Origin of the sequence: Streptomyces sp. NPDC087310, assembly GCF_044744405.1 — a bacterium.
GTDB lineage: Bacteria > Actinomycetota > Actinomycetes > Streptomycetales > Streptomycetaceae > Streptomyces.
In genome coordinates, this window is the sequence record NZ_JBIUYF010000001.1 from 623877 (window position 1) to 679949 (window position 56073).

Below are 56073 nucleotides of genomic sequence, written 5' to 3' on the forward strand. Positions count from 1 at the left end.
TGCGCTGGAGGAGGACGACGCGGTTGGTGGCCTTGTCGTGGACGATCACGGCGGCGACCAGCAGGGTCATGGATTCCAGGGCGGGCTTGAGGGTCTTCGGCTGGTCGTTGGTCTGCTGGGCCACGGTGTTCCCTTCGTCGGGCGGATTGTTGGGCATGTTAGGCGAGGGCCTCGCGGGCGCGGCGGGCGAGTTCGGCGGCGCCGGGAACGCGGCGGCGCTGGTAGACCGCGAGCGTGGAGCGGATTGAGGTGATCGCCTTGCGGGTGCGGTCGGAGGTCATGCCCTCCATGAGGACGAGGGCTTGGGTCCAGGCGGCGACGGCTTCGTCGGCGCGGGCCTGGGCGGCGAGGCTGTCGCCGAGGTCGGCGTGGGTGAGGGCGTGGACGCGCTTGTACTTCTTGGGGTCCCAGCGGGTGAGCGCGGCCCGGTGCTGCTGCTCGGTGCCGATGTGGTCGGCGAGGTCGGTCAAGGTGCGGGCGGTGTGGCTGGCCACGGTGCCTGCGGCGGGGCCGCTCACGCGGGAGTAGCCGGGCTGGGGGCCGTCCTCCCTCAGGAGGGCGTCCTCGGCGGCGAGCAGGGCACGCGCGGCCAGGGAGTGCTCGTCGGTGGCGGCGTAGGCGCGGGCGTGGGTGATGTGGAGGAGCGCCTGGGTCGGGCCGTCGACGTGGCCGAGGCCACGGCTGAGGGCGCCTTCGACGAGGTCGACGCAGTGGTGGGGCTGTTTGAGGCTGAGGGCCTGGTGGGCGAGGGCGCGCATCATCCAGGCGGCGTGGCCATGCGGGTCGGCTTCGCAGGCGAGTTGGTAGCCGACCTGGTAGTAGCGCTGGGCTGCGCCTTCGTGGCCGAGGTCGTGGTGTTTCCAACCGGCCAGGTAGGCGAGTTCGGCGACGGCGCCGAACGCGGCCCGGCGTAAGGCTTCGCCGAGGAAGCGTCCACGCAGCATGGGGGCGGCGGTATCGGCGAGGTACGCGGTGACCGTGGTCAGGCCATGGCCGCCGCCGAGGCGTTCGTCGGCGGCGCTGAAGGCCGCTGTGATCTGGCGTACGACATCCACGTCATCCGCCCCGACCACGGACGTGCCGGTGCGGGCGCGGAGCATGCGGGCGGTGGCCTCGTGGTCGTGAGCGAGAGGCATGGCGACGCCGGCAGTGGTGAAGGCGGCTACCGCGAGGAAGCGGCGCCGCTCGACGTCGGCGCGGCCGAGGTCGGTGACGGCGAGGACGGGGTCGGGCTCCGACTCCTGTTCAGCCTCGTCGGAGCGGAGACCGATCTCGGTCCGGGTGATGGTGCGTCCGGCTCGGCGGGACAGCGCTTCGGCAAGGTACTGACCTGCCCGGCCCGAAGGCGTACGGGTGCCGTTCGCCCAGTGCGAGATCGCTGATTTGTTGGTCTGGAGGATCTCGCCGTTCTCGGCGGCGACACGTCGCACGTCCCTGGCGAGGGCCTCGTAGGTGCAGTCGACCGCGTCGATGACGTCGCGCAGACGGGAGTTGGGGTCTCTCTGCTCCGTCATGTTCGCCTCCGCCCCGGAGCTGTAAACCGCGTATACCGCTTCCGCCGCTCTCCACCGTACCCACTGAGCGTGACCAAGAGTTCACTTATCAGTAGCCGCCCGATACGGCGTGACCCTGATCCAGGCTTTCCCTTGGTCCGGGCGGCTCCTCGAAGTTCCGTACGCCCACACCGGGTTCGGGCATTCCTGTGCCCGGATCCGGCCGATCAGAGACGGAGACACGGTGACCACCATCGACACCACGACCATCACGGTCGAACTGCCCGAGGCATTCGACCCGCGCTGGAGCCGCCTGCCCGGCATCCAGGTCGACGGCAAGCGCATCACGATCGACCCGGTCGAGTACTTCTTCCGCTTCGAGTCCCACACCTGGCTCGTCGCCGACTGGGAGCTGGTCAAGTCCCAGCTCCTCGGTGCGGACGAGACCGCCGAGAGCGCGGTCGAGCAGCTCGCGCTCAACTTCGTCAGAAACCACGCCGAGTCCACCTCGGACGCCGCCCGCGTGCTGACCACCGCGTACGAGGTGTACGCGTACCTGTTCCGCGACGAGCATCTCGCCGGCCTCGGAGTCCCGCAGATCACAGCCGACCACTTGCGGATGCTCCGCGAGGCGGCCACCCTCATGGCGCTCAACAAGGTCGAGCTGGACGGGCACATCTCCAACGTCGGGCCGTGCTGGTTCTTCCCCGCCGCCACCTCCGTCGTCTTCGACCTGGACGACGAGATGGGCGGGATGCTCGACGAGGTCTACCACGGCGGCTGGTTCAACGAGCATCGCCGCATCGAGTCCATCAAGGCCCACGCCGCGCTCGGCGGGCGGCTCGTGCACGGCTGCCAGTCCGTGCCGGACCAGTCCGGCGGCGTCGTCGCGCCCTACGGTGCCTCGATGGCGAACTTCCGTGACGACCTCGCCGCGTTCAAGGCGGGCTGGATCGAGCAGGTCTACGCCCACCGCGTGAACCCCGCCGCGTAACTCACCTCCCGATCAAGCTCCGGGGTGGGCCGGTATCTCTCGCCCGCCCCGGATGCCTCCAACCGACTGGAGCCCCCATGAGCCCGAATCCCAGCGCCGAACTCCTCGACAACCTGCTCACTGTGGCCGGCCAGGCCAGCGTCGTACGGGAGGAGGTACGCGTGTGGTCCATGTCCGGCGTCGAGCGCGTCACCTTCCCCGACGGCACCACGGCCATCTTCAAGTACGCCAAGAAGCCCTTCGACAGCGAGGACCGGGCCCTCCGCCTGGCCCACACCCTCGGCGTTCCCGTCCCCCAGGTCCACGCCTCCGCCGCCCTGGACGGCTGGCTCGGCATGCTCATGGAGGACCTCGGACCGTCCGTCCGCGAGGCCGACGACCTGGACGGTGTCGCCGCGGCTGTGGTCCTGCACAGCACCCGCACGGCTCCGCCCCTGCCCGTCCTCGACCAGGAGCGGCTGCGCATGCTGCCGGCCCGGGCGCTGGAGCACCTCGAACGGCTGCGCAAGGCCGACCGGTGGCAGGACGCCGACGACATCGAGGACGCGCTCGACCGGATCGCCCAGGCCGCCGAGACCCGGTCGGCCGGAGCAACGCTGGCGCCCTTCGGATGGGTGCACTCCGAGTTCCACCCCACCAGCCTCCACATCGGCGAGCACGGCTGGCGGCTGCTCGACTTCGCCCGCGCCTTCACCGGTCCCGGCCTGCTCGACCTCGCCAGTTGGCACGGCACCATCGAACCCCCGCACCCCGTCCGCCTGCGCGTCTTCCTGGAGCAGTACGTCACCGCCGGCGGCACCCCCGATGCCCTCGCCCCACGCGGCGGACTCCCCGCCGAGAACTGGGCCCTGGGCTGGCATCGCATGTGGGCCGTCGAGTGGTTCATGGAACAGTCCATCCGCTGGATCAACGACCCGGCCACCGACCCCGCCTACCTCAAGGCCGTACGCCGCCACCTCACCGACGTCCTCCACCTCCTGGAGATCTGACGTGCTCGCCCAGGCATCCCCATGGCACGCCCACGCCCTCCAGCGCACCGCAGTCGGACTCGCCGAACCCCTCGCCGTACCCGCCCGGATGGAGTGGACCACCCGGCCCGGCCAAGGACCCGGAGCCGACGTTCTCGGGCCTGACCTGCGCGGCAAGCGGCTCCTGGAGCTTGGCTGCGGCCCCGGCCACAACGCCGCACACCTCGCCACCCGCCACGGCGCTCACGTCACCGGCGTCGACCTGGTCGGCCTCCAGATCCGCCGCGCCCGCTCCCACTACGGACGGCTGAACAACCTCACCTTCGTCGCCGGCCACGCACTGCACCACCTGCACGCCTCCGACGAGCAGTTCGACGCGATCTACTCCGTCTTCGGGGCTGTCGACCTTGTAGCTCCTGAGCTCCTGCTGCCAGCCATCGCTCGGCGCCTTACGCCCGGCCGGGTGCTCGCCTTCTCCATCCCCCACCCGCAGCGCGGCGGTCAAAGCCCTTCTGGCGACGACCGTCCCCGCCGCGACTACGTCACTCTCCCCGACCGCACCCGACTCCCCATCGCCCGCTGGGAGTTCTCCACCGACCGGTGGGAGAAGCACCTCAGCCAGGCGGGTTTCCTGCTCACCTCGGCACAGGAGTTCCCCGACCCCCGCATGGGCCACTGGCCCACCACTCTGCTGATCCGCGCCCGCAAGCTCTGACAGCCGCCTTCGCCCGGCCCCTGGAGGACTCATGCGCCTGCCCTACCTGCTCCTCGACATCGACGGCGTCCTCATCCCCTTCCCCGATGCGGACGGGTCGACCCCGGCCACCCACGCCCGCCACGACGTCGTCCCCACCGGGCGCAGCGCCGACAACCCGGTCACCGTCTGGCTCGACCCCGCCCACGGCCCCATGCTGATGGACGTGATCAGTACGGGCCTGGTCACCCCCGTCTGGTGCACCAGTTGGCGGCAGGACGCCGCCGCTCTCATCGGGCCCCTCCTGGGCCTCCCGTACCTGCCGTACGTCGACCTGCCGCGCCCCCGGATTACCACCAGCCACCCCAACGGCTACCTCTGGAAGCGCGACCACGTCGGCGCCTGGCTGGAAAACGCCCCAGTTGTGTGGATCGACGATGACTTCACCAGCCTCGACCATGCCTGGGCCGCGGAGCGCACCACCCGTGGCGCGGCGACCTTCCTGATCCAACCTGACCCCCGTGTCGGGCTCCAGGCTGAACACCTGGCCGAGGCCCAGTGGTGGGCGGGGCAGCTACTCACTGTGCGGACTGCTGCATCCGCTGCTCCGAGCGAAACCGAAGCGGCGTGACGCGTACCCGGGGCAGAAGGGCGCAGTGGCGGCCTGGTGGTCGTCCCGCATCGTTTAGCGGCGGGCACGTGTCTATGCAGGTCAGGAACCTTCTCCGCCTGCACTTCGACATCTAAACCGAAGCGCCCCCGGCAGCCCCTCCGAACAGGCGAAACCGCCGTTCGGAGGGGCTGTTTCGTGTCTGCCGGGGCTTCTCGGGGGACACTGGAGTCGGCCAGGATCGCCACAGTGCCTCGGACACGGAGCCGCTCATGACCACACCGCGTGACCTGCTGATCGTTTCCATGGACGTGGCATCCAGCCGCCCTGTGGAGCGGGGTGACCTGTCGCTCGTGCTCGCCGGGGCCGAGGTGATCGATCTCCTCGGTGCCCAGGCCCTCACGCTGGAGGACGATCGCATCGTGCCGGGCGCGCGGGGGACGCTGCCTGATCGGCTGTTGGACGAGGCTGCGTCGGTGCTCGTGCGGGAGGATCCGTACGAGTCGGTCGAGGACTGGCTGTGGCGCCGGGGCGAGGGGTTGTCCGATGCGTACCGTTCCGCTCTGGAGGCGGACGGGCAGCTCACCCGGCAAAGGCACCGCTGGCTTCCCGTACGTAGCGGGCAGACTGCCCTGGCCGATTCCCCCGCGCGTCGTGACGCGGCGCAGCGCTGGGCGGGCGGTGAGCCGGTGCTCGTCTCGCTCGCCGGGGCGCTGGGGATCGGGGAGCCGCAGGGCGAGGACTCGCCGGAGATCGCCGACGATTCGGTCGTGGCCGTGCTCGCCGCCGTCAACGACGCGGTGATGGAGCTGGAAGCCGTACGGCAGCGGCGCTCCATCGAGGACGCCGCCTTCGACAACGTCTGGCGAGGCCCGTAGCGCACGGGGGCAGTCAGGACCACAGTGCCGTTGCGAGCGTGAGGCCCAGGTAGACCGCGCCCAAGCCTGCCGCCACGCTCGCGAGGATGTTGGCCGCGGCGTAGAAGTGGGCGCCGTCCTCGGTGAGGCGGAGGGTTTCGTAGCTGAAGGTGGAGTAGGTCGTGAGCGCGCCGCAGAGGCCGGTGCCGAGGAGGAGTTGTACGGAGGAGTCGGCCGCGCCCGCGGTGATCGCGCCCGTCACCACGCCGAGGATGAGGCAGCCGGTCACGTTGACGGTGAAGGTGCCCCAGGGAAAGAGCGAATCGTGCCGCCGCTGGATCGAACGGTCGGTCAGATAGCGCAACGGGGCGCCGACCGCCGCGCCCAGGATGACCAGGAGCCAGTTCACCGGGGTGTCTCCGGGCCCGTGCGGTGGACGACCTCGCAGCGGTCCAGGGTCACCAGGCCGCAGGCCAGTTCGTCGAGTTGGGGCAGGAAGGCCCTGATCCGTTCCTCGGTGTCGACGATCACGACCGCCACGGGCAGGTCCTCGCTGAGGGAGAGCAGCCGCTGGGTGTGGATCATCGAGGAGGCACCGAAGCCCTCCACTCCGTGGAAGACACTGGCGCCCGCGAGTCCCGCACGGTGGGCGCGGTGGACGATCTCCGTGTAGACAGGCCTGTGGTGCCACAGATCGCTCTCGCCGAGGAAGACGGTCAGGCGGAGCGCCGTACCGGTCGGTCTGGTCATGCCTGCCTCCACGCCAGTACGCGGCGGGTCGCCCACACCGCACTCCACACCGCCGCGAGCGCGGCGACCAGGGTCAGTCCCAGATAGGCCACACCGGCGCCCGCCCGGCCGTCCGCCACCAGGCGCTGGATGTCCACCGCGTACGTCGAGAACGTGGTGAACCCGCCGAGGACGCCTGTGCCGAAGAAGGGCCGTACGAGGGGGTGCGCCGCCCAAAGGTCGGTGATCACCACCATGAAGACGCCGATCACCGCGCACCCGAACACGTTCACGGTGAGAGTCGTCCACGGGAAGGATCCGGGGGCGGTGGGCCAGAGGAGGGCGGCGCCGTAGCGGGCCGATGCTCCGATCGCGCCGCCCAGCGCCACCACGGCCACCACCGGCGCCACCGCTTTCACCGGCGCTGTGGGCCGCTTTCGGCTCCGCCGCGCGGGCGGCGTCAGGCCCGTCTCGACGTCGGGATCTGTGGGCTCGGTCATCACCGGGGCACTCTCTCCTACTCGCCGGGCGCCCGCGTCGGGGCGCGCTCCATCGCAAGTAGGGACCGTTGGCGGTGGTCGCACCGCGGTTCGGGTACGGCGGGCCCCACCGCCGTTTCGTACTCCCGACCAGGTTAACGGGAGGGGGCGCGGCTCGGCCAGCCGGGCGGATCCCCGGCTGTGGACGGGCGCGGGGGATTGTCAGTGGGCACTGGCACGATGAACGACATGAAGACCTACAACTGGCGTCCCTTCCTTGAGCGGTGGAGTGCGGACTGGGCCGGCTCCCCCGGTGCGCGGGCGCGGGAGTCCACCCAGTCCGTGCCGGGCCTGGGCGGGGCCTCGGCCGCGGATGCGCTCCGTGAGCGGTGGCTCGGGTTCGCGGGCGCCGATCCGGGGCGGATCGGCGCGCTGGAGGAGCGGCTCGGGCCGGATGTGGTGCTGCCGCCGACCTACCGGTCGTTCCTGGCCGTCACGGACGGATGGCGGCCCGCGGGGACGGGCGTCCATCTGCTGGGGACGACGGAGGGGACACGCTGGTACGGGGATCCGCGTCCGCACGGCCTTCAGGAGGCCAGGGAAGCCGGTGCCGGGGTGTGGGGCAGGGCGCTGCGGCTCTCCGTGGAGTCGGACGGGACGGAGGTCCTGCTCGACCCGGGGGAGGTCAACGCCGACGGGGAGTGGGCCGCGTATCTCCACCGGGGCCGGCCGGGCGACGCCCCTGAGGAGCGTTACGAGTCCTTCATGGAGCTCATGCAGGCCCTGTTCCGGAGCTTCCACCACCGGAACCGGAACACGCCGGGGTTCGAGAACGACACGACGCGCGAGCTGGACGCGGAGGTCGAGGAGGCGCGGCTGGCCTGTCTGCGCGGCGAGGCCGTCGAGGGCTTGTTGAAGGTGTTCACGGACGCGGAGGAGTGCGGCAGGCCGCGCGCACGGGACCTGCGCGTCCAGATGGGGGCGCTGCTGGGCGGCGGGCGGACGCGGGACCGTGTCGTGGGGCCGCTGGACGATCCGTTGGACGGGCTGGAGTCCGTGGGGCGTACGTTCCGGTACGAGGCCCCCGGGCCCTTCGGCGACGCGGTGGACGCGGCGCGGGAACAGGCACGCTGGGGGGACACCGATGCGGCCTGGCACACCCTCGCCGCCGCCGTGGCCGACTGGGAGCCGTACGGGGACGAGCACATCGCCCCGGTCGGGCTGCTCGCCGATCCCCTGCTCGGTCCTGTGATCACTCCGGAGCGCGGCCGGTATCTGCTGGAGACGCCCCGGGGCGCGGAGGGGCGGGATCCGGAGGCCGGGCCCGGTCACGGGGTAGAGGCGGGGGCCGAGGACGGGGCGACGTCGTGGGACGACGGGCTCGCCTGGCTCGCGGAGGAGCCGTCCCCGGACGCCGAGCGGGACGGCGCGTACCGCTTCGTCTTCGTACGGGGAGTCCGGCCGGAGGAGCTGGCCGACCGGATCGGCCGGGGTCCGCTGCTGGCGCCGGCCGACGAGGCCGAGGTGGCGGAAGCCCGGTTCGGCCCGGAGGGTGAGGAGCGGCGGGCCGTCGCCCGGATCGGCAGGTGCGGGGACGGCTGGAGCTTCGCCTACGAGAGCCGCGTCGATCTCGTTGATCCGTTCCTGCCGGACCGGCTGACCGGGCTGGGCGAAGCGGCGTCGAAGGGCGGCGAGTCGGTCACGGTGTGGTGCGAGCGCGGCGGCCAACTCCCTTCGGCGCCGGGCGCGTTCCATCTCTCGTACGCCGAGGACGGGGAGCGCGTGTACGGGTTCACGGTGCGCGGCGAGGAGATCGAGCAATGGGGGGAGCTCCCGGACTCGCTCGATCCGGAGGAGTTGTTCCCCGAGTACGAGTACGAGGAGGGGGATGAGGAAGGGGGAGAGGGGGGCTTGGGGCTGGATCCTGATGACGAGTACGAGGCGCTCGACGCCCTCTTCGAGGAGTTCGGGATCTCGCTGCCGGAGTTCGCGATCCGGCACGGGCGGCTGCACACCGTCCTGACCCGGCCATGGATCCTGTACGGCGCACAGGGGGACGGCGTGCGGCAGGAACCGTCGTGACGACCGTACGGACCGCCGTGATCGAGACGGAGCGGCTGACCATGCTGCCGCTGCGGGTCGAGCACGCGGAGGAGATGGCGGGCGTGCTCTCCGATCCCGCGCTGCACACGTTCATCGGCGGCAGGCCGTCGACGGAGGAGGAGCTGCGCGGGCGGTACACGAGGATGGTCGCGGGCTCGCCCGATCCCGCCTTCTCCTGGTGCAACTGGGTGCTGACGGAGCGGGCGGGGCCGGGAGAGCTGTCCGGTACGGTCCAGGCCACCGTCACCCCGCACCGCACCCTTCGGGACGAGACGGTCGCCGAGATCTCCTGGGTGGTGGGGACGCCGTGGCAGGGGCGGGGGTTCGCCACCGAGGCGGCGCGGGGGCTGGTCCGGTGGCTGGCGGAGCAGGGGGTGGGGACGGTGATCGCCCATATCCATCCCGAGCACCGGGCGTCGGGCGCGGTCGCGGCGGCGGTGGGGCTCAGCCCGACCGATGAGTGGCACGACGGCGAGGTCCGCTGGCGGCGGCGCTTCGGGGAGTGAGGGGCCGACCCGCCTTCGCCGCCCCTCCGGAATGGACGGAGGGGCGGTGAAGGCGCGGCGAAGGGGCAGGGACGGGGACAGGGGCAGAAGGACGCGGCGGGTGGGGCCGGCGTCAGCCGATCAGCTCGCGCACCATGCGGCAGGTGGTGTTGGACGGCGGGTGGATCCCGATCCGGGCCGCCGTGCTCCGTATCCGGCGGTTGGGGGCGCTCGCCCGCTGGTACACGCCCGAGTCGAGCAGGGCGATCGCGAGGCGCATGGCCTTGAGGCGGCGGTTGTGGCTCTCGTACCACTCCCGCGGGCGGCCCGCGGGGAGCGGCTTGCGCTTGAGGGCGGGTGGAGTCGGCGCGGTTTCGACGGACTTCTCCGTGATGGTGGCAACAGCCATCGTCAGCCTCCCGGCGTGGTGGTGGGACCCTCACGAACTCCCTCCATTTTACTGCCCACCACTGACAATCGCCCCTGGCCAGACCGGGTTTGACGGGGGTGGGAGGAAGTCTCGGAGGGGCGCTCGGAGGTAGGCTCGGGACCATGGAGATCTGGATCAATCCCGCCTGTTCCAAGTGCCGGGGCGCGCTGACCCTGCTCGACGAGGAGGGCGCCTCGTACACCGTCCGCCGGTACCTGGAGGACGTGCCGTCCGAGGACGAGATCCGGGCGGTGCTCGGCCGTCTCGGGCTCGAACCGTGGGACATCACCCGGACCCAGGAGGCCGAGGCGAAGGAGCTGGGCGTCAAGGAGTGGGCGCGGGACGACGGTTCGCGGGAGCGCTGGATCGCGGCGCTCGCCGCGCACCCGAAGCTGATCCAGCGCCCGATCATCACGGCGGACGACGGTACGGCCGTGGTCGCGCGCACGGACGAGGCGGTACGGGACGCCCTGTCCCGCTGAGCGAGCCGCCCGACCCCGCGTGCGCAGAGCCACGCCCCCACGTGCGCGAGCCTCGCCCCCGCGCGCGAGCCACCCGACCCGGCGTGCGAGGGCCCCGCCCCCGCCCCGCCCTGCTCCCCCGCCTACGCCCCTGCTTGCGCTTCCGCCTCCGCGAGGATCTCCGTCAGCCGGAGCCCGAACCGTACGTCGCACGCGTGCGGCGCTCCCGTGCGGGCCGATTCCAGCAGCGCGTCGATCGCCGCCCCGAAGGAGTCCACCGGGTTGCCCCAGCTCTCCGGGAGCACCGCGACGCCGTGCTCACCGCGCAGCTCCACCCCCGTGCCCGCGCCCGCCTTCGGTGCGCTCAGGCTGAGCGCCACGGTGCTGGCCGCCCCGGACACGTGCCGCAGTACGAGATGGGTGAGGTCCGGCTCCGTCCGTACGGCCGTCACCGACGCCACGTCGCCCAGCGGCGGCAGCAGCGCGGACAGCGCGTGCGGGCCGACGTCCCACAGCCCGCCCTTCTCGCGACGCCACGGCGACTCGGCGTACGCGCTCGTCTCCCCCGGCGCGTAGAGCGCGCCGAGCCACTGCGCGTGGGCCGTGAACCAGCCGCCCTTCGCCGCCTGTTCGTCCACCCAGTCGGCGGTACCGGGCGCGAATCGCAGCGTGCAGAAGACGACCGACGCCACCCCGGCGGTCGCCACCGCGTCCGCGACCTCGCGGGCGCCCCGTACGGTCGTCGCGACCGGCTTGTCCAGCAGCAGGTGGCATCCGGCCGCCGCCGCGCGGGCCGCCAACGGCGCCTGGACGTCCGGCGGCAGGGCGAAGGCGACGGCGTCGCTCTCGGCGAAGAGCGCGTCGAGGCCGACCTCGCCGGAGTGGGCGGTGGTGCCATGGGCCGCGGCGAGCGCGGCGGCGGCCTCGGGGCGCCGCCCCCAGACGCCGCTGAAGGCGATCCCGGCGTGGGCGGCCAGCGCGGGGGCATGGGTGCGCTCCGCCCACGGGCCGGTGCCGAGGAGTCCGATACGTGGCTTGTCCATGCGGGCCAGTGTGACGCGTGGAGCCGACCGGAGGGAAGAAAAACGGTGGCCGGGCGGGCCGCCGTGGGTGTTACGTTGCCCGAGCCGGCCGCGGGCCTCCGGTGCGACTTCCGGGACGTGCCTTTAAAGCAGTGATTTCGCTGTTCGCGCCCCCATGCCCCGGCCGGCGACCGCGTGAGGAAGGGGCGACACCATGGCGGAGAACCTCGCCGATCTGGTCGCGGCCGAAGACGTCCTGCTCTTCGTGAACGCGGCCGTGACGGCGACCGGGCAGCGCGAGTTCCGCTCCGACGCGCACGAGCAGCGGCTCTCGCTGGGCTTTCTGCACGAGTACGTACGCGTCAACTACCGCCCCGTCTACGCCGCCACGCTCGCCCTCGACATCAACGACCACAACGCGGCCCTGATCGTCGAACACCTCCTGCGGACCCCGCACGACACGAGCCCCGCCGAGAAGCGCGTGGAGGGCGCGCTGATCGCGCGCCGGCTCGCGGTGCTGCCGCCGCAGCGCGTCTACCGGCTGTTCCGTGCGCTGCGCGCCGCCGGGGTCGGCAACCGCCGTACCCGCGCGATCTTCCGCGACTGGCTCGCGGCACGCCCCGACCCGGCCCACGACGCCGTGAAGTACCGCAGCGGGCTCAAGTCCGCCGCGCGCCACTTCCATGTGCGCCTCTCCGCCCTCTCCGCTTCCTCCGCTTCCTCCGCTCCGGGAACAGGTTCGGGGGCCGCGGCGGGCGGCGAGATCGGCGATTTCCTCTTCGCGCCCGGCCGCCGCACGCGGTACGAGCACCGTCTCCTCGACACCTACCGCCGGGCGCACTACGAGCAGGGCGCGCTGTACGAACTGCCGCTCACCGTCGCCGAGGGGTTCGCGGCCCGGCACGGCATCGCCCGCGAAGGGTTCCTGGAGCGGATGGCGCCCCGGATGACCCGGCTGGAGCGGCTGCGTACCCAGACCCGGCGTGCCACCGCCCCGGGCGCCGCCGGCGGGACCGATCTGAGCGTCATGCCGCTGACCCGGCTCGCGCTGTACGTCCTGTCGCTGGCCCCGGACGAGCGGGTCCGGCGCCGGGCGGAGCTGACCCGGGCGCTGCGGACGGGCGCCCGGCGCGTGGCGGGCCCGTACGCCGGTGCCTGGGGGCGGGTGGCGGCCGTACTGGACGACAGCTACTCCTCGTACGGTTCGGGCGAGAAGCGCCGCCGCCCGCTCGGCACCGCGCTGGCCTGCCACTATCTGCTGGAGGCGCTGGCCGCGCCGGGGGCGTACGCCGCGCTGTGGACCTCGGGGCGCGACGATCCGCTGCTCGTCCGTCCGTACGGGCCGACGCCGCTCGGCACCCGGATCCTCGACGCGCTCGACCATGGCCCGGACCGCCTCGTGATCGTCTCGGACGGCTGGGACAACGCCCCGCCGGGGCTGGCGGGCGAGGTGCTGCGGGTGTGGCGTACGCGGCTCGACCGGGAGAGGCGTACGAGTGTGGTCCACCTCAACCCCGTATACGACGCGGACGGTTTCGACGTACGGCGGCTGGCGCCCAGCGTGCCGACGGCCGGGATACGGGACGCGGAGGATCTGCCGGCGCTGGTGGAGATCGCGCAGTTCGCGGAGGGGCGTACGGGGGCGGCGGAGCTGCGGGCGTATCTGGACCGGCGGGTGCGGAACTTCCTGGCGGACGACGGGACCTGCCTTTTCCCGGGTGCGGACAGAGGTCCAGGTCTGGACAGAGGTCCAGGAGTAGGGGCCGGTGCGGGTACGGAGTCCGCGTCATGACCGGGCTCGATCTCACCGGGCTGACCGCCCGCCCCGCCCAGGTCTGGGGCGGCATCCGGCTCGTCCCGCTGGTGCGCGAGGCGCCGGTGCCCGGGTTGCGGCTGCACCGGGAGATCTACACCGGCCTCGGCGAGTCCGCGTCCGGCGGCGTCTCCGAGGTGGAGGTGGGGTCCGGGGTCCGTTACGCCTCGTACATCCCGCACGGCTTCGTGGCGGACTGGTCCGGCGACGAAGGGCAGCACGCCGCGTACGGCAGCCACCTCGGGGACGAGCGCCCCCGGACCGTACGCCTGCGTCCGCATCACCGGATGGTGAAGCGCGCGCGAACCGCCCGGGGAGGCGGACCGGTCGCGCGCTGCCGCTTCCTGCCGCTCCATCTCGCGCTGGACGGCTACCTCGCCCTGCACTTCGGGGGGCCTTCCACCGCCTGGGACGAATGGTCCCAGCAGGCGATACGGCGTGGGCTCTCCCCCCGGGTCGAGGCGGCGTACCTCGGCATGCGCGTGCGCGGGCTCGCCGACGCGCTGCGGGTCTTCGAGATCCATCCCGGCCAGTGCGGGGTGATGGTGTACGCGGCGGACTCGCTCGCGGCGGCGTTCGTCGTGCCCCATCCCGACGACTACCGCGCCCTGCATCCGACGCTGTTGCAGGACATGTACGGCGAACTCATCCACCAGCACGCGCTGTACGGCGCCCCGGTCCCGGAGTTCGAGGCGCGCATCCCCGACGGGCGGCATCTGAACACGCTCGCGGACCTGCGGGCGGCGGCGCGCGCGCAGGAGCGGGCGTGGAGCGAGGCGCACGACACGGTACTCGCGCGTGCCCTGCTCACCACCTCGTACTCCTTCGAACGGGTGTACCGGATGGACGGGTTCGAGCTGCGGCGCTTCCTGCCGCCGTTCCGGCGCGGGTACGGCGCGGAGCCCGAGCAGCACATCGGGGAGCTGATCAGCGACCACAAGGGGCGTACGGCGTACCTCAAGACGTTCCGGCTCTCCGACGCGCAGATCAAGCGCGGCCATCTGCTGAGCCGGCTGGCGGCGCACGACTGGCATCCGGGGCGTACGGCCGAGGCGCTCGGGACGACGGACGTCGAGTTGCTGCGGCGGATCCGTGCGGCCGGGTTCGGTTCGCTGCTCAAGGCGCACGCGGTCGGCGGTACGGCAGCCGCGGCGGACGGGGCCGGCTCGTCCCAGAAGGCCACAGAATAAACCTGGGTAACACGTGGTTCACGGAAGGGCAACGGCGGGGAAACCGCACATTGCGAGGATTCGGGTCAAACCTGCTGCACCCGCAAAGGATGAGGCCCCGTGACGTTCAAGGCTGAGTACATCTGGATCGACGGTACCGAGCCGACCGCGAAGCTGCGCTCGAAGACGAAGATCCTCAGCGACGGCGCCGAACTGCCCATCTGGGGCTTCGACGGGTCGAGCACCAACCAGGCCGAGGGGCACGCCTCCGACCGTGTGCTGAAGCCGGTCTTCTCCTGTCCCGACCCGATCCGCGGCGGGGCCGACCTCCTCGTCCTGTGCGAGGTCCTGAACATCGACATGACGCCGCACGAGTCCAACACGCGTGCGGCGCTGACGGAGGTCGCCGAGAAGTTCGCGGCCCAGGAGTCGATCTTCGGCATCGAGCAGGAGTACACGTTCTTCAAGGGCGCCCGTCCGCTGGGCTTCCCCGAGGGCGGCTTCCCGGCCGCGCAGGGCGGCTACTACTGCGGCGTCGGCTCGGACGAGATCTTCGGCCGTGACGTCGTCGAGGCGCATCTGGACAACTGCCTCAAGGCGGGTCTCGGCCTCTCCGGCATCAACGCCGAGGTCATGCCGGGCCAGTGGGAGTTCCAGGTCGGCCCGCTGTCGCCGCTGGAGGTCTCGGACCAGCTCTGGGTGGCGCGCTGGCTGCTCTACCGCACCGCCGAGGACTTCGGCGTCTCCGCGACGCTCGACCCGAAGCCGGTGAAGGGCGACTGGAACGGCGCGGGCGCGCACACGAACTTCTCGACCAAGGCGATGCGCGAGGGGTACGAGGCGATCATCACCGCGTGCGAGTCGCTGGGCGAGGGCTCGAAGCCGCTGGACCACGTGAAGAACTACGGCGCGGGCATCGACGACCGGCTGACCGGTCTGCACGAGACCGCCCCGTGGAACGAGTACAGCTACGGCGTCTCGGACCGCGGCGCCTCGGTCCGTATCCCGTGGCAGGTCGAGAAGGACGGCAAGGGCTACATCGAGGACCGCCGCCCCAACGCCAACGTCGACCCGTACGTGGTCACGCGGCTGATCGTGGACACCTGCTGCACCGCGCTGGAGAAGGCCGGCCAGGTCTGATCCCGGCTCATCGCGCGAAGGGGGCGGGTGCCGTACGGGCACCCGCCCCCTTCGTCGTCCCAACCTCAGGACCGGAGGTGCGCAGGCTGATGCGCTCCCCCGAAATCTGCTTCAATGGGGTCATGGCCAGCTTCCAGTACACCGCGAGGGGTCGCTTCGACCTGGAGCCGTTCTGGCCGTCCCGGCAGCATCACGACTTCGACCGGGTGTGTCGCCGCGTGAGGAACGCGCCGGCCCTCTAAAGCCATTCTTCTGGCCTTCGGCCGCCGCGCAGACGTACGTCCCGTCCGTCCCGTCGACTCGACGATCCGACGAGTCCTCCGCGCGAAAAGAGCTGACCCCTCATGGCGAACTCCCTTTCCTCCCTTCCCGGTTCCTTCTCCTCGCCCGGCCGTCACCGGCTCCGGGCCGTCGACGACGACGAGACGCCCGGCGCCCTGGTGGGCGCCCCCGCCGGTCCGGTGGTGGACTTCCTGCCGCCGGGCGCGACCTGGCTGCCCGCGCCCCAGCACACCCTGCCCTCGCTGCCGGGACAGCCGCCGATGATCGGCTACCTCGTGCTCGTACCGGCCGACCAGCACCCGGCCGGAGCCGTCGCCCCCGCCCCCGCCCCCGTGCTCGGCCCCACTCCGGTCTCCGTCCCGGCTACGGCCACGGCCGCGGTGGGCGGCGGTTCCGTGCTGGTCGACAACGTGCAGCGGACCGCCGTCGTGGACGGCCGGCCGCTCGATCTCACGTATCTCGAATTCGAACTCCTCGCCCATCTCGTGGCGCACCCCCACCGGGTGCACAGCCGCGACCAGTTGGTGACCACGGTCTGGGGGTACGGACACGTGGGCGACGGGCGGACCGTCGACGTCCATGTGGCGCGGCTGCGCCGCAAGCTGGGCGCGGACCACCGCCGTTCGATCCAGACCGTGCGGCGCGTCGGCTACAAGTACATCCCCTGATCCGCGTAGAGGGAGAGCCCCGCTGGTCCGGCGGGGCTCTCCCTCTACGGATACGGGTCAGGTACGGGCCGCCCGTGCGCGGGCGCGCAGGCCCAGTGCGCCGTCCAGGGCGAGGAACACCAGCAGGCTGATCCCGAGCAGCGGCAGGAACCAGCCGATCAGCGCGGTGACCGCGCCGAGCGGCAGCAGCAGGCGCAGCGGTACCTTCCGCCAGGCGCCGCGCGGGACGGGCCGGCCCGCGCTCAGCCGCCGTTCCCTGGTGGGCCGGCGCAGCCACCACATGCGGTAGCCCCAGACGATGAGCAGGATCAGGGCGAGGGCGAGGGCCGCCAGCAGAAGCTGGTTGGGGAGGCCGAGGAAGAGACCCATGTGCGCGTCGATCCCGATACGGGTGAGCTGGGCGAGCACCGGGTAGTCGGCGAAGCGCAGTTCGTCCATGACCATGCCGTTGGCGGGGTCGACGGAGACCGAGTCGAGCCGGGCCGGGAACTGGTTGTCCGTCTGCGCGACGACATAGCCCTTGCCCGTGGTCGGCAGGGTCACCGCGATCGGCCCGTCGAGACCGGCCTGGCGGGCGGCGACCACGGCGAGGTCGACGCCGACGTCGGTACCGCCCTTGCCGTGCATCCCCTCCATGCCCTCCATGCCGGGCATGTCCTCCATGGACTCGTGACCCTCGTGGGCGCCGCCCGTGTCCGACCCCGTACCGCCGGTGCCGGTGCCGCTGTCGCTGTCGCTGTCGAGCGTCGCGGAGACGGCGGGGGTGGCCGAGCCGAGCTGGTCCTTGATCGCCGTGATGTTCCCGCCCGCGTACGCCGACCACGTCAGCCCCGTGGCGGAGAGCAGCACGAGCCCGGTCACGGCCACCATGCCGAACGAGCCGTGCAGCGAGAGCGTCCTGCGCCGGCCGGTGGCGCCGCGTTCGGGCACCACCAGGGCGCGTTTCGAGGCGCGCTTGCGGGCGGTCCAGAGCAGCAGTCCGCCGAGCGCCACCACCCAGAGCCAGCTCGCGGCCAGCTCGCTGTAGAGGCGGCCCGGTTCGCCGAGCTGGAGATGGCGGTGCGTCTCGGAGAGCCAGGCGCGCACCGGCAGGGCGCCCGAGCTTCCGTAACTGGTCAGGGCGCCCCGTACCTCCGCCGTGTACGGGTCGACGAAGACGGCGAGGGACGTGAACTCCTCGCTGTCGGGCGTGGACATCAGGACCCGGGTGGTCGCCCCCTCCTCGGACGGGAGGCGTACGGAGGTGACGGTGCCCTCCGGATGGGCGGTACGGGCGGCGTCGAGCTGGTCGGAGAGCGGGACCGTACGGTCGCCGACCGGGGCCCGCAGCTCATGGCGGTAGATGACCTTCTCCGCCTGGTAGGAGAGGGAGTAGAGGAAGCCGGTGGTGGCGGCGACCAGCAGGAGCGGGGCTATCAGCAGGCCCGCGTAGAAGTGGAGGCGCAGCACGAGGGGGCGCAGGGCGCCCCAGAGGGACGTGGGCGCGGTGTTCGCCGTCGGCGCTGTGGTGTCCGGAGCGGGATCAGGAGACGCGGGCGCGGTGGTGTCCGGGGTTCTGTCGGACGGGTCCGTCCGCTGTGCGGGGTCGTCAATGGCCATGACTGTCCTAGGCGTTGGATTCGGCATGGGGAAGGCCGCGAAAAAGGGCCTGAAGGCCCCGGCCGTCCCCTCCGCGTCAGACAGCGGTGGCGGCGGCTCCCGGGGCCGTGGCGCGAGGTGCTCGGCGCGCGGGCGGCCCGCGCCGCGACACCGTGTGCGCGAGGACGACCCCCCGGAAGCGGTGTGCGCGGGACGCGCCGGGCCGGGGCCGGATCAGCCGGGGCGCGGCGGGCAGCGCCGCGGAGGTGAGCAGCAGCCGGAGCGGGGTGAAGGCGAGGGCCCCGACGGCGTGTACGAGCCGGAAGAGCGCGGCCTCGCCCTGGGCGAGCCAGAGGGCGCACACGGCCGCCGCGACGACGTGGGCGGCGAGCATGGCGGGGGAAGCGCCGAGCAGCTCGCCCAGCGCCGGGGCCGGGCCGGAACCAGGATCCGTCGCCGCCCCCATGTCCATGCCCACGTCCGCGCCCACGCCCATGCCGGAAGCGGAACCCCCGCCCGTACCCGTACCGGTGGCCGTAGGCGTACCCGCGTGCGGTGCGTGCCGGGAGGTGGCCGGTCCCAGTCCGTACGAGAGCGTTCCGGCGAAGAAGAGGTGCAACAGGCCCTGGACGGTGAGCAGTCCGGCGCCGATCGACAGGGCGCCCCGGCGCCGTCCGCCCGCGAGCCAGGCGGCGCACGCGGTCACCGCGAACGCCGCGAGCAGCGCCGTCAGCGAGATCTCGTGCCCGGACGCCCCGGACGCCCCGGACGCTCCGGAGGTGAGCGCGTGTCCCACCGCCGCCAGCGTCACGCACACGGCCGCGAAGGCGACGGCGCGCACGGCGCGGAGCGGCGATCCGGTCTCTGTCATGGTCCGCACATGGTGTCATCCCGAAGCGGAAGGCGGCAGGGCCCAAAAGCCGCGGCTCCCGCGGAGGTGGTGCTGGGTACACCCCGGGCCGGGTGCGGACCGGCTACCCCCGCCCTCTCCCCTCCGGCGAGACTGGTGGTCGTACCGGGGAGACCGGAACGCCGGACGCCGTCGGGGCTGTCCGGCCACGAAGGGGGCGGGACATGAACAGCGTCAGAGTCGGCGATCCGGGCGGCGGGGCCGGGGCGGCCCTCAGGCGGCGGTCGCGCGAGGCGCTGCCGGCGGCCGGGCGCGCACTGGTGCTGGCCGTCGTCGGCCTCCCGGGGTCGATCATCCTCTTCGTGGTGACGGTGGTGTCGACCGTCCTCATCGTCGTCGGGGTCGGCGTCTTCACCACGCCCGCCGTGCTCACCGCGCTCCGCGCCTACGCCAACCGGCGCAGGCTGCTGGCGGCCACCTGGTCCGACGTACGGATCCCGGTGCCGTACCGCCCCTTCCCGCCGGATCTGCGGACCGGGATCACCGGGCAGGTGGAGCGCTGCACCCTGATGCTCAAGGACCCGGCGACCTGGCGCGACCTCCAGTGGCTGCTGGTCGACATGACGGCCGGCTTCGTCACCGCGGTGTTCACGGCCGCGCTGCTGATCTACCCGGTGGAGGGGTTCGTGCTGGCCGCCGGGTTGTGGCGGGTCTTCGTCGACGACGCGTACTGGTACACGTTCGTCCCCGTCGACAGCCAGTCGACCGCTCTCGCCGCCGCGGCGGTCGGCCTGGTGCTGTTCGGCGCCGGTCTGCGCTACTGCCCCGATCTGCTGCGCCTGCACTTCCGGCTGACCGCGGCCCTGCTGGCCCCCGCCCCCGGTCAGGCGCTGGCCGAGCGGATCGAGCGGCTCACCGAGACCCGGCACGACGCCGTGGACAACTCGGCCGCCGAGTTGCGCCGTATCGAACGCGATCTGCACGACGGCGCGCAGGCCAGGCTGGTCGCCGTGGGCATGGACCTGGGCACCGTGGAGGCGCTCATCGAGAGGGATCCCGCCAAGGCGAAGGAGCTGATCAGCAAGGCGCGGCGGTCCTCGGCGGACGCGCTCACCGAGCTGCGCGACCTGGTGCGCGGGATCCATCCGCCGGTGCTGGCCGAGCGCGGACTCGGGGATGCCGTACGGGAGTTGGCGCTGCGGCTGCCGCTGCCGCTGGAGCCGGAGGTCGATGTGGAGCTGCCGGGCCGCCCGGCCGCGCCGGTCGAGTCGGCCGCGTACTTCGCGGTGAGCGAGGCGCTGACCAATGTGGTCAAGCACGCGGGCGCCGACCGGGTGTGGGTCGACATCTCGTACACCGGGGGCATGCTGCGGATCGCGGTCACCGACAACGGCCGCGGCGGCGCGGAGATCGGCCGGGGGTCGGGGCTGAGCGGTCTGGAGCGGCGGCTCGGTACATTCGACGGCATCCTGGCCGTCAGCAGCCCCGCGGGCGGTCCCACCATGGTGACCATGGAGCTTCCTTGCGTGTTGTCCTAGCCGAAGATCTCTTCCTGCTGCGGGACGGTCTCGTCCGCATGCTGGAGGCGTACGGGTTCGAGATCGTGGCGGCCGTCGAGAGCGGCCCCGAACTGACCACCGCGCTGGCCGAGTTGGAGCCGGACGTCGCCGTCGTCGACGTCCGGCTCCCGCCGTCCCACACGGACGAGGGCCTGCAGTGCGCGCTGGCCGCGCGGCGGGCCCGCCCCGGGCTGCCCGTCCTCGTACTCTCCCAGCACGTCGAGCAGTTGTACGCTCGCGAGCTGCTGGCCGACGGCGCCGGCGGGGTCGGCTATCTGCTCAAGGACCGGGTCTTCGACGCGGAGCAGTTCATCGACGCGGTGCGGCGGGTCGCCGCGGGCGGTACGGCGATGGATCCGCAGGTGATCTCGCGGCTGCTCTCCCGGCGCGCCCAGGACGAGCCGATCGGCGGGCTGACGCCGCGCGAGCGCGAGGTCATGGAGCTGGTGGCGCAGGGGCGCTCGAACGCCGCGATCGCCGCACAACTCGTCGTCACCGAACGGGCGGTGGCCAAGCACACGTCGAACATCTTCGCGAAGCTGAGCCTTCCCGTGTCGGACGACGACAACCGGCGGGTGCTCGCGGTCCTCGCCTATCTGGAGGGCGGCCGCGGGTCCGGTGCCGACCGGGAGCACCGGCCCGGCAGCCGGGGCCGCAGGTCCGAATGACGGGCATCCGCCCGGTTTGTTGATGGAGATTTCTATGAATTCCACGAGCCTCTGAACACCTCGTGTTTGAGGCCCGTATGGAACGGAGCGCTTCGCTTCTCCCCCTGCCGCGATTTTCCTGTAATCGGCAACGAAGCTTGAGGAGTTCCATGTCACGCACATCGAGAAAACGCTCCACAGTGGCGAACCGGGCGATCGTCGCCGGGGCTGCCCTGCTCCTGGGCGGGGGTGGTCTGGCAGCGGTCAATGTCTACGCATCGGCGGGCGAGGGCAAGTCCTCGCAAGCGAACCAGAACGTGGCCCAGACGTTGTCGACCATCAGTTGCCCGGACCCGTCGACCAAGCTGACGGAGGTGCCTGAGGCAGCCCGGGCCGAGGTCGACCGTGAACTGGCCAAGATGGACACCCAGATCACCGAGGCATACGCGCGGTTCGCCAGCGAGAAGAGAGCGATAGAGCAGGACTCGGGATACGCCAACAACGCCATCCTCAGCCCGCTGAAGGCCAAGCGGTTCGCGGCGCTCGACCGGATCTCCATCGCGATGGGCCGGGTGGGCACCAAGCCGCAGGGGCTGGAAGCGCTCTCCAACTGCACGCTGCGCGCCGACAACAACGCCAACGCCGGCAACGGCGGCGGGCGGGGCGGCGGCCAGAACGGCGGCGGCCAGGGCAACGGGCAGAACGGCCAGAACGGTGGCCAGAACAACGGGCAGAACGGTGGCCAGGGCAACGGCCAGAACGGCGGCCAGAACGGCGCCGGCGGCCAGGACCAGGGCCAGAACGGCGGTCAGAATGGCGGTCAGGACCAAGGTCAGGACGGCGGCCAGAATGGCGGTGCGGGCGGCGGCCAGGCTGGTAACGGCCCCGAAGCCTCCGACTTCGTCGACATCACGACCGTCCAGCCCAACGTCCAGCAGGCCCGTAACGGCCGCGGCGGATCGAAGGGCACCTTCTCCAGCGAGTGCGGTCGCAACGAGGCCGGTCTGTTCAACTCGGACAATGTCATCGTCGCCCCGGGTGTGACCAACGGCGCCCACCACTTCCACGACTACATCGGCAACCAGGCCAACGACGCCTTCGCGACCGACGAGAGCCTGGCCGCGGCCGACACCACGTGTGCGAACCAGGGTGACAAGTCCTCGTACTTCTGGCCGGTGCTCCGGCTCCAGAACGGCCAGGACGAGGCCGACGCCAACTCCGACGGCGGTGGCAAGGAAGGCAACGTCGGCATCATCCAGACGCCGGCGCAGGTGACCAACACCTTCGTGGGCAACCCGAAGGCCAAGGTCACGGCGATGCCCCGCCTGATGCGCATCATCACCGGTGACGCCAAGGCGTTCGTGAACGGCACGGCCAACGCCAACGCCTCGTGGAGCTGCACCGGGTTCGAGGACCGTCAGCTCAAGGACAAGTACCCGATCTGCCCCGAGGGCAGCCAGGTCGTGCGTACGTTCAAGTTCCAGAGCTGCTGGGACGGTGTGAACGCGGACAGCGCCAACCACCGCACCCACGTGGCGTTCGCCGACGGCAACGGCAACTGCGGCAACGGCTTCAAGGCCATCCCGCAGCTCCAGCAGCGGATCGTCTACGACGTTCCGCCGGGCCCGGGCTTCGCGGTGGACTCCTTCCCGGAGCAGCTCCACAAGCCCGTCACCGACCACGGCGACTTCATCAACGTCTTCGACGAGAACCTGATGAACACCATGGTCAACTGCATCAACACCGGTAAGAAGTGCAAGTAGGCACACGAGCAGGTGCTGTACGTGCGGCGCGTGCCGCAGGTCAGTACGTGAGCCACCGGTGATCCGGTGGTACGGGGAGGACCCACCCTCCCCGTACCACCGCCCCCCACTCCCAGACCCGCGCTGCGCGGTCAGCTCATGTCGTGACCCGAGTGACCCTCGTTCCCCCCACTGTCATCACTTCCCCCAGAGTGGTGCGACGAGCCGGTCTCCACGGTCCCGCCGAGCCGGCCGCGCAGCGCTTCCGTCACCTTCGCCTCGCCGACCGCGACCCACTTCCGGCCGACGAGATACGAACCGCCGTACGGCTTCGCCTCGTTGATCCACTCGCGCAGTCCGCGGTCGGTGGCGAACGTGACCAGCACGTACTTCCCGTCCTCCGTCGTGCAGTTGGCCTGCCGCAGCTCCTCGTTGGGGTGCTGTATGTCCGGGTCGCACTTCGCCTTCGAGGCGATCTCCTCCAGGCTCCCGGTGACCGTCTTCGGCTCCTCGGGGGCCTTTTCGTCGTTCGCGCCGCAACCCGCCGTCAGCGCCACGGAGAGGGCGAGAGCGGGGGCGGCGAATAGCACGGGAAATCGATCCTTACGCATACGTCCATCGTCCCCTGTGATCGGAGGGTCGGGTGGGGGAACCGTGAACTCCACGGCCGGGGCGGGCGGGTGACCATCGGACCCATCGATCGTTCTGCTGAACGTGCCCCCAGACAAAGCCGCACTCGCCCCCGCGCCCGCGCCCCCGGTCCCTCCGACGGCCGCCCCCGTCGGGCTGAACCAGGCCGAGGCGGCGCTCGTACAGCACTACCCCCACCTGGTCCGCCTCGCCTATCTCGTGCTGCCGCCCTCCCTCGGCCGCAACCGGCGCGTGCTGACCGCGCACGCGCTGGTGCAGCGGTCGCTGCCGCGCGGGCGCCGGGCGCCGGGCGGGGCCGGGATCCCGGGGCCGCGCCGGGCGCAGACCACCGGCCCGGCGGCCCGGCAGGCCGGTTACGCGTACGTACGGGTGCGGGTGCTGCGCCAAGCCCTGGAGGCCGGGCGCCCGTTGCTCCGTCTCGCCCGTCCCGTCCGCGCCCAGCTTCCGCCGCTCCTCCCGCGCGTCTGGGGGCTGCGGCTCTTCCCGCGCTCCGGCGGGGCCGACGAACTCGCCCTGGACCAGCGGCTGTCCGCCCTCTCGGGACCGGCGCGGGCGGTGTTCGTGCTGCGCGGGCTCGAAGGTCTCACGGACCCTGAGGTACGGGACCTGCTCGGCGCGGCCGGGGCCGACGACATCGACACGGCGCTGGCGGAGGCCACGGCGGCGGCGTCCCCGGGCTCGGCGTCTCCAGGCCCGGAGGCGGCCACCGACACCGGCGCCCTCCTCCGCTCCACCGAGTTCGACCCCTGCTCGCTCCAGGCCAGGCCCACCGACCTGATGCGCCGCCGCCAGTACCGCGGGGCCGCCCTCGCCGTGACCACCGCCGCGCTCGTCTGCGGGGCGCTGTTCGGACTGCCCGGCGGCTGGGGCCCGAACGGCCCGGCGGCCCCCGCGTACGCCAGGAACCCGGCGGCGGAGTCGGCCCTCGACCCGGCCGGGGTGCGGCGGATCGCACCGGCCGCGTGGCGGACCGCGCCCCGTACGGACTTCTCGGTCTGGCCCGCGCGCGGCCGGCTGACCCATGACACCGGCCTGCTGCGCCGGGCACTCGCCGTGTGGGCCCGGCCGGGCGACGCCGTCCATCTCTCGGCGACCCCGGCGACCCCGACGGGACCGCCGATGGGGTCGCCGCAACTGCTCTACACCGGGGAGGTCGACGGGGTGCGGGTGGTGCTCTTCCACGACGGCCTGCGGGTGGTGCGCTACGCGGAGACCGATGGAGGCGGTCTCGCGGCGCTGGACTTCGCGCGCACGGACGGCGCGGACGAGGCGGCGTCGGGGGCGCTGGTCCTCGGCCGCTCGGACGGCAACGTCCGCTATCTGACCGCCCCTTGGGTGACCGGCACCGCCGTACGCGACCTGCTCGCCCCGACCGCCCCGGCGCGCCCGCTGCACCGGGACGCGCACGGGGTGACGGACCCGCTGCCGAGCCCCACGACCCCGCGCGCTTCCTGCACCTCCTGGGACACCCTGGAGGTGAGCACCGCCGACACCGCTTCCGGCACCGCTTCCAACACCGCGTCCGACACCCCGTCCGGCACCGCCCGGCTCCTCACCGACCTGGGCGAACTGATCCCGGCGCGCCTGACCTCGGGCCCGCCGCACTCCCCCGAGGACGTGTCGACCCGCGCGGACCGGGCGGCCTGGGCGCGCACCGCCTGTCTGCTGCCCGCGGCGCAGGGGCACGGCGTACGGTCCGTGAACTCCTGGGAGTACGCCCGCCAGCCCCTCCCCGAGTCCAACGGCACGGCGTCCTGGCTCTGCACCCGCGCCGAGACCTGGCGCGGTCCGGGCAGCCGCGTACTGGCCCACTTCCAGGCCCCGTCCCCCGACCCCGCCGCCCCGGCCGCGCTCGCGGCGAGAGCGGCGGACTCCCCGGCCTGCGGCCCCCGCGACCCCCGCGTCCTGGCAGGCGTCCTGTGGAAGTCCCGGGCGGGCCACTGGTACCTCCTGGCGGCGGGCACCCCCGACCTGCGCACCCTGACCGCCACGGGCGGCGTCTCCGGCACGTCCAGGACCCGCACCCTGGCCCTCCCGGCCCGGCAGAACACCCTCGCGGAACTCCACGGCCGGGCGGCGGACGGCACGGAGGTGGACGCGCTGCACTGACCCGGGCCGAGGGCTGCGGAGGCTACGGCAGCAGCAGCCAGTCCGCCGCCAGGGCCGCGAGGAGGCCCCCGCCCAGGAGCCAGGTGGAGAGGCGGGTGCGGCCGTGGCGGCTGAGTTCGATCACGACGCCGCAGAGGATCATCGCCAGGCCGTAGACGCCCACGACGAGGACCGAGGTGCGTTCCGCCAGGCGGATCGCGAGCAGGGTCGCCAGGGTCAGCAGCAGGGCCGAGGCCAGGGTGATGCGGAGGAGGCGGGCCTGACGAGGCGTCAGTTCGGTGCGCGGGGCGTCCGGGGTGTCGGTGTGGTCCGGGGCGGGGTCCGGCAGTGGGGTGATGGGGGCGGCCTCGTCGGATGTGCTCATATGCCGGGAGCGTATCGGACATCTCGCGGAAGCAGCCGGTTAGGCTGTGCGCATGACGACCGGGGTGCGCCGAAGAATGGGCGTCGAGGAGCGGAAGCGGCAGCTCATCGGGGTGGCGCTGGAGCTGTTCAGCCACCGCTCCCCCGAGGACGTGTCGATCGACGAGATCGCGGCGGCGGCCGGGATCTCGCGGCCTCTCGTCTACCACTACTTTCCCGGCAAGCAGAGCCTGTACGAGGCGGCGTTGCGGCGGGCGGCCGACGAGTTGGCGGCGCGGTTCCTGGAGCCGCACGAAGGGCCGCTCGGGGCGCGGCTGCACCGGGTCATGGAGCGTTTCTTCGACTTCGTCGACGAGCACGGCACCGGGTTCTCCGCGTTGATGCGGGGCGGCCCGGCCGCCGGTTCCGGGACGGCGACGGCGGCGCTGATCGACGAGGTGCGGCAGGCCGCGTACGAGCAGATCCTGGCCCATCTCGGGATCCAGGATCCGCCCGCGCGGCTGGAGTTGACCGTACGGTCATGGGTGTCGCTCGCCGAGTCGAAGGCGCTGCTCTGGCTGGACGGGCGGCGGATTCCGCGCCAGGAGCTGGAGTGGCAGCTCGTCCACGACTTCGCGGCGCTGTCCGCGGTGAGCGCCGCGTACGACGACGAGATGGCCGGGATCCTGCTGAAGATCCTCGCGGACGAGCCGGCCGACGGTGCCTTCGGTGATCTCGTCGGCCGGCTCATGCGGCTGGGGACCGGGGTGCCGGGGCAGCGCGGTCAGGTGTAGACGACCTTCACGTCGGTGAAGCCCAGGGAGTGCAGCAGGCCCTGGAGCATGGCGGTGGTGTTCTTCTCGGCGCGGGCGGTGAGTCCGCTGTCCTTGGCCGCCTCGCCGATGTGCCGGGCCGCGAGGCGGTTCACGGCGCGTTCGTCGGCCGGGTTGTCGGAGAAGAGGTCGCCGAGCCGGTCGAGCAGTCCGCGCTGCTTGGACACGGCGTAGGAACGGTCCGCGTCCAGGGCGGGGCTGCCGAGCCGCGCGTGCGGCAGCCTGATCGTCGCGGCGGTGCGGTCCTCGTCGACCGTGACGTTGCCGTCGCCGACGGCGCCGAAGTCGACGTACGAACTGACCGTGCCCGCCCCCACGAAGAGGGTCCTGGAGCCGCGGATGGCGTCCGGCAGGTACTTGGTGTCCTTCTCCAGGTCCACGACGACCTGGAAGTTGCCGGACGCGGCCTCGTAGCGGTCGAGGTCCTGGATCGACTGGAGCAGGGTCGGCCCCGTACGGTCGTGGGTCTCCTCGCCGAAGAGGCCACCGAATCCGGGCAGCAGGTCGAGCCGGCTGCCGAGGAAGAGCAGCGCGGCCACGACGACGAGTGCGAGGGGCGCCTTGGCCCAGCGGGAGAGCCGCGCGGGGCGTGCCCCGTCCCGGCCCTTCCGGTCCTCCCGGTTCTCTCCCGGGCTCTCTTCCGGTTTCGCGTCGGTGGACGTCATACCTGTCGGATGTCCCGCCGCACGGCGTTCACACGGTCACAGGAAAAGCTTTGCCATGGGCCCGCCCGCAGGCCCGGCTCCGTCAACTCCTGTCAGCCTTCCGGCAGATGGCCTCGGAGCGCGCGGGTGAGGCCGCTGCGGCCGTCGTCGACCAGGCCCCGGTGGAAGGCGTTCTCGTACGCCGGGTGCCCGGCCGCCGCGCGCGCCTGCCGCTCGCACTCCTCGCGGACCTGCGCCAACTCCGGTGTGCCGCGCTGCGGATGGCCGACCATGCGCCAGAACGCCTGTCCCGTGCCGTAGGCGTGCGCGGCCCGTTCGCCGTCGCCCTGGGCGGCGACCGCGGCGGCGAGCAGGTCGAGGCCGAGGGCGATGCCGAAGCTGTCGCCCAGCTCCTCCTTGCCGGCGATCATCGAGCGGGCGTGGGCCTCCGCCTCGTACGGTCTGCCCTGGAGGAGGAAGATCAGGGCGAGTTGGTAGTCCGCGTACGACCTGGTCCAGCACTCGCCGCGGTCCAGGCAGACGCGGCGCAGCTCCGTGGCCTCGTCGCGGGACTCCTCGAACCGGCCGAGCGCGGTGAGCGCGAAGACCCGGACCAGCCGGCAGCGGAGCTGGGACGGCGAGTCGAAGAAGTCTCCGGGGTGGGTGCGCAGGGCGCGGTCGGCGACGGTGTACGAGGCCGTGGCGCGGCCCATCATCAGGCAGGTGAGGCTGAGGAGGTAGGCGGCGGAGAGCATGGATTCGGGGTCCTGGTCGCGCCAGGCGGCGGTGGTGCACCGTTCCCCGAGCCGGTACGCGCCCTCGTGGTCGCCCTGGAGCATGACGGTGACGCCGAGGGCCCACAGGGCGCGGGTGCGGTCGGGCCCGGGGGCGGGGGCGGCGTCGAGGGCGCGCTCCAGGTAGATCCTGGCCTCGTGGAGGTGGCCGCAGCAGGTCCAGAAGAAGGCGACGCGGCCGGTCATCTCCACGGCGGTGGCGGGGTCGTCGGCGAGGAGGTGGTTGAGCGCGGCGCACAGGTCGTCATGGGTGTCGGTGATCCGGCGGTACCACGCGATCTGCCGGCCGCCGGGCCAGCCCGCGTGGGCGGCGCGGGCCACGTCGGCGAAGTGGGCGGCGTGCCGGTCGGCGAGGAGTTTCTCCTCGCCGAGTTCGGCGAGCCACATCGTGCCGTACTCCCGGATGGTGTCGAGCATCCGGTAGCGGTCGCGGCGGTCCGCGGCGCCGGTCTCCCGGCGCAGGACTGACTGCCGGACCAGTCCGGCGAGGGCCTTGGTGACGCCGTCGGCGGTGAGCGGTCCTCCGGCGCAGACGGCGCGCGCGTCGTCCCCGTCGATCTCGCCGCGGAAGACGGAGAGCCGCGCCCAGAGCAGCCGTTCCAGGGGTGCGCAGAGCTCGTGGCTCCAGCCGATGGCGGTGCGCAGGGCGCGGTGGCGCTGGGGCCAGACGTTCGGGTGGGTGAGGGTGTCGAGCCGGGAGTCGAGCAGGACGGCGATCTGGTCGACGGTGTTCTCGTCGAGGCGGGCGCAGGCGAGTTCGACGGCGAGCGGGATGCCTTCGAGGCGGTGGCAGATCTGGGCGGCGGACGCGACGGTGCCGGGGTCGTCGAAGGAGAGTCCGGGCGCGGCGCGGGCGGCGCGGTCGCGGAAGAGCTGGAGGACGTCGTCCTCGCCGTCCTCGCCGTGTGCGCCGTCGAGGGGCAGCGGGGGTACGTCGAGCAGGTGCTCGGCGTGGATGCCGAGGGGCTGCCTGCTGGTGGTGAGGACGGTGAGGCCGGGAACGGCGCCGAGGAGTACGTCGACGAGCCGGCCGCAGGCGTCGGCCATCCGCTCGCAGGAGTCGAGGACGAGCAGGAGGCAGCGGTGGGCGAGCCATTCGCAGAGGGCGTCGATGGGCATGCGCAGGGAGTGGTCGGAGAGTCCGACGGCGTCGGAGACCGTGATGAGCAGCATCCGCTCGTCGTGGAGGGGGGCCAGGTCGGCCCACCAGACGCCGTCGGGGTAGCGCTCGGCCTCCCGCGCGCGCTCGGCGGCGCGCAGCGCGAGTCTGCTCTTGCCCACGCCGCCGCTGCCGGTCAGCGTGGTCAGCCGGTGCTCCTTGAGCGCGCTTTCCACCCGGATCAGTTCGGTCCTGCGCCCTACGAAGCTGGTCGTCTCTTCGGGCATGTTCCCCACCACGGGGACAGTCTGGACCAGTTCGGGCCCAGGACCGACACCCGTGGTGGGAAACGGTCAGAAACAACCGCTAGACGCCATTTTTCGGTCAGTTACCGTTGACTATTAGTCAATTCACTTACCGTCCGATGGCCTAACGCCCCGCGTCGAAGACGGCGACCGTGCGGGCCGGCACGGTGAAGGTGCCGGACGCCCGCTCGTACGCGGCGGACCTGACCGTACGGTCCGCTCCCCGGGCCTGGACGCGGTGCAGCGCGTACGGACGGCCCGCCAGCTCCGTCACCCGCTGGCTCCGCGCCGACGGCGTGGCGTTGAAGACCACGACCAGATCGCCGAGGCGCATCGTGATGACGCCCGGGGTCTCGTCACGACCGGAGAGCGGGAAGGACAGCGCGGACTGGACGGCGGCCGTGGAGGCGAGGCCGAACTCCGGTTCCGTGGTGCGGATGCGGAGCAGGTCCCGGTAGGCGGCGGAGGTGCCGTCGATCTCCGAACAGCCGGGCTTCAGGGCCGGGTTGGCCAACAGGGGCCGGGCATAAGGCCACTTGTCCGCGTTGTCGGCGGCGGGCGGCAATCCACGCCCGAAGCCGTTGCCGCTGACGTTGCCACTGCCACCGCTGCCACCGCTGCCACCGTCGCGGCAGTCCCAGTGGATCGCGTTGAACCAGTCGCCGCTGTCGTACGAGTTGCGGTCCAGGGACTTGGAGCGCAGCAGGTCCGTGCCCGCCTGGGAGAGCGCGGGCCCCTGTGAGAGCGCGGCGGTGGCCAGTGCCACCACCTGCATACGGGAGCGGTCGGCGGCGGACGTCGACGGCGGCAGCTTGAACGCGAGCGCGTCGTAGAGGGTTTCGTTGTCGTGGGCGTCCGCGTAGGCCACGGCGTCCTCGGGGGTGGCCGCGTACCCGGCCGGAGCGCCGTTGTAGTCGACCTCCGCGCCCCGGACGGTACGCCCGGAGGTGTCCGTGAACCGGTACCCGGCGAGGCTGCCGGAGAGCCCCACCTTGACCAGGTCCTGGTAGTGCAGCAGCCGGGCCCGCTGCTCCTCCCGACTGCCGTTGGCGGGCGAGGAGTTGGGGTCGGTGTAGAGGCCGGAGGCGAAGCCCTGGACACCCGGGTCCGCGTCGAAGGGGCTGCCGCCGCGTACCGCGTCGCGGGCCCGGTCGGAGAAGGTCGCGATGCCGGTGCCCGCCATGTTGTGCTGGGTGGCCTGGACGAAGCGGGCGTCGTCGGCGATCTCACCGAAGTTCCAGCCCTCGCCGTACAGGACGATCGCCCGGCCGTCGACACCGTCCTTCGCGGGGGTCAGCGCGTCGAGCGCCTTCCGTACGGCGAGGATGTTCGCCTTGGGGTGGTGGCCCATCAGGTCGAAGCGGAAGCCGTCGACCTTGTACTGCTTGGCCCAGGTGACCACCGAGTCGACGACGAGCTTGCCCATCATGGCGTTCTCGGGCGCGGTGTTCGCGCAGCAGGTGGAGGTGGCGACGGTGCCGTCCGCCAGCAGCCGCTGGTAGTAGCCGGGCACGATCCGGTCGAGTACGGACTTCTCGTCCTGGCCGCTCGCCACGGTGTGGTTGTAGACGACGTCCATGACCGTGCGCAGCCCGGTGGCGTTCAGCGACTGCACCATCCGCCGGAACTCGACCGTACGCGCGGTCCCTTCGGGGTCGGAGGCGTACGATCCCTCGGGCACTGTGTAGTGCAGCGGGTCGTACCCCCAGTTGTACGCGTCCCGGGCCGCGGTGCGCGCGACACACGCCTGCTGCTCCTGCGAGTCGGGCGCGTGGACGCCCAAGTCGCAGGCGGGCACGGCCTGTTCGGACTTCCGCTCCGGGATGGTGCCGATGTCGAAGGCCGGCAGGAGATGGACGTACGAGGTGCCCGAGGCGGCCAGCGTCCGCAGGTGCCGCATCCCGGCGGAGCCGGTGTCCGTGAAGGCCAGGTATCCGCCTGGGTGGCGCGAGGTGCGGTCCGCCACGGAGAAGTCGCGGATGTGCAGCTCCTGGATCTGCGCGTCGCGCAGCGGTACGGCCGCCGGCTTGCGCAGGGTGGACCAGCCGGCGGGCGCGAGCCGCGGGTCGGCGAGGTCCACGAGGAGGCTGCGCGCCGAGTCGGTGGTGAGCGCGGTCGAGTAGGGGTCGGTGACCTGGTTGGTGACGGTCCTGCCGACACTCGGCGCCCAGACGGTCACGGCGTACCGGTACGGCTCGCCCGCCCAGGACGCGGGGCCGCGCACCGACCAGACGCCGGAGGCGTCGTCGCGCCGCATCGCGACCGTACGCGCCTCGGCGCCGTCGCCCAGTTCGAGGGAGACGGTGCGGGCGGTCGGCGCCCAGACGGAGAGGGTGGGGCGGCCCCCGGCGAAGACGGGGCCGAGCGACGCCTTGGTCGCGCGGGCGCTGTAGAGGTCGTCCAGGACGCCGGAGATCTGCACGCCGGTGGTGGCGAGGACGATGCCGTCGGCCGCGCGCTGGACGGCGGTGACCGGCCCGCGCAGCGCCGTACGGGCGCGGGCGCGGTCCCGTACGTCCACGGTGAACGCCGGATACTCCTTGAGGTGCGGGAACCTGGCCGCCTGCGCGGCCGTGAGACGGCCGGGCGCGAGCCGCAGCCGCTCGTCGCCGCCGTCACCGTAACCCAGCTCCAGGCGGGCCCCGGGGACGGCGGCCACCTTCCAGACGACGGTGCCCGCGTCGATCCACTGGGCCTCGGAGGTGGCCGCCCGCGGGGACGCGGGCACGGACGCGGGGAGAGGGACGGGGGCGGCGGTGGCCGGTGCGGGCGCGAGCACCGCGCACAGGGCGGCGGCGACGACGGTGGTCACCGCGGCGCGCAGGGAGGGGCGTGGCACGCGAGGGCTCCTCGGGATGACGGGGGGAGGCGGAGGGGGACGGGTGTACGCGGGAAGGGCGCCGGGCGGGCCGTGGGCGCGGCCCGCCCGGCGCTCGGAGCCGGAGGTGTCAGCTCCGCCAGGTGTCGTTCAGCGTGACCTTGCCCGAGGCGGGCACCGTGGCCGTGCGGTTGGCGCCGCTCTCCCAGGTCACCGCGCCCGCCGCGTCCTTGCGGAGGTACTTGTACGCGAACGTCGTGCCCGCCGGGAGCGCCACGTCGAGCTTCCACACCGGGTAGGACGCCGGGTCGAGCTTCAGCGCACCGCTCGTACTCCAGTTCGCCAGCGCGGTCTGGTCACCGGTGACATAGATGTTCTGTCCGACCGTCGTCGTCGCGTTGACCCCGAAGGAGGCCCCGGAGGAGCCCGGCTGCGGCTCCGTACCGCCGCCACCGCTCCCCGAGCACGTCCGGGCGCCGGTGTGCAGGGCGAGTGCCGTGTTCGCGCCGAGTGTCGCCGTGAACTGTCCCGAGCCGTTGACCGTCACCGCGTTGCCGGTCTGCACATCGCAGTAGGCGCCGCCCGGCAGGGACGTCTGGAACGTACGGGTCAGCGCGGAGCTCTCGTGGTTGATGGCCACGTACCCCGCCGAGCCGCGGCCGAAGGCGATCTGGTCGCCGCCGTTGTCCCACCAGTCGGTGACGGCCTGGCCCCGGGTGGTGTTGCGGAAGCCGACCATGGAGGAGATCTCGCGCCAGGCGTGCTGGCACTTCCAGCCGTCGCTGTAACAGGCGTTGACCGTACCGCCGTTGGGCGGTCCCGCGTCGCGGTCGGTGTACTCGTACCCCGAGTGCACATCGGGCGAGCCGTACGGCCACGCCAGCATGAACACATTGGCCAGGGTGTAGTTGGCGCCGTCCTTGTAGCTGAGGGTGTCGCCGCCGCGCTCGGTGTCGTGGTTGTCGACGAAGACGGCGGACTTCCCCGACTCCATGTACCCCCAGCTCTCGCCGAAGTTCTTCAGATAGGCGAGGTTCTCGTTGTTGAAGACCCGCTTGAGGTCGCGGGCGTACCGGAACTCCTGGACGTCCCCGCTGCCGAGGTACTCGCTGGGTGAGACGGCCTCGCCCGCGCCGTGGATCGCCTCCTGCTTCCAGTAGGCGCCCGGACTGGTCAGCCTGCTCTTGATGTTGGCGAGGTCGGCGGCGGGCATGTGCTTGGCCGCGTCGATGCGGAAGCCGTCCACGCCGAGCGAGAGCAGGTCGTTGAGGTACGCCGCGATCCGGCCGCGTACGTACTCCTCGCCGGTGTCCAGATCGGCGAGGCCGACCAGTTCGCAGTTCTGGACGTTGGCACGGTCGCCGTAGTTGCTGATGGCGGAACGGCAGTCGTCCATGTCGGCGCCCGAGTAGATGCCCGGGTAGTTGTACTTGGTGTACGAGGTGCCGCCGGTGCCGGTGCCGTCACCGGCGGCCATGTGGTTGATGACGCTGTCGGCGACGACCTTGACGCCCGCCGCGTGGCAGGTGTTCACCATGGCCGAGAAGGCGGCGCGGTCCCCGAGCCGGCCCGCGATCTTGTAGCTGACGGGCTGGTACGAGGTCCACCACTGGGCGCCCTGGATGTGTTCCTGGGGCGGCGAGACCTGTACGTAGCCGTAGCCGGCGGGGCCGAGGGTGTCCGTGCACGCCTTGGCTATGGAGTCGAACTTCCACTCGAAGAGTACGGCGGTGACGTCCTTGGATCCGGGCGGCGCCGCCTGCGCGGTCCCGGCGGGGACCGTGAGGACGGCCGCCGCGCCCGCCACGAGGGCGAGCGCGGCTGCCAGGGGTCTGCGAGCCATGGTTCCTCCAACAGCACTGGTGGGGGAGAGGGGCGTACGGGAGGTGCGGATGGTGCGGGTGGTGCGTCTATGGGAGGCCGCGGATGCGTCTACGCGGGGCCGGAGGTGCGTCTACGCGGGGCAGGAGATGCTCAGACCGACCACCACACCGTGGTGTCGGCCGGCAGCTCGAACTCCGCGCCCGGGGCGGTGTTCCCCGCGTCCACCGGGCCGCTGGCGAGCAGCAGCTCGCCCGGGGCGGGGATACGTACCGCCGTCCCCGTCGTGTTGACGGTGCAGACGAAGCCGGTCCTGGCGAAGATCAGCACGCCCTCGGGCGCGTCCCGCCACTCCACGGCGGAGCCGCCGCCGAGCCCCGGGTGTTCCTTGCGTACGGAGAGGGCCGCCCGGTAGAGCTCCAGCGTGGAGGCGGGGTCCCCGGTCTGCGCCTCGACGGACAGCTCCCCCCAGTGGTCCGGCTGCGGCAGCCAGCTCCCGCCCGCGCCGAAGCCGTACGAACTCCCCTCGCGCGCCCAGGGGATGGGCACCCGGCAGCCGTCACGGAAGCCGTCCTGGCCGTCCGCGCGGAAGTACGACGGGTCCTGCCTGGCCTCGTCGGGCAGGTCGGTGACGTCGGGGAGCCCCAGCTCCTCGCCCTGGTAGACGTAGGCGGAGCCGGGCAGGGCGAGCATCAGCAGGGTCGCCGCGCGGGCCCGGCGCAGTCCGAGCGCCCGGTCGCCGGGCTCCCGGGTCTGGGTGCCCACGCCGGGCGGGCCCGCGAAGCGGGTGGCGTGCCGGGTGACGTCGTGGTTGGAGAGCACCCAGGTGGCGGGGGCGCCGACGGGGCGCATCGCGGCGAGGGAGACCTCGATGACCTCGCGCAGCGCCTCGCTCTCCCACGAGGTGGCCAGGTACTGGAAGTTGAATGCCTGGTGCAGCTCGTCGGGGCGTACGTAGTGGGCGGTGCGCTCGACGGTCGGGGTCCACGCCTCGGCGACGGCGATACGCTCGCCCGGGTACTCGTCGAGGATGGTGCGCCACTGGCGGTAGATCGCGTGGACGCCGTCCTGGTCGAAGAAGGGCGTGCCGCCGTCGGCGGTGCCGAGCAGCCGGAGCCGGCCCGCGCCGCCGAGGTCGGGCAGCCCCGGCGCCTTGACCAGGCCGTGGGCGACGTCGACGCGGAAGCCGTCGACGCCCATGTCGAGCCAGAAGCGCAGGATGGAGCGGAACTCGTCGGCGACGGCCGGGTGGTCCCAGTTGAAGTCGGGCTGCTCGGGGGCGAAGAGGTGCAGGTACCAGTCGCCGGGGGTGCCGTCGGGGTCGGTGGTACGGGTCCAGGCGGCGCCGCCGAAGACGGACTCCCAGTCGTTGGGCGGGAGTTCACCGTGCGCGCCCTTTCCGGGGCGGAAGTGGTAGCGCTCGCGCAGCGCGGAGCCGGGGCCCTCGCGCAGCGCCCGCCGGAACCAGTCGTGCGCGTCGGAGGAGTGGTTGGGCACCAGGTCGACGATGACGCGCAGCCCCAGCGCGTGGGCGTCGTGGATCAGCGCGTCGGCGTCGAGCAGCGTGCCGAACATGGGGTCGATGGCGCGGTAGTCGGCGACGTCGTAACCGGCGTCGGCCTGCGGGGACGCGTAGAAGGGGCTGAGCCAGACGGCGTCGACGCCCAGTTCCCTGAGGTACGGGAGGCGGCGCCGTACCCCGTCGAGATCGCCCATTCCGTCGCCGTTGCCGTCGGCGAAGCTCCGTGGATAGACCTGGTAGATCACCGCGTCCTGCCACCAGCCGGTGCGGTGGCCCGGGGCGTCGTCGGACGTGCCGGAGAGAGGGGCAGCGAGGTGCTGGGTCATGTCGTCCCTGGGTGTCTGGGGGGTGGCCTGGAGATCTGGGTGTGGCCTGGAGGGTTTCCGGGCCGGGTTCTCGCACATGTCGCCTGTGCCTGTGCCGGTGCCGGTCGCGTCAGCCCTTGACGGCGCCCGCGGACATCCCGGTGACGAGATGGCGCTGGGCGAAGAGGAAGACGAGGGCGGCCGGGATGGCGATCAGCACGGACGCGGCGGTCATCGGGCCCCACTGAGCGCCGTACTGGTTGACGAACTTCTGGAGGCCGCCGGCGAGGGTCAGGTTCTCGTCGCCGGTCATGAAGGCGGAGGCGTACGCGACCTCGCCCCACGCGGTGATGAAGGAGTAGAACGCGGTGACCGCGAGCCCCGGCTTCGCGAGCGGCAGGATCAGCCGGAAGAAGGTGCCGAAGGGGGTGAGCCCGTCCACCATGCCGGACTCGTCGATCTCCCGGGGGATGGTGTCGAAGAAGCCCTTCATCATCCAGGCGCAGAACGGCACGGCGATGGTGAGGTACGTGATGACGAGCCCGGTCGGATTGTTGAGGAGTCCGAGGCCCGACATGATGTTGTAGATCGGCACGATGAGGACGGCGACCGGGAACATCTGGGTGATCAGCAGGGTCCACATCAGCCCGCGCTTGCCGGGGAAGCGGAAGCGGCTGACGGCGTAGCCGGTGGTGGCGGCCACGAAGACGCCGAGCACGGTGGTGAGGCCCGCGATGAGCAGCGAGTTGCCGAACCAGGTGAGGAACGGGGTGTCCCGCAGCAGGCCGGTGTAGTTCTCGAAGGTGGTGTCCTTGAAGAAGTCCGTGGTGGTCGCGTAGCTCGCGGGCTTGAGCGAGGTCAGCAGGACCCACAGCACGGGGAAGACCGCGATCACCGACGCCACGGTGAGGGTGGTGTGCAGCGCGACGGAGGCCGCGGGTGAACGGCGCCCGCGCAGCGGGGCGTTGGCCGGCTGGGCGCTCCCGGAGGCGGCGAGGCGGTCGGACGTGGACGTGGCCGGAGCTGTGGTCACCAGGTATCTCCCTGCTTGCGGAGGACTCGCCGGTAGACCGCGGCGAAGCCCATCAGGAGGACGAGGATCAGCACGCCCCAGGTGGAGGACTGCGCGAAGTCGCGCGGGCTGATCTCGAAGGAGAACTTGTACGCCTGGGTGACCAGGATCTGGGTGGCGTCGCCGGGTCCTCCCCTGGTCAGCAGGAAGATCACCGGGAACATGTTGAAGGTCCAGATGGTGGAGAGCAGGATGACCGTCGTGCTGACGGAGCGCAGCCCCGGCATGGTGATGTGGCGGAAGCGCTGCCAGGGTCCCGCGCCGTCCATCTCGGCGGCCTCGTACATCTCCCCCGGGATGGACTGGAGTCCGCCGAGGAGCGCGACCATCATGAAGGGCACGCCGAGCCAGATGTTGACGGCGATGACGGAGAACTTCGCCCAGGTCGGGTCGTTGAGCCACGGCACGGCGTCGATGCCGCCGCCGGCCAGCAGCTTGTTGAGGAGGCCGCGGTCCTCGTTGTAGAGGAAGCGCCAGGCGAAGACGGAGACGAAGCCGGGCACGGCCCAGGGCAGGATCAGCAGCATCCGGTAGAGGGAGCGGCCCGCGATACGGCGGTTGAGGATGTTCGCGAGGGACAGGCCGAGCGCGAAGGTGAGGCTGACGCAGGAGACCGTCCACACCAGTGTCCAGCCCAGGGTGGACAGGAACTGACTGCCCGTCAGGGCTGCGGTGTAGTTGTCGAGTCCGACGAACTCGTAGGTGGCCGGCAGGTGGTTGACGCCGATGTTGCGTTCGACGTTGCGCTCGTTGGCGTCGGTGAGCGACAGGTAGACGCCGCGGACCAGCGGATAGCCGATGATCACGCCGATCACGACGACCACCGGGGTGACCATGGTCCAGGCGTACCAGTGTGTCGACAGGGCCCGCCGGAGCCTGCCGGCCGGCCCGGCGGACGGGGTTCCGGCCGGGGAGCCGGGGGGTGTGCCAGAGCCACGGCCCCGGCCGCGGGCGAGTTCGTCGCCCGCGGCCCGCGCCGCCGACTGGCCGGTGTGGACAGCCATCAGCCGGCCTTCCTTTCCTGCTACTTCCAGCCCTTGAGCAGCTTGCGGTAGGCGTCACCGGTGGTCCTGACGCCCTTGTCCGGGGTGGTCTGGCCGGTGAGGACCTTGGTGTACTCGGTGACCAGCGGCGCGAACAGGCTGCCGGTCTCGGGGATCCAGGGGCGCTCGATGGCCTTGTCGACGACGGGCTTGAAGAAGCCGACGATCTCGTTGTCGGCGACGCCCGGCTTCGTGTAGACGGAGGTACGGGTCGGGAGCAGGCTGAGCTGCTCGGCGACGGTCGCCTGGCTCTGCGCGTCCGTCATGTACTGGACGAACGCGTAGGAGGCGTCCAGGTTTCCGGAGCCCGCGTACACGGCGAGGTTGTGGCCGCCCTGCGGGGCGCCCTGCGCGGCGGAGCCCGCCGGTACGGGGGCGATGCCCAGGTTGGCCTTGTCCTTGAACTGGGCGCCGCCGTAGGTGTCGGCCACGGCCCAGGGGCCGTTGATGATCATCGCGACGTCGCCGTCCTTGAACGACGCCTGCATGTTCTCCCAGCCGTCGGTGGCGTCGGTCTTGGCGGCGCCGGAGTCGACCAGGTCCTTGACGACGGTCATGGCCTTGACGCCGGCCGCGTTGTCGACCGTGACCGACTTGGACCGGGCGTCGACCAGGTTGCCGCCCTCGCCGTACAGGAACGACAGGAACCAGTACGCGTCGTCGCCGCGCAGGTAGAGCCCGGTCTTCCCGGTCTTCGCCTTGATCGTCTTCGATACGGTCTTCAACTCGGCGACGGTCCTGGGCACTTCGACGCCCGCGTCCTTGAAGATCTTCTTGTTGTAGAAGATGCCCATGGAGTCGATGACCTGCGGCACCGCGTACGTCTTGTCCTTGTACCGGGTGGACGCGGCGGCCTGCGGCAGGAAGTCCTTCTCGTCCTTGAGCGCCGACGTGCCGTCCAGCGGCGCGAGATAGCCGAGATCGGCGAACTCGGGCGTCCAGGCGACCTCGGAGCGGATCACGTCGGGGGCGCCGGAGCCGGACTGCGCGGCGTTCTTGAACTTGTTCTGGGCGTCCCCGAACGGCACGTTGACGTACTTGACGTCGACCTTCGGGTGCTTCGCCTCGAACCCCTCGGCGAGCTTCTTGAAGACCTTGTCCTCGCTGCCGACGGTCGAGGTGTCCCACCACGTGACCGTCCCCGAGAGCTCGCCGCCCGAACTCTTCGAGCCGCCCGCGTCCCCGTCACCACCGCAGGCGGTCGCCGCGAGGGCCAGGATCGCGGCCAGGGCGGTGGCCGTTATGCCACGTCGCATCCGAACTCCTTCAACTGCCGTACCGCTCCGTCGCGGCGCCCGGTCGGACGTGAACGTAACAGCGATGCAAGAAGGCCGAAAGACCTTGCGGAAGATTTCTGCAAGGTCCGCCGATCGTTACCGGCATGTGTCCTGTCGATTGCGCCGCTCACCCTTGACGCGTGGCACTCCCCCGCTCCCCCAGGGGCGACCGGGGTCCGCGCCCCTCCGGGAGGACGTCAACCGCACCGCAGGAAGGTTTCGCAAGATCTTGCAAGAACTTGCCGCGCGATCGACTCGGACGCGCGGTGGGCAATCCGACAGACGACCGGTACAGTCCACTCACATGACCGCACGGCTTGCCGATATCGCAACTCAGGCGGGGGTCAGCGAAGCGACGGTCAGCCGCGTTCTGAACGGCAAACCCGGTGTTGCCGCGACCACCCGTGAGTCCGTACTCGCCGCGCTCGACGTCCTCGGATACGAACGCCCCGTACGGCTGCGCCGCCGCAGCGCGGGGCTCGTCGGCCTGATCACGCCGGAGCTGGAGAACCCGATCTTCCCGGCGCTCGCGCAGGTCATCGGGCAGGCACTGACCCGGCAGGGCTACACCCCCGTCCTGGCCACGCAGACGCCCGGCGGCTCGACCGAGGACGAGCTGACGGAGATGCTGGTCGAACGCGACGTCTCCGGCATCATCTTCGTCTCCGGGCTGCACGCCGACACCTCCGCCGACATGCGGCGTTACGAGAAGCTGGGCGCCCAGGGCGTGCCGTTCGTCCTCGTGGACGGCTTCTCGCCGAAGGTGAGGGCGCCGTTCATCTCACCGGACGACCGGGCGGCCGTACGGCTCGCGGTGACCCATCTCGTCTCGCTCGGCCACCAGCGCATCGGGCTGGCCGTCGGGCCCAAGCGGTTCGTCCCCGTCCTCCGCAAGATCGAGGGGTTCCGGGCCACGGTCCAGGAGTTGCTCGGGCTGACCGGGGCCCAGACCGACGAACTGATCCAGCAGTCGCTGTTCACCCTGGAGGGCGGCCAGGCGGCGGCCTCCGCGCTGATCGAACGCGGCTGCACGGCGGTGGTGTGCGCGAGCGACATGATGGCGCTCGGCGCGATCAGGGCCGCGCGCCGGCTCGGTCTCGACGTGCCCCGCGACCTGTCGGTGGTCGGCTTCGACGACTCCCCGCTCATAGCCTTCACCGACCCACCGCTGACGACGATCCGCAAGCCGGTGCCGTCGATGGGCCAGGCGGCGGTCCGTACGCTCCTGGAGGAGATCGGCGGTACGCCCGCCCCGCACAGCGAGTTCGTCTTCATGCCCGAGCTGGTCGTACGCGGTTCAACGGCTTCGGCGCCGGCCCCCGGACCCCTGGGAATATCCGGGTCGCGATCTCGTCCTTGAGACGGACCGCGTGCGAACAGAACCCGTCCGGGGGATGATCGGTCGGGGGTGAGGAATCTGGCAGACTCTCGCCCCATGGGTGAATCAACGGTGAAGGCAGAGGCAGGCCGTAAGGCCACCCCGTACCCCACGCCGTCACCCACCGCGGAAACGGCCCCGGAGGCGACGGAGGCGGTCACGGTCACGGACACACGGGCGGACACGGACACGGCGGCACCGCGGGAGACCTCGGTGCGGGCGGACCGTACCCCCGGAGCCACCGAACCCGCCGAATCCGCCGTACCGGCCGGACCCAGGCGGCTGCGGCGGCTGCGCTCCCCGCGCCGCCCGCGCATCTGGTTCGAAATCCTGCTGATCGCGGTCAGTTACTGGACGTACTCCCTCATCCGCAACGCGGTGCCGGAGCAGCGCACCCAGGCGCTGAAGAACGCCGACTGGATCTGGCACACCGAGCAGACCCTCGGCATCGCCGTCGAGCGGAGCGTCAACCACGCCGTGGATTCCGTGACGTGGCTGATCGTGGCCATGAACTACTACTACGCCACCCTGCACTTCATCGTCACGATCGGCGTACTCGTCTGGCTCTTCCGCAGCCATCCGGGGCGGTACGCCGCCGCCCGGCTGACGCTCTTCGCGACCACCGCCGTGGCCCTGCTCGGTTACTACCTGTATCCGCTGGCGCCCCCGCGGCTGATGAACGGCGGCCACTTCATCGACACGGTCGTCCGCCACGAGACCTGGGGCTCGATGGCCTCGGGCAACCTGAAGAACATGTCGAACCAGTACGCGGCCATGCCGTCGATGCACATCGGCTGGTCCCTGTGGTGCGGCCTGACCATCTTCGCGCTGGCGTCGGCGCCCTGGGCGAGGATCCTGGGCCTGCTCTACCCCGCGGCCACCCTGGTCGTCATCGTCGCCACGGCCAACCACTTCTGGCTGGACGCGGTGGGCGGCATGATCTGCCTGGCGTTCGGCTTCACCCTCTCGTACCTCTGGTACGGGGCTCTGCCGCACCGCCTGCCGCGCCGGGTCGCCGGGGAGCGCCGCCCCTCGCGCGTCCTGCTACGGCGCCGTCCGCCCCGCCGGGCCGAGGACGAGAGTCCGGCGTCGCTCTGAGAAGATCCGGGCATGCGCACGCCCGACTACCCGCACCTGCTGCACACCGCGATGGCCGCCGCCCACCGGACGGCGGGCCAGGGGCACGTCGCCGACTACATCCCGGCGCTCGCCACGGCGGATCCGAACGCGTTCGGCATGGCGCTGGCGACCGTCGACGGCGAGGTCCACGGGGTCGGTGACTGGGAGCGGCCTTTCTCGATACAGAGCGTGTCCAAGCTCTTCAGCCTGGCGCTGGTGCTGGCGCACGGCGGCGACGCGATCTGGCGGGGTGTGGGACGCGAACCGTCCGGCAACCCGTTCAACTCGCTGGTGCAGCTCGAAAAGGAACACGGCATCCCGCGCAACCCCTTCATAAACGCCGGGGCGCTGGTGGTCACCGACCGGCTCCAGAGCCTGACCGGTGACGCGGCGGGCGCCGTCCGCGACTTCCTGCGCACGGAATCCGGCAATCCGCTGCTGGCCACGGATCCGGCCGTCGCCGCCTCGGAGGCCGCGCACGGCCACCGCAACGCGGCGCTGGCCCACTTCATCGCCGCCCACGGCAATCTGGAGAACCCGGTCGAGACGGTCCTCGACCGCTACTACGCGCACTGCTCGATCGCCGCGAGCTGCCGCGACCTGGCGCTGGCGAGCCGCTTCCTGGCCCGCCACGGGCTGCGCGCCGACGGCTCCCGACTGATGACCGGCAGCGAGGCGAAGCGCGTCAACGCGGTCCTGCTGACCTGCGGCGCCTACGACGCGGCGGGCGAGTTCGCCTACCGGGTGGGGCTGCCGGGCAAGAGCGGCGTCGGCGGCGGCATCGTGGCGATCCTGCCGGGCCGCGCCACGCTCTGCGCGTGGGGGCCGCGGCTGGACGCGGTCGGGAACTCGGTGGCGGCGGTGGCGGCGCTGGACGCGTTCACCACGGCGACGGGCTGGTCGGTGTTCTGACCGGCCCGTACGCCACCGCCGGCGGGGTCCCTCCGCCTCACGGCGCCCCGTAGAACAGCTCCTCCACCACCGCCCGCGCCCTGCGTGTCGTCCGCCGGTAGTCGTCCAGCATGCCGCCGCTGACGCCCCCGTAGCCGTTGGTGTGCCCGCCGTGCCCGTTGGCCCCGTTGTGCTGCTCGCCCCGCTCGGGTCCCGCCGGTCCGGCCGGTCCCGCAGGTCCCGCCGGTCCGGGCGCGTAGCCGAGGTAGCGGCCCATCGCGCCCATCTCGCGGCCGTCCGAGGGGAAGGTGTCGCCGGACCTGCCCCGTACCAGCATCACCCCGTTGCGCACCCGCGTCGCCAGGACCCACGCCTCGTCCAGGATCGCCGCGTCCTGCGCCTCGATCAGCCCGGCGTCGTGCGCCGCCGCCAGCGCCCGGCGCGTACGGGTCGTCCGCAGCGCAGGCACCTCCCAGCCGTGCCGCATCTGGAGGAGCTGCACCGTCCACTCGACGTCGGAGAGCCCGCCGCGGCCCAGCTTGGTGTGGAGCGTCGGGTCGGCGCCGCGCGGCAGCCGCTCCGTCTCCATCCGCGCCTTGAGCCGGCGGATCTCCCGTACCGCGTCGTCGCCGAGGCCGCGCTCCGGATAGCGCAGCGGGTCGACGAGTGCGACGAAGCGGCGGCCCAGCTCGGCGTCGCCCGCCATCGGTTCGGCGCGCAGCAGCGCCTGGCTCTCCCAGGCCAGCGACCAGCGCCGGTAGTAGGCGGCGTAGGAGGCGAGCGTGCGGACCATCGGGCCGCTCTTGCCCTCCGGGCGCAGATCGGCGTCGATCAGCAACGGCGGGTCGGAGGTGGGGACCTGGAGCAGTCTGCGCATCTCGGCGACCACGGCGTTCGCGGCGCGCGCCGCCTCGTGCTCGCTGACGCCGTCGCGCGGCTCGTGGACGAAGAGGACGTCCGCGTCGGAGCCGTACCCCAGCTCGTGCCCGCCGAAGCGGCCCATCCCGATGACCGCGAACCTGGTGGGCAGGGTGTCGCCCCACTGCTCGCGCACGACGGCGCGCAGGGCCGCCGCGAGCGTCGCCGCGTTGAGGTCGGTGACCGCGTTCCCGACCCGGTCGACCAGCGCGCCGGGGTCCTCCTCGGCCGGGGACTCCTCCGTACCGTACGAGCCGATCAGGTCGGCCGCGGCCGTCCGGAACAGCTCCCGCCTGCGCACCCCGCGCGCGAAGGCGACCGCGCCCTCGGCGGTGTCGGCGCGGCCGACCGCCGCGAGGACCTCCTGTTCGAGGTGGTCACGGCCGCGCGGGGTCAGCCCGTCCGGGTCGCCGAGGATGGCCACCGCCTCGGGGGCGCGCAGCAGCAGGTCGGGGGCGAGCCGCCCGGCCGACAGGACGCGCGCGAGGTTCTCGGCGGCGGCGCCCTCGTCCCGCAGCAGCCGCAGGTACCAGGGGGTCTTGCCGAGCGCGTCGGAGACCTTGCGGAAGCCGAGCAGACCGGCGTCGGGGTCGGCGGAGTCCGCGAACCAGCCGAGCAGCACGGGCAGCAGGGTCCGCTGGATGGCCGCCTTGCGGCTCACCCCGGACGACAGCGCCTCCAGGTGACGGAGCGCGGCCACCGGGTCCGCGTAACCGAGCGCTTCGAGGCGCTGCCCGGCCGCCTTGGGGCTGAGCCGGATCTCGCCGGGCGCGAGCTGGGCGACCGCGTCGAGCAGCGGCCGGTAGAAGAGCTTCTCGTGCAGCCGCCGTACGGCCGCGGCGTGCCGCCGCCAGGCCCTGTTCAGCTCGGCGACGGGATCGCCGCGCAGCCCCAGCGAGCGGCCGAGGCGGCGCAGGTCGGCCTCGTCCTCCGGGACGAGATGGGTGCGGCGCAGCCGGTAGAGCTGGATGCGGTGTTCCATGGCGCGCAGGAAACGGTACGCCTCGTCGAGCTGCCGGGCGTCGGCGCGGCCCACGTACCCGCCGGCGGCGAGCGCGCCGAGGGCTTCGAGCGTGGAGCCGCTGTGCAGCGAGGCGTCACTGCGGCCGTGCACCAACTGGAGGAGCTGTACGGCGAACTCGACGTCCCGCAGCCCGCCGGGGCCCAGTTTGAGTTCGCGCTCGACCTGTCCCGCGGGGATGTTGTCGATGACGCGGCGGCGCATCTTCTGCACGTCGGTCACGAAGTGTTCGCGCTCGGCGGCCTGCCAGACCATCGGGGAGACGGCGTCGACGTACTCGGCGCCGAGGGCCGGATCCCCGGCGACGGGGCGGGCCTTGAGGAGTGCCTGGAACTCCCAGGTCTTCGCCCAGCGCTGGTAGTAGGCGAGATGGCTGCTGAGGGTCCGTACGAGCGGCCCGTTCCGCCCCTCGGGGCGCAGGTTGGCGTCGACGGGCCAGATGGTTCCCTCGGCGGTCGACTCGGAGCAGATCCGCATGAGGTGGGAGGCGAGGCGGGTGGCGGCCTGGACGGCGCTCTTCGCGCCGTCGGCGTCGTCGGTGCCCAGCGGGGGTTCGCCGACGAAGATGACGTCCACGTCGGAGACGTAGTTCAGTTCGTGGCCGCCGCACTTGCCCATGGCGATGACCGCGAGCCGGCACGCGGCGGCGTCCTCGGGCGCGGCGGCCTTGGCGATCGCGAGGGCGGCGCGGAGGGTGGCGGTCGCCAGGTCGGCGAGCTCGGCGGCGATCTGGGCGACGTCGGCCGTGCCGCAGACGTCCCTGGCCGCTATGGCCAGCAGGCACCGGCGGTAGGCGATCCGCAGCGAGACGGAGTCCTTCACCTCGGCGAGGGCCTGCTCGAACTCCTCGACGCCGGGGTGCAGATCCGCCAGCTCGTACGTGACGAGGGCGTGCCAGTCCTCCGGGTGCCTGGCGAGATGGTCCCCGAGCGCCTCGGACGCGCCGAGCACCCCGAGCAGCCGGTCCCGCAGGGGCTTGGCGGTGATGAGGGTGTCGAGCAGGATCCGCAGGTGCTCGGGCCGGGCCGCCTCGGCGAGCCGGACGAGCCCGCGCAGCGCGAGATCGGGGTCGGCGGTCTGGCCGAGCGCGTCGAGCAGCAGGGGGTCGGACCGTACGAGCGCCATCTCCGGGACGTCGAGCAGCCGCTCGGCGGCGGACGGATCGGTGAAACCATGCCGCAGCAGTCGGGTGAACGTACTGCTTCTGCGTCCCGGCATCGTCATCTCGCCGTCTCCTGTCAGCTCGGCATCCACACGGCCGAGCACCGGGGATCGAGCCTAGTACCAGGTGACGGCGGAAGACCGCCGCAGATCGCGGACGCGCGTCCCGGCCGAGCCGCACACGTGCGGCTCGGCCGGGACACCGCGGCTACAGCACCGGCAGGTTCTTCTTCAGCTCGAAGGCGGTGACCTCGGAGCGGTACTCCTCCCACTCCTGCTTCTTGTTGCGCAGGAAGAAGTCGAAGACGTGCTCCCCCAGGGTCTCCGCCACCAGTTCGCTGCGCTCCATCAGGGAGATCGCCTCGCCCAGGTTCTGCGGCAGGGGCTCGATGCCCATCGCGCGGCGCTCGGCGTCGGAGAGCGCCCACACGTCGTCGTCGGCGCCCGCCGGGAGTTCGTAGCCCTCCTCGATGCCCTTGAGGCCGGCGGCGAGCAGGACCGCGTACGTCAGGTACGGGTTGGCGCCGGAGTCGATGGAGCGGACCTCGACGCGGGCGGAGCCGGTCTTGCCGGGCTTGTACATCGGGACGCGGATCAGCGCGGACCGGTTGTTGTGGCCCCAGCAGATGTACGAGGGGGCCTCGCCGCCCGATCCGGCGGTGCGGGTGGAGCCGCCCCAGATGCGCTTGTAGGAGTTGACCCACTGGTTGGTGACGGCGGAGATCTCCGCCGCGTGCTTGAGCAGCCCGGCGATGAAGGAGCGGCCGACCTTCGAGAGCTGGTACTCCGCGCCGGACTCGTAGAACGCGTTCCGGTCGCCCTCGAAGAGGGAGAGGTGGGTGTGCATGCCCGAGCCGGGGTACTCCGAGAACGGCTTGGGCATGAACGTCGCCTGTACGCCCTGCTCCAGCGCGACCTGCTTCATGACCAGGCGGAACGTCATGATGTTGTCCGCCGTGGAGAGCGCGTCCGCGTACCGCAGGTCGATCTCCTGCTGGCCGGGGGCGCCCTCGTGGTGGCTGAACTCCACCGAGATGCCCATGGACTCCAGCATCGTGATCGCCTGGCGCCGGAAGTCCATCCCCACGTTCTGCGGGGTGTGGTCGAAGTAGCCGGAGCTGTCGGCCGGGGTCGGCCGGGTGCCGTCGACCGGCTTGTCCTTCAGCAGGAAGAACTCGATCTCGGGGTGGGTGTAGAAGGTGAACCCCAGGTCCGAGGTCTTGGCGAGCATCCGCTTGAGGACGTAGCGCGGGTCCGCGAAGGACGGCGAGCCGTCGGGCATCAGGATGTCGCAGAACATCCGGGCCGTGCCCGGGGCCTCGGCGCGCCAGGGGAGGATCTGGAAGGTGCTCGGATCGGGCTTGGCGATCATGTCGGACTCGTAGACACGGGCGAAGCCCTCGATCGCGGATCCGTCGAAGCCCATGCCTTCGTCGAATGCCTGCTCCAGCTCCGCGGGGGCGACGGCGACCGACTTCAGGAAGCCGAGCACGTCGGTGAACCAGAGCCGCACGAAGCGGATGTCGCGCTCCTCCAGCGTACGGAGCACGAATTCCTGCTGCTTATCCATATCCTACCCATCCTTGCTGGTCAGGCCACCTGCTCCCATGTCGCGGGGCACGTTGGGGCACACGAGCATCCCACCACACGATTTCCGGCGCGTTGCGAACGCCCGTCCAACGCTCCGCGTCGTGCGGGTGTACGGGCTCACGCCCATAGTGCCTGCCCAGGTGGTGCCCATGAAACAGGTGACCGCAATCCCCGCCGGTGAAGATCACTCCTGGCGACTGTCAGCCACCGGTTGAGGCTTCATCCGTCACGGTCGGCCGGTCGGCCCCGAGGGGCCGCCTTCACCAGGTCACCGGGTCACCGGGTCACCGGGTCACCGGGTGTGGGTGTCGGACCAGCCCAGCGGATACGGCTCCCCCTCGTCGCCCGGGACGGCGGGCTCCCCGCCCGCCTCCGTGAACGCCGTCAGCGCCCCGACCAGGTCCGCGCGCTGCCCGGGGGTGAGCCGCTCGACGATCGCCGAGATCTCCCGGTGGCGTACTGCCGTGACCCGCTCGACCAGGGTGTGGCCCTCGGGGGTGAGCGCCAGCACCGTCTCCCTGCGGTTGCCGGGGTTGCTCTCGCGGGTCGCCAGCCCCGCCGCGATCAGCCGGTCGAGCATGCGCATGGCGGTGGACGGGTTCACGCCGAGCCGTTCGGCGACCGAGACGAGCTTGGCGTCGCCGTGGGTGGAGAGGACCACCAGAAGGCGGAACTGGGGCAGCGTGACCCGCTCCCCCATCGCGGCGAGGGAACGGGCGGAGATGGCGACCAGGAGCCGGGACGCGGTCAGCACCGCGTGGGTCACCGCGTCGACATCGGCGGGGGGACGCCCGGCCCCGCCTTCTTGTTCGGCCATGCCTCTTTGTATCGCGCCGGTGACCGTTTCCGAGGGACCGTTTCATACCGTATCGACGGCGGTACACGGCCAGGACACAGCGGCCGAGGGCGCGGTACGGCGCCCTCGGCCGACTCCGCACTGCTGCTCCGGTCCGCCACGCACTACGATCTGGCCCCATGGGGGGACAGTCGCGCGGCCGCATCGGCCACATACGGCCCACGCGTCCCACGGCCTTGTTCAGCGCCGTGGCGACGCTGCTGGCCGCGCTGTTCCTCTGTCTGGGCACCGACACGGAGACGGCACCGGGCCACCACCGGGACGGCCCGGCCGTCACCGCCGCCGTGGCGGGCGGCTTCACCGTCGGTACGGCACAACCGCCGCACGCCGGCGAGTCCCAGTACGTCTGCCCGTACCGCGACGGCGACTGCGGGGTCCTCCCGCACCTGGGCGCGGCGGTCCTCACCGTGCCGCCGCCCGCCGCGGCGCCCGCCGTCGCCGTACAGCACCCGTACCTCGAACCGCCGCGCCCCACCGGCCGGGCACCCCGCTCCGGAGCGTTCCCCCGCGCGCCGGACCTTCACGTCCTTCAAGTACTGCGGACGTAGCCGGGCCCCGCACCCGCACCGTGTTCCACGCCTCGCGTCCAGCAGGCAGCGTTCCGCGATTCCGCAGCCATCCCCAGAAGTCAGAAGGACGAAAACATCATGGGTTCGAAGTCCCAGTCAGCCGACCGCAAGGCCCGAATAGAGGAGATGCGCCGTGCCGAGCGGGCCCGCGAACGGCGCAGCCGCATCATCACGATCACGCTGAGCGCCGTCGTGGTGGTCGGCCTCGTCGGCTTCGGCGCGTACGCGCTCAACAAGGAGTCCGACAAGAAGGAGGCGGAGAAGGCCGCCGCCGCGGCGCCCGTCAAGGAGGAGAAGTCCTGGGACGCCAAGAAACTGGGCCGCAACCATGTCACCGAGACCGTCAAGTACCCGATGACGCCGCCGGTGGGCGGTGACCACAACCAGGTCTGGATGAACTGCGAGGGTGACGTCTACAAGGAGGCGATCCCCGAGGTCAACGCGGTGCACTCGCTGGAGCACGGCGCGGTCTGGGTCACGTACAACGACAAGGCGTCGGACGACGACGTGAAGGCGCTCTCCGACAAGGTCGGCAAGACCCCGTACACGCTGATGAGCCCGGTCAAGGACCAGGACGGCGCGATCATGCTGAGCGCCTGGGGCAAGCAGGTGACGGTGGACAGCGCGTCGGACTCCCGCGTCAACCAGTTCTTCACCAAGTACGTGCAGGGCGAGCAGACCCCCGAGCCGGGCGCCGCCTGCACGGGCGGAATGGGCGCACAGTGAGCGGGGCGGCCCCGGAGGACGCCCCCCGGCGGTCCGTGACACGTACGCAGTGGGCGGCGATCACCGCCGTCGTGCTGGCGCTGGTCTTCGCCGGTACGGCCACGGTCGCCTCCGCCGCGCGGGACGACGGTACGGCGGCGGCCTCCCGTACGCCGTCGTCGGAGTCCGCGGACGCGGGCTTCGCCCGGGACATGGCCGTCCACCACCAGCAGGCCGTGGAGATGTCCTTCATCGTGCGGGACAGCACCGACGACGAGGACGTGCGCCGGCTGGCGTACGACATCGCCAACACGCAGGCCAACCAGCGCGGCATGCTCATGGGGTGGCTGGACCTGTGGGGGCTGCCCAAGGTGGAGGCCGGTACGGAGCCCATGGCCTGGATGGAGGGCACGGACGGCATGGCGGGGATGGAGGGCATGGACCACGGCGACGCGGGCCATGCGGGCCACGAGGCCCGCGACGGTTCGCTGATGCCGGGCATGGCCACCAGGACGGAGCTGGACCAGCTCCGCAAGGCCCGCGGCAAGGCGGCCGAGATCCTCTACCTCCAGCTCATGACCGACCACCACAAGGGCGGCGTCGCCATGGCGCAGGGCTGTGTCCGGCTCTGCTCCGACGGTACGGAGAAGAGCCTCGCCGAGGGGATGGTCGCGGCGCAGGAGTCGGAGCTGTCCCTGATGGCGGACCTGCTCGCGGAGCGCGGCGCGAAGGCGCGCGCCTGACGCCCGTCCGCGGCGCACCCGTCGCCCCGTCGTCGGGCCGGACCGTACGGCCTGACGGCGGGGCGCCGCCCGCTCCCCCGTTCGGGTGACTGCGGTCGCGTCACCCGAACGTACGCACGATGATGGTTCTGGCTCGGGGCGGACAGCGGCAGCACCGCACTCAGGAGGCTGAGCACCCATGACCACGGCCAAGGACATCATGCATTCCGGCGCCCGGTGGATCCCGGCGCACGAGACCCTGGACCGCGCCGCACAGCTCATGCGCGAGCTGGACGTGGGCGCGCTGCCCATCGCCGACTCCCAGGAGCGGCTGACCGGCATTCTCACGGACCGCGACATCGTCGTCGGCTGTGTGGCGCGCGGCCACGACCCGGCGCAGACGACGGCGGGCGAGATGGCGCACGGCACGCCGCGCTGGATCGACTCGGACGCGGACGTCGAGGAGGTCCTGAGCGAGATGCAGAGCCACCGGATCCGCAGGCTGCCGGTGATCGAGGACAAGCGCCTCGTCGGGATGATCAGCGAGGCCGATCTGGCCCGGCATCTCACCGAGATCCAGATCGCCGCGTGGGCGGAACAGGTCTACGCGGGCCGCTGACCACGGCCGCCCCGGATTCCACGGGCCCCGAGTGGCCCGCCCCACACCGGCACCCCGGGACATCGCGTCAGACAGACGATTACACTGGGCGGCGTGCCTCAACTACGCCTCGCTCTGAATCAGATCGACTCGACCGTCGGCGATCTCGCCGCGAACGCCGAGGCGATCGTGCACTGGACCCGGCACGCCGCCGAGCAGGGAGCGCATCTCGTCGCGTTCCCCGAGATGGCGCTGACCGGCTACCCCGTCGAGGACCTGGCCCTGCGGTCGTCCTTCGTCGAGGCGTCCCGGGCCGCCGTGCGCGCGCTCGCCGGGCGCCTCGCCGAGGAGGGCTTCGGGGAGGTCCCCGTCGTCGTCGGTTACCTCGACCGCTCGGAGTCGGCGCAGCCGCGGTACGGGCAGCCCGTGGGCGCCCCGCGCAACGCCGCCGCCGTACTGCACCGGGGTGAGGTGGTGCTCAACTTCGCCAAGCACCACCTCCCCAACTACGGCGTCTTCGACGAGTTCCGGTACTTCGTGCCGGGCGACACGATGCCCGTCGTCCGGGTGCACGGCGTCGATGTCGCGCTCGCCATCTGCGAGGACCTGTGGCAGGAGGGCGGGCGCGTGCCGGCCGCCCGGTCCGCCGGGGCCGGGCTGCTGCTGTCGGTCAACGCCTCGCCGTACGAGCGCGAGAAGGACGACACCCGCCTGGAGCTGGTCCGCAAGCGCGCCCAGGAGGCCGGCTGCACCACCGCGTACCTCGCGATGATCGGCGGCCAGGACGAGCTGGTCTTCGACGGCGACTCGATCGTCGTCGACAGGGACGGCGAGGTGGTGGCCCGCGCCCCGCAGTTCGCGGAGGGCTCGGTCATCCTGGACCTCGATCTGCCGGCCGCCGCGGCCGAGCCGGTGGAGGGCGTCGTCGACGACGGGCTGCGGATCGACCGGGTCGTCCTCTCCGAGGACCCGCTCCCGGCGTACGAGCCGGAGCTGACCGGCGGCTACGCGGACCGCCTGGACGACGACGAGGAGGTGTACTCGGCGCTGGTCGTGGGGTTGCGCGCGTACGCCGCCAAGAACGGCTTCCGCTCCGTCCTGATCGGGCTCTCCGGCGGGATCGACTCGGCGCTGGTGGCGGCCATCGCGTGCGACGCGCTCGGCGCGCAGCACGTGTACGGGGTGTCCATGCCGTCCAAGTACTCCTCGGACCACTCCAAGGGCGACGCGGCCGAGCTGGCGCGCCGTACCGGCCTCAACTTCCGTACGCACCCGATCGAGCCGATGTTCGACGCGTACATGGGGTCGCTCGGGCTCACCGGACTCGCGGAGGAGAACCTCCAGGCGCGGCTGCGCGGCACGATGCTGATGTCCCTCTCCAACCAGGAGGGGCACATCGTGCTCGCGCCTGGCAACAAGTCCGAGCTGGCGGTGGGGTACTCGACGCTGTACGGCGACGCCGTGGGCGCGTACGGCCCGATCAAGGACGTCTACAAGACGTCGGTCTTCCGGCTCGCCCGGTGGCGCAACCGCGCCGCCGAGGAGCGCGGCCAGACCCCGCCGATCCCCGAGGCGTCCATCTCGAAGCCGCCCAGCGCCGAGCTGCGGCCGGGCCAGGTCGACACGGACTCGCTGCCGGACTACGACGTACTGGACCGGATCCTGGAGCTGTACGTCGACCGCGACCAGGGCATGGACGCGATCGTCGCGGCGGGCTTCGACGCGGAGCTGGTGGCGAAGACGCTGCGGATGGTGGACACGGCGGAGTACAAGCGGCGCCAGTACCCGCCGGGCACCAAGATCTCGGCCAAGGGTTTCGGCAAGGACCGGCGGCTGCCGATCACCAACCACTGGCGCGAGCAGGTCTGACGCCCGGGGGCCGGGCCCCGGCCCCCGGATGGGGCCGGAGGTCCGGCTCAGACGCGTTCCGTCGCCCCGGTCGCGGCCGGTTCGGCCTGCGCGCCGCCCGAGGCGACGACGCGGGAGACCTCGGGCGCCAGGTCGTGGCCGCCCCGGCCGCCCCGGTCGAGGAGCCCCGCCGTGACGGCGGTCGCCAGGCCGAGGACCGCGAGGACCGCGCCGACCAGGGTCGGGGACATCCAGCCCCAGCCCGCCGCGATCGCCATGCCGCCGAGCCAGGCGCCGCCCGCGTTGGCGAGGTTGAACGCCGAGTGGTTCGAGGCCGAGGCGAGCGTGGGCGCGTGCTTGGCCTTCTGCATGACCAGCATCTGGAGCGGCGTGGTCGTCATGAAGCCGACCGCGCCCAGGATGACGACGGTCACCAGCGCCATCCACTGCACGTGCACCGTGAAGCGGAACGCGACCAGGACCAGCGCCAGGGTGGCGAGCGAGCCGTACAGGGTGGGGCGCAGCGCCCGGTCGGTCAGCGGCCCGGCCGCCAGCGCGCCGAGCGTCATGCCGATGCCGAAGAGGGCGAGGACCAGGGTGACGGAGGACTCCCCGAAGCCCATGACCTCGGTCGTCATCGAGGCGAGGTAGGAGTAGACGGCGAAGACGCCGCCGAAGCCGAGGACGGCGGTGGCGAGGCCGAGCAGCACCTGCCGGTTGCCGAGGGCGCGCACCTCGCGGCGGACGCTCTGCTGGGCGTCCACGGGTACGTACGGGACGAGCCGGGCCAGCGCGGCGAGCGCGACCAGGCCGATGACGGTGACCACGAGGAAGGTGGCGCGCCAGCCGAGGTGCTGGCCGAGCAGGGTGGCGGCGGGGACACCGACGATGTTCGCGACGGTCAGGCCGAGGAACATGGTGGCCACGGCGCGCGCCTGCCGGCCCTCGTGGACCAGCCGGGCGGCGACGACCGCGCCGACGCCGAAGAACGCGCCGTGCGGCAGCCCGGCGAGGACCCGGCCCGCCAGCAGCCAGCCGAAGCCGGGGGCGAGCGCGGAGGCGAGGTTGCCGACGATGAAGAGGCCCATCAGCAGCAGGAGCATCCGCTTGCGCGGGATGCGGGAGCCGACGGTGGTGAGCAGCGGGGCGCCGATGACGACGCCGATCGCGTACGCCGACACGAGGTAGCCGGCGGTGGGCACGGACGTTCCCAGATCGTCCGCGACATTGGGCAGCAGGCCCATCATGACGAACTCGGTGGTACCGATGCCGAAGGCGCTCACAGCGAGGGCGAGCAGAGCCAGGGGCATGACGAGACAACCTTTCGAAGGGGGTTCACGGGGGGTACGGGAGATTACTTAGTACCCCTGCGGAACAAAATGTCTCAGGCCCGGTATTCCGGCAGGTGAACACCGCGTTGCGTGCGATGCATCACTCAGCGCAGTTTGACCCGTGCCGCTATCGGCAGATGGTCGCTGTCCGTCCTGGGCAGGGTCCACGACGAGGTCGGCTCGACGTCCTTGACCATGATCTGGTCGATCCTGGCCAGCGGGAACGCGGCCGGCCAGGAGAAGCCGTACCCGTCGCCCGCCGCGCCCTGCGTGGAGCGCATCTGGGCGGTGACGGCCTTGAGGGAGCGGTCGTTCATCGTGCCGTTGAGGTCGCCGAGCAGGATCACCTGTTCCAGCGGCTCGTGGGAGATGGCCTCGCCGAGCGCGTCGGCGCTCTTGTCGCGCTGGTTGGCGGTGAACCCGGCGTGCAGTTTGACCCGTACGGACGGCAGGTGCGCCACGTAGAAGGCGACGGGACCCTGCGGGGTGGTCACGGTGGAGCGCATCGCGCGCACCCAGCCGAGCCGGATGCCGACCGGCTTGGTGTCGGACATCGGGTACTTGCTCCAGAGCCCGACGGTGCCCTGCACGGAGTGGTACTTGTACGTCCCTGCCAGGGCCTTCTCGTACGTCGTGACGGCGCTGGCCTTGAGCTCCTCCAGCGCGACGACGTCCGCCCCGGACTCCGCCAGCGAGGCCGCCGTGCCCTCCGGATCGGGGTTGTCCGCGTTGACGTTGTGCGTGGCGACGGTGAGGTCGCCGCCGCCGCCCGACTTGTCGGTGATGAGGCCGCCGAAGAGGTTGACCCAGACAACGGCGGGCAGCAGCAGGGCGATCAGCGCGGTGGCGGAGCGGCGCACGAGGCCGAGGACCAGGACCAGCGGGACGACCAGACCCAGCCAGGGCAGGAAGGTCTCGTTGAGGCTGCCGAGGTTGCCGATGGTGTTGGGGATCTGCGCGTGCAGGATCATCAACAGGGCGGCCAGCAGGGCGAGAAGGGCCAGCACGATGCCGCGCCGCCAGATGCCGGGATCCCGGCGCAAACGGTCCAGCAGGTCCCTGGCACGGGATCGGGAGCGGTGGTCCTCGCCGTCCGTCGTCACCGACTGAGCCGTGTACTCCTGCGTCATGTCCGCCCTCACTGCCTTGCCCGTGCGCGCCCACCACTGACCCTAGGGCCTGTTCCGTGCGGAACAGACCCTAGGCGATGAACGGACCCTGTCTCCGCCGTCTCCCGACGGCCGTACGGGGACAGGGACGAAGGGGCCGCCGACCCGAGTTCCTGTCACGGACGAATGGCCGGGAGCTGTGACAGAACGGTCATGGAACGCGACGGGGAAAGCGGGTGGGACCGGGGGCCGACACGGGTGTGACAGGTCTCACGGCCCGGGCGTTTCGCCCTGCGTGGACGGATGTGGCGGGCGTTTCGGGCGTTGCGGGTGCGGCGGGTGCGGCGGGCGTTGCGGGTGCGGGCCGACCCCCTGGAGCGCCGTACCGATGATCTGCTCGGCCAGGTCGTCGGGGAGCGGCGCGCCGGGCCGGTGCAGGGTGCGCATCAGCATCGGCCCGATGATCAGGTCGTTGACCAGTTCCGGGTCCAGGTCGGCGCGGAACTCCCCGTCGGCGATCCCCCGCCTTACCAGGGCCAGCGTGGCCGCGCGGCGGGGGGCGACGACCGTACGGTGGTACTCCTCCCAGAGCTTGGGGTGGCTCTTCATCTGGACGACGACGTTGTGCAGGATCACCGAGGAGCGCTGCGCGAGACCGCGCAGGCGCATGGCCTCCAGCAGGACCCGGAGATCGTCCCGCGCGGAGGTGCCGGGCAGTTCGGGGTCCTGCGGCTCGAACTCCCGCAGCAGGTCCAGGAAGAGCGCTTCCTTGCCGGGCCAGCGGCGGTAGATGGTGGCCTTGCCGACGCCCGCCGTACGCGCGATGCGCTCGATGGAGAGGCCGCCGAG

50 protein-coding genes (2 of these 50 running past the window's edge) are annotated in these 56073 nt (G+C 71.9%); 25 read left to right on the top strand and 25 right to left on the bottom strand.

Going from position 1 to position 56073, the window contains the following annotated elements:
* A protein-coding gene (locus tag ACIO3P_RS02330; protein WP_401850431.1) for an NUDIX domain-containing protein crosses the window boundary here: on the bottom strand, positions 1–157 show its beginning. The gene continues 374 nt to the left of window position 1, outside the view; the window shows 157 of its 531 coding nt (coding positions 1–157); its start codon is at positions 155–157; its stop codon lies beyond the left edge, outside the window.
* Between the two features lies 1 nt (position 158).
* The gene (locus tag ACIO3P_RS02335) at positions 159–1514 is read right to left on the bottom strand and encodes a tetratricopeptide repeat protein (protein WP_401850432.1); all 1356 of its coding nucleotides are present in this window, start codon (positions 1512–1514) and stop codon (positions 159–161) included.
* A 223-nt stretch (positions 1515–1737) separates the two neighbouring features.
* Between ACIO3P_RS02335 and ACIO3P_RS02340 the strand changes: the two genes are divergently transcribed.
* The 5 genes from ACIO3P_RS02340 (at position 1738) to ACIO3P_RS02360 (ending at position 5637) form a co-directional block, all read left to right on the top strand.
* Positions 1738–2487: a hypothetical protein gene (locus tag ACIO3P_RS02340; protein ID WP_401850434.1), complete on the top strand. Its 750-nt coding sequence runs from the start codon at positions 1738–1740 to the stop codon at positions 2485–2487.
* A gap of 77 nt (positions 2488–2564) precedes the next feature.
* Positions 2565–3476, top strand: coding sequence for a phosphotransferase family protein (locus ACIO3P_RS02345; RefSeq protein ID WP_401850435.1), 912 nt, complete (start codon positions 2565–2567; stop codon positions 3474–3476).
* 1 nt (position 3477) lies between these two features.
* The gene (locus tag ACIO3P_RS02350; protein ID WP_401850436.1) at positions 3478–4170 is read left to right on the top strand and encodes a class I SAM-dependent methyltransferase; all 693 of its coding nucleotides are present in this window, start codon (positions 3478–3480) and stop codon (positions 4168–4170) included.
* Positions 4171–4201: 31 nt separating this feature from the next.
* A complete protein-coding gene (locus tag ACIO3P_RS02355; protein WP_401850437.1) occupies positions 4202–4780 on the top strand; it encodes an HAD domain-containing protein in 579 nt (192 codons plus the stop codon).
* Between the two features lie 251 nt (positions 4781–5031).
* The gene (locus ACIO3P_RS02360; RefSeq protein WP_401850438.1) at positions 5032–5637 is read left to right on the top strand and encodes a GPP34 family phosphoprotein; all 606 of its coding nucleotides are present in this window, start codon (positions 5032–5034) and stop codon (positions 5635–5637) included.
* 13 nt (positions 5638–5650) lie between these two features.
* Here the strand turns inward: ACIO3P_RS02360 and crcB (ACIO3P_RS02365) are convergent, their stop codons facing one another.
* The 3 genes from crcB (ACIO3P_RS02365) to crcB (ACIO3P_RS02375) are packed head-to-tail and all read right to left on the bottom strand — an operon-like array spanning position 5651 to position 6845.
* Positions 5651–6025 carry a fluoride efflux transporter CrcB gene (crcB, locus tag ACIO3P_RS02365; RefSeq protein ID WP_329825931.1) on the bottom strand — a complete coding sequence of 125 codons (375 nt, stop codon included), beginning with the start codon at positions 6023–6025 and terminating at the stop codon, positions 5651–5653.
* On the bottom strand, positions 6022–6366 hold the full coding sequence (locus ACIO3P_RS02370) for a DUF190 domain-containing protein (protein ID WP_401788176.1): 345 nt from the start codon (positions 6364–6366) through the stop codon (positions 6022–6024). Before ACIO3P_RS02370 ends, crcB (ACIO3P_RS02365) begins: the two co-directional genes overlap by 4 nt.
* Positions 6363–6845, bottom strand: coding sequence for a fluoride efflux transporter CrcB (crcB, locus tag ACIO3P_RS02375; protein ID WP_401850440.1), 483 nt, complete (start codon positions 6843–6845; stop codon positions 6363–6365). Before crcB (ACIO3P_RS02375) ends, ACIO3P_RS02370 begins: the two co-directional genes overlap by 4 nt.
* Before the next feature lie 228 nt (positions 6846–7073).
* Between crcB (ACIO3P_RS02375) and ACIO3P_RS02380 the strand changes: the two genes are divergently transcribed.
* Entirely contained in the window at positions 7074–8906 is a 1833-nt protein-coding gene (locus tag ACIO3P_RS02380) for an SMI1/KNR4 family protein (protein ID WP_401850441.1), read from the top strand.
* Entirely contained in the window at positions 8903–9433 is a 531-nt protein-coding gene (locus ACIO3P_RS02385; RefSeq protein ID WP_401850443.1) for a GNAT family N-acetyltransferase, read from the top strand. Before ACIO3P_RS02380 ends, ACIO3P_RS02385 begins: the two co-directional genes overlap by 4 nt.
* Before the next feature lie 112 nt (positions 9434–9545).
* Here the strand turns inward: ACIO3P_RS02385 and ACIO3P_RS02390 are convergent, their stop codons facing one another.
* Positions 9546–9821 (bottom strand): hypothetical protein, encoded by a 276-nt coding sequence (locus ACIO3P_RS02390; protein WP_329825926.1) that lies wholly within the window; start codon positions 9819–9821, stop codon positions 9546–9548.
* A 143-nt stretch (positions 9822–9964) separates the two neighbouring features.
* Here ACIO3P_RS02390 and ACIO3P_RS02395 point away from each other — a divergent pair, with 143 nt between their 5' ends.
* Positions 9965–10324, top strand: coding sequence for an arsenate reductase family protein (locus ACIO3P_RS02395; RefSeq protein ID WP_329825925.1), 360 nt, complete (start codon positions 9965–9967; stop codon positions 10322–10324).
* A 122-nt stretch (positions 10325–10446) separates the two neighbouring features.
* On the opposite strand, the gene ACIO3P_RS02400 is transcribed toward ACIO3P_RS02395, so the two are convergent.
* Positions 10447–11346, bottom strand: a complete 900-nt coding sequence (locus ACIO3P_RS02400; RefSeq protein WP_401850445.1) for a Gfo/Idh/MocA family protein — start codon at positions 11344–11346, stop codon at positions 10447–10449.
* A gap of 193 nt (positions 11347–11539) precedes the next feature.
* Here ACIO3P_RS02400 and ACIO3P_RS02405 point away from each other — a divergent pair, with 193 nt between their 5' ends.
* The 4 genes from ACIO3P_RS02405 to ACIO3P_RS02420 all read left to right on the top strand — a co-directional run bounded on the left by ACIO3P_RS02405 (position 11540) and on the right by ACIO3P_RS02420 (position 16397).
* Positions 11540–13117 carry a hypothetical protein gene (locus ACIO3P_RS02405; protein ID WP_401850447.1) on the top strand — a complete coding sequence of 526 codons (1578 nt, stop codon included), beginning with the start codon at positions 11540–11542 and terminating at the stop codon, positions 13115–13117.
* The gene (locus ACIO3P_RS02410) at positions 13114–14328 is read left to right on the top strand and encodes an ARPP-2 domain-containing protein (RefSeq protein WP_401850448.1); all 1215 of its coding nucleotides are present in this window, start codon (positions 13114–13116) and stop codon (positions 14326–14328) included. The genes ACIO3P_RS02405 and ACIO3P_RS02410 overlap by 4 nt, the downstream gene beginning before the upstream one ends.
* Before the next feature lie 99 nt (positions 14329–14427).
* The gene (glnII, locus tag ACIO3P_RS02415) at positions 14428–15447 is read left to right on the top strand and encodes a glutamine synthetase (protein WP_329825921.1); all 1020 of its coding nucleotides are present in this window, start codon (positions 14428–14430) and stop codon (positions 15445–15447) included.
* Between the two features lie 344 nt (positions 15448–15791).
* A complete protein-coding gene (locus ACIO3P_RS02420; protein ID WP_401850449.1) occupies positions 15792–16397 on the top strand; it encodes a winged helix-turn-helix domain-containing protein in 606 nt (201 codons plus the stop codon).
* Between the two features lie 57 nt (positions 16398–16454).
* On the opposite strand, the gene ACIO3P_RS02425 is transcribed toward ACIO3P_RS02420, so the two are convergent.
* Together ACIO3P_RS02425 and ACIO3P_RS02430 are read right to left on the bottom strand one after the other, a co-directional pair.
* Entirely contained in the window at positions 16455–17996 is a 1542-nt protein-coding gene (locus ACIO3P_RS02425) for a PepSY-associated TM helix domain-containing protein (protein WP_401850450.1), read from the bottom strand.
* A 76-nt stretch (positions 17997–18072) separates the two neighbouring features.
* Positions 18073–18846 carry a hypothetical protein gene (locus ACIO3P_RS02430; RefSeq protein ID WP_401850452.1) on the bottom strand — a complete coding sequence of 258 codons (774 nt, stop codon included), beginning with the start codon at positions 18844–18846 and terminating at the stop codon, positions 18073–18075.
* 203 nt (positions 18847–19049) lie between these two features.
* Between ACIO3P_RS02430 and ACIO3P_RS02435 the strand changes: the two genes are divergently transcribed.
* The 3 genes from ACIO3P_RS02435 (at position 19050) to ACIO3P_RS02445 (ending at position 22794) form a co-directional block, all read left to right on the top strand.
* On the top strand, positions 19050–20363 hold the full coding sequence (locus tag ACIO3P_RS02435; RefSeq protein WP_329825917.1) for a sensor histidine kinase: 1314 nt from the start codon (positions 19050–19052) through the stop codon (positions 20361–20363).
* Entirely contained in the window at positions 20348–21052 is a 705-nt protein-coding gene (locus ACIO3P_RS02440; protein ID WP_401788202.1) for a LuxR C-terminal-related transcriptional regulator, read from the top strand. The genes ACIO3P_RS02435 and ACIO3P_RS02440 overlap by 16 nt, the downstream gene beginning before the upstream one ends.
* Positions 21053–21201: 149 nt before the next feature.
* Positions 21202–22794 carry a DUF1996 domain-containing protein gene (locus tag ACIO3P_RS02445; RefSeq protein WP_329825915.1) on the top strand — a complete coding sequence of 531 codons (1593 nt, stop codon included), beginning with the start codon at positions 21202–21204 and terminating at the stop codon, positions 22792–22794.
* 131 nt (positions 22795–22925) lie between these two features.
* Here ACIO3P_RS02445 and ACIO3P_RS02450 read toward each other — a convergent pair whose 3' ends face one another.
* A complete protein-coding gene (locus ACIO3P_RS02450) occupies positions 22926–23384 on the bottom strand; it encodes a hypothetical protein (protein WP_329825914.1) in 459 nt (152 codons plus the stop codon).
* A 94-nt stretch (positions 23385–23478) separates the two neighbouring features.
* On the opposite strand from ACIO3P_RS02450, the gene ACIO3P_RS02455 reads away from it, so the two are divergent.
* Complete coding sequence (locus tag ACIO3P_RS02455; protein WP_401850864.1) at positions 23479–25533, top strand: hypothetical protein; 2055 nt, start codon at positions 23479–23481, stop codon at positions 25531–25533.
* 22 nt (positions 25534–25555) lie between these two features.
* On the opposite strand, the gene ACIO3P_RS02460 is transcribed toward ACIO3P_RS02455, so the two are convergent.
* Positions 25556–25897: a hypothetical protein gene (locus ACIO3P_RS02460; protein ID WP_329825913.1), complete on the bottom strand. Its 342-nt coding sequence runs from the start codon at positions 25895–25897 to the stop codon at positions 25556–25558.
* Positions 25898–25949: 52 nt separating this feature from the next.
* On the opposite strand from ACIO3P_RS02460, the gene ACIO3P_RS02465 reads away from it, so the two are divergent.
* Entirely contained in the window at positions 25950–26669 is a 720-nt protein-coding gene (locus ACIO3P_RS02465) for a TetR/AcrR family transcriptional regulator (protein ID WP_329825912.1), read from the top strand.
* Here the strand turns inward: ACIO3P_RS02465 and ACIO3P_RS02470 are convergent.
* The 8 genes from ACIO3P_RS02470 to ACIO3P_RS02505 all read right to left on the bottom strand — a co-directional run bounded on the left by ACIO3P_RS02470 (position 26660) and on the right by ACIO3P_RS02505 (position 39387).
* Positions 26660–27373, bottom strand: coding sequence for a DUF4230 domain-containing protein (locus ACIO3P_RS02470; protein WP_329825911.1), 714 nt, complete (start codon positions 27371–27373; stop codon positions 26660–26662). The two genes, ACIO3P_RS02465 and ACIO3P_RS02470, sit on opposite strands and share 10 nt — an antisense overlap.
* 92 nt (positions 27374–27465) lie before the next feature.
* The gene (locus ACIO3P_RS02475; protein ID WP_401850453.1) at positions 27466–29532 is read right to left on the bottom strand and encodes an ATP-binding protein; all 2067 of its coding nucleotides are present in this window, start codon (positions 29530–29532) and stop codon (positions 27466–27468) included.
* 142 nt (positions 29533–29674) lie between these two features.
* A complete protein-coding gene (pulA, locus tag ACIO3P_RS02480) occupies positions 29675–32374 on the bottom strand; it encodes a pullulanase-type alpha-1,6-glucosidase (protein WP_401850866.1) in 2700 nt (899 codons plus the stop codon).
* A 124-nt stretch (positions 32375–32498) separates the two neighbouring features.
* Entirely contained in the window at positions 32499–34211 is a 1713-nt protein-coding gene (locus tag ACIO3P_RS02485; protein WP_401850454.1) for a carbohydrate-binding module family 20 domain-containing protein, read from the bottom strand.
* Positions 34212–34342: 131 nt separating this feature from the next.
* On the bottom strand, positions 34343–36037 hold the full coding sequence (locus tag ACIO3P_RS02490; RefSeq protein WP_401850455.1) for an alpha-amylase family glycosyl hydrolase: 1695 nt from the start codon (positions 36035–36037) through the stop codon (positions 34343–34345).
* A 109-nt stretch (positions 36038–36146) separates the two neighbouring features.
* A complete protein-coding gene (locus ACIO3P_RS02495) occupies positions 36147–37052 on the bottom strand; it encodes a sugar ABC transporter permease (protein WP_401789672.1) in 906 nt (301 codons plus the stop codon).
* On the bottom strand, positions 37046–38092 hold the full coding sequence (locus ACIO3P_RS02500; RefSeq protein WP_401850457.1) for a carbohydrate ABC transporter permease: 1047 nt from the start codon (positions 38090–38092) through the stop codon (positions 37046–37048). Before ACIO3P_RS02500 ends, ACIO3P_RS02495 begins: the two co-directional genes overlap by 7 nt.
* Before the next feature lie 20 nt (positions 38093–38112).
* Positions 38113–39387, bottom strand: a complete 1275-nt coding sequence (locus tag ACIO3P_RS02505) for an extracellular solute-binding protein (RefSeq protein ID WP_329825905.1) — start codon at positions 39385–39387, stop codon at positions 38113–38115.
* 325 nt (positions 39388–39712) lie between these two features.
* Here ACIO3P_RS02505 and ACIO3P_RS02510 point away from each other — a divergent pair, with 325 nt between their 5' ends.
* The 3 genes from ACIO3P_RS02510 (at position 39713) to ACIO3P_RS02520 (ending at position 42817) form a co-directional block, all read left to right on the top strand.
* Entirely contained in the window at positions 39713–40768 is a 1056-nt protein-coding gene (locus tag ACIO3P_RS02510) for a LacI family DNA-binding transcriptional regulator (RefSeq protein ID WP_329825904.1), read from the top strand.
* A gap of 75 nt (positions 40769–40843) precedes the next feature.
* A complete protein-coding gene (locus ACIO3P_RS02515) occupies positions 40844–41884 on the top strand; it encodes a phosphatase PAP2 family protein (protein ID WP_329825903.1) in 1041 nt (346 codons plus the stop codon).
* 51 nt (positions 41885–41935) lie between these two features.
* The gene (locus ACIO3P_RS02520; RefSeq protein WP_329826302.1) at positions 41936–42817 is read left to right on the top strand and encodes a glutaminase; all 882 of its coding nucleotides are present in this window, start codon (positions 41936–41938) and stop codon (positions 42815–42817) included.
* A 37-nt stretch (positions 42818–42854) separates the two neighbouring features.
* On the opposite strand, the gene ACIO3P_RS02525 is transcribed toward ACIO3P_RS02520, so the two are convergent.
* From ACIO3P_RS02525 to ACIO3P_RS02535, 3 genes are all read right to left on the bottom strand, one after another.
* Complete coding sequence (locus tag ACIO3P_RS02525; protein WP_401850458.1) at positions 42855–45959, bottom strand: bifunctional [glutamine synthetase] adenylyltransferase/[glutamine synthetase]-adenylyl-L-tyrosine phosphorylase; 3105 nt, start codon at positions 45957–45959, stop codon at positions 42855–42857.
* A gap of 145 nt (positions 45960–46104) precedes the next feature.
* On the bottom strand, positions 46105–47466 hold the full coding sequence (locus tag ACIO3P_RS02530; protein WP_329825901.1) for a glutamine synthetase family protein: 1362 nt from the start codon (positions 47464–47466) through the stop codon (positions 46105–46107).
* A gap of 312 nt (positions 47467–47778) precedes the next feature.
* Positions 47779–48303, bottom strand: a complete 525-nt coding sequence (locus tag ACIO3P_RS02535) for a MarR family transcriptional regulator (RefSeq protein WP_329825900.1) — start codon at positions 48301–48303, stop codon at positions 47779–47781.
* Between the two features lie 158 nt (positions 48304–48461).
* Here ACIO3P_RS02535 and ACIO3P_RS02540 point away from each other — a divergent pair, with 158 nt between their 5' ends.
* The 5 genes from ACIO3P_RS02540 (at position 48462) to ACIO3P_RS02560 (ending at position 52805) form a co-directional block, all read left to right on the top strand.
* On the top strand, positions 48462–48890 hold the full coding sequence (locus ACIO3P_RS02540) for a hypothetical protein (protein WP_401788217.1): 429 nt from the start codon (positions 48462–48464) through the stop codon (positions 48888–48890).
* A 99-nt stretch (positions 48891–48989) separates the two neighbouring features.
* Entirely contained in the window at positions 48990–49637 is a 648-nt protein-coding gene (locus ACIO3P_RS02545) for a DUF3105 domain-containing protein (RefSeq protein ID WP_329825898.1), read from the top strand.
* 35 nt (positions 49638–49672) lie between these two features.
* Positions 49673–50359: a DUF305 domain-containing protein gene (locus ACIO3P_RS02550; protein WP_401850460.1), complete on the top strand. Its 687-nt coding sequence runs from the start codon at positions 49673–49675 to the stop codon at positions 50357–50359.
* A gap of 178 nt (positions 50360–50537) precedes the next feature.
* Positions 50538–50957, top strand: a complete 420-nt coding sequence (locus tag ACIO3P_RS02555) for a CBS domain-containing protein (RefSeq protein WP_329825896.1) — start codon at positions 50538–50540, stop codon at positions 50955–50957.
* Between the two features lie 93 nt (positions 50958–51050).
* A complete protein-coding gene (locus tag ACIO3P_RS02560) occupies positions 51051–52805 on the top strand; it encodes an NAD+ synthase (RefSeq protein WP_329825895.1) in 1755 nt (584 codons plus the stop codon).
* A 47-nt stretch (positions 52806–52852) separates the two neighbouring features.
* On the opposite strand, the gene ACIO3P_RS02565 is transcribed toward ACIO3P_RS02560, so the two are convergent.
* From ACIO3P_RS02565 to ACIO3P_RS02575, 3 genes are all read right to left on the bottom strand, one after another.
* Entirely contained in the window at positions 52853–54094 is a 1242-nt protein-coding gene (locus ACIO3P_RS02565; RefSeq protein ID WP_329825894.1) for an MFS transporter, read from the bottom strand.
* A gap of 125 nt (positions 54095–54219) precedes the next feature.
* Positions 54220–55245 (bottom strand): endonuclease/exonuclease/phosphatase family protein, encoded by a 1026-nt coding sequence (locus ACIO3P_RS02570; RefSeq protein ID WP_329825893.1) that lies wholly within the window; start codon positions 55243–55245, stop codon positions 54220–54222.
* Positions 55246–55494: 249 nt separating this feature from the next.
* Positions 55495–56073, bottom strand: the 3' portion of a protein-coding gene (locus tag ACIO3P_RS02575) for a TetR/AcrR family transcriptional regulator (protein WP_401850461.1). 219 nt of this gene lie beyond the right edge of the window; only the last 579 of its 798 coding nucleotides appear in the window; its start codon lies off the right edge, out of view; its stop codon occupies positions 55495–55497.

Bases quoted from the DNA above. Each gene is read 5' to 3' on its own strand.
- ACIO3P_RS02515 (WP_329825903.1), top strand. From the start codon at position 40,844: ATGGGTGAATCAACGGTGAAGGCAGAGGCAGGCCGTAAGGCCACCCCG.
- ACIO3P_RS02380 (WP_401850441.1), top strand. From the start codon at position 7,074: ATGAAGACCTACAACTGGCGTCCCTTCCTTGAGCGGTGGAGTGCGGAC.
- ACIO3P_RS02405 (WP_401850447.1), top strand. From the start codon at position 11,540: ATGGCGGAGAACCTCGCCGATCTGGTCGCGGCCGAAGACGTCCTGCTC.
- ACIO3P_RS02520 (WP_329826302.1), top strand. From the start codon at position 41,936: ATGGCCGCCGCCCACCGGACGGCGGGCCAGGGGCACGTCGCCGACTAC.
- ACIO3P_RS02530 (WP_329825901.1), bottom strand. From the start codon at position 47,466: ATGGATAAGCAGCAGGAATTCGTGCTCCGTACGCTGGAGGAGCGCGAC.
- ACIO3P_RS02465 (WP_329825912.1), top strand. From the start codon at position 25,950: ATGACGACCGGGGTGCGCCGAAGAATGGGCGTCGAGGAGCGGAAGCGG.
- ACIO3P_RS02395 (WP_329825925.1), top strand. From the start codon at position 9,965: ATGGAGATCTGGATCAATCCCGCCTGTTCCAAGTGCCGGGGCGCGCTG.
- ACIO3P_RS02555 (WP_329825896.1), top strand. From the start codon at position 50,538: ATGACCACGGCCAAGGACATCATGCATTCCGGCGCCCGGTGGATCCCG.
- ACIO3P_RS02545 (WP_329825898.1), top strand. From the start codon at position 48,990: ATGGGTTCGAAGTCCCAGTCAGCCGACCGCAAGGCCCGAATAGAGGAG.
- ACIO3P_RS02420 (WP_401850449.1), top strand. From the start codon at position 15,792: ATGGCGAACTCCCTTTCCTCCCTTCCCGGTTCCTTCTCCTCGCCCGGC.
- ACIO3P_RS02435 (WP_329825917.1), top strand. From the start codon at position 19,050: ATGAACAGCGTCAGAGTCGGCGATCCGGGCGGCGGGGCCGGGGCGGCC.
- ACIO3P_RS02500 (WP_401850457.1), bottom strand. From the start codon at position 38,092: ATGGCTGTCCACACCGGCCAGTCGGCGGCGCGGGCCGCGGGCGACGAA.
- ACIO3P_RS02475 (WP_401850453.1), bottom strand. From the start codon at position 29,532: ATGCCCGAAGAGACGACCAGCTTCGTAGGGCGCAGGACCGAACTGATC.
- ACIO3P_RS02425 (WP_401850450.1), bottom strand. From the start codon at position 17,996: ATGGCCATTGACGACCCCGCACAGCGGACGGACCCGTCCGACAGAACC.
- ACIO3P_RS02470 (WP_329825911.1), bottom strand. From the start codon at position 27,373: ATGACGTCCACCGACGCGAAACCGGAAGAGAGCCCGGGAGAGAACCGG.
- ACIO3P_RS02400 (WP_401850445.1), bottom strand. From the start codon at position 11,346: ATGGACAAGCCACGTATCGGACTCCTCGGCACCGGCCCGTGGGCGGAG.
- ACIO3P_RS02360 (WP_401850438.1), top strand. From the start codon at position 5,032: ATGACCACACCGCGTGACCTGCTGATCGTTTCCATGGACGTGGCATCC.
- ACIO3P_RS02390 (WP_329825926.1), bottom strand. From the start codon at position 9,821: ATGGCTGTTGCCACCATCACGGAGAAGTCCGTCGAAACCGCGCCGACT.
- ACIO3P_RS02510 (WP_329825904.1), top strand. From the start codon at position 39,713: ATGACCGCACGGCTTGCCGATATCGCAACTCAGGCGGGGGTCAGCGAA.
- ACIO3P_RS02540 (WP_401788217.1), top strand. From the start codon at position 48,462: ATGGGGGGACAGTCGCGCGGCCGCATCGGCCACATACGGCCCACGCGT.
- ACIO3P_RS02570 (WP_329825893.1), bottom strand. From the start codon at position 55,245: ATGACGCAGGAGTACACGGCTCAGTCGGTGACGACGGACGGCGAGGAC.
- crcB (WP_401850440.1), bottom strand. From the start codon at position 6,845: ATGACCGAGCCCACAGATCCCGACGTCGAGACGGGCCTGACGCCGCCC.
- ACIO3P_RS02505 (WP_329825905.1), bottom strand. From the start codon at position 39,387: ATGCGACGTGGCATAACGGCCACCGCCCTGGCCGCGATCCTGGCCCTC.
- ACIO3P_RS02355 (WP_401850437.1), top strand. From the start codon at position 4,202: ATGCGCCTGCCCTACCTGCTCCTCGACATCGACGGCGTCCTCATCCCC.
- ACIO3P_RS02335 (WP_401850432.1), bottom strand. From the start codon at position 1,514: ATGACGGAGCAGAGAGACCCCAACTCCCGTCTGCGCGACGTCATCGAC.
- ACIO3P_RS02485 (WP_401850454.1), bottom strand. From the start codon at position 34,211: ATGGCTCGCAGACCCCTGGCAGCCGCGCTCGCCCTCGTGGCGGGCGCG.
- ACIO3P_RS02430 (WP_401850452.1), bottom strand. From the start codon at position 18,846: ATGACAGAGACCGGATCGCCGCTCCGCGCCGTGCGCGCCGTCGCCTTC.
- ACIO3P_RS02410 (WP_401850448.1), top strand. From the start codon at position 13,114: ATGACCGGGCTCGATCTCACCGGGCTGACCGCCCGCCCCGCCCAGGTC.
- ACIO3P_RS02535 (WP_329825900.1), bottom strand. From the start codon at position 48,303: ATGGCCGAACAAGAAGGCGGGGCCGGGCGTCCCCCCGCCGATGTCGAC.
- ACIO3P_RS02565 (WP_329825894.1), bottom strand. From the start codon at position 54,094: ATGCCCCTGGCTCTGCTCGCCCTCGCTGTGAGCGCCTTCGGCATCGGT.
- ACIO3P_RS02460 (WP_329825913.1), bottom strand. From the start codon at position 25,897: ATGAGCACATCCGACGAGGCCGCCCCCATCACCCCACTGCCGGACCCC.
- ACIO3P_RS02525 (WP_401850458.1), bottom strand. From the start codon at position 45,959: ATGACGATGCCGGGACGCAGAAGCAGTACGTTCACCCGACTGCTGCGG.
- ACIO3P_RS02450 (WP_329825914.1), bottom strand. From the start codon at position 23,384: ATGCGTAAGGATCGATTTCCCGTGCTATTCGCCGCCCCCGCTCTCGCC.
- ACIO3P_RS02445 (WP_329825915.1), top strand. From the start codon at position 21,202: ATGTCACGCACATCGAGAAAACGCTCCACAGTGGCGAACCGGGCGATC.
- ACIO3P_RS02490 (WP_401850455.1), bottom strand. From the start codon at position 36,037: ATGACCCAGCACCTCGCTGCCCCTCTCTCCGGCACGTCCGACGACGCC.
- ACIO3P_RS02345 (WP_401850435.1), top strand. From the start codon at position 2,565: ATGAGCCCGAATCCCAGCGCCGAACTCCTCGACAACCTGCTCACTGTG.
- ACIO3P_RS02370 (WP_401788176.1), bottom strand. From the start codon at position 6,366: ATGACCAGACCGACCGGTACGGCGCTCCGCCTGACCGTCTTCCTCGGC.